60 protein-coding genes (2 of these 60 running past the window's edge) are annotated in these 57,671 nt (G+C 31.6%); 28 read left to right on the forward strand and 32 right to left on the reverse strand.

Annotation, left to right across the window (positions count from 1 at the left end; genetic code table 11):
- The 14 genes in view from ACTT9L_RS03540 to ACTT9L_RS03605 are tightly spaced (at most 18 nt apart) and all read right to left on the reverse strand, a layout consistent with a single transcriptional unit that may run on beyond the window.
- A protein-coding gene (locus tag ACTT9L_RS03540) for a hypothetical protein (RefSeq protein WP_440927967.1) crosses the window boundary here: on the reverse strand, window positions 1-301 show its 5' portion. The gene continues 161 nt to the left of window position 1, outside the view; only the first 301 of its 462 coding nucleotides appear in the window; the start codon lies at window positions 299-301; its stop codon lies beyond the left edge, outside the window.
- 11 nt (window positions 302-312) lie between these two features.
- Entirely contained in the window at window positions 313-1,923 is a 1,611-nt protein-coding gene (locus ACTT9L_RS03545) for a hypothetical protein (RefSeq protein WP_440927968.1), read from the reverse strand.
- On the reverse strand, window positions 1,923-2,357 hold the full coding sequence (locus ACTT9L_RS03550) for a CoA-binding protein (protein WP_440927969.1): 435 nt from the start codon (window positions 2,355-2,357) through the stop codon (window positions 1,923-1,925). The genes ACTT9L_RS03545 and ACTT9L_RS03550 overlap by 1 nt, the downstream gene beginning before the upstream one ends.
- Window positions 2,357-2,539, reverse strand: a complete 183-nt coding sequence (locus tag ACTT9L_RS03555) for a hypothetical protein (protein WP_440927970.1) — start codon at window positions 2,537-2,539, stop codon at window positions 2,357-2,359. The genes ACTT9L_RS03550 and ACTT9L_RS03555 overlap by 1 nt, the downstream gene beginning before the upstream one ends.
- Window positions 2,539-3,318 carry an enoyl-CoA hydratase gene (locus ACTT9L_RS03560; protein WP_440927971.1) on the reverse strand — a complete coding sequence of 260 codons (780 nt, stop codon included), beginning with the start codon at window positions 3,316-3,318 and terminating at the stop codon, window positions 2,539-2,541. The genes ACTT9L_RS03555 and ACTT9L_RS03560 overlap by 1 nt, the downstream gene beginning before the upstream one ends.
- Entirely contained in the window at window positions 3,319-4,170 is an 852-nt protein-coding gene (locus tag ACTT9L_RS03565; protein ID WP_440927972.1) for a HalD/BesD family halogenase, read from the reverse strand.
- A 6-nt stretch (window positions 4,171-4,176) separates the two neighbouring features.
- Window positions 4,177-4,551, reverse strand: coding sequence for a cytidyltransferase (locus tag ACTT9L_RS03570; RefSeq protein ID WP_075504706.1), 375 nt, complete (start codon window positions 4,549-4,551; stop codon window positions 4,177-4,179).
- Window positions 4,548-4,958, reverse strand: coding sequence for an adenylyl-sulfate kinase (locus ACTT9L_RS03575; protein WP_440927973.1), 411 nt, complete (start codon window positions 4,956-4,958; stop codon window positions 4,548-4,550). Before ACTT9L_RS03575 ends, ACTT9L_RS03570 begins: the two co-directional genes overlap by 4 nt.
- Entirely contained in the window at window positions 4,958-6,193 is a 1,236-nt protein-coding gene (locus ACTT9L_RS03580) for a M24 family metallopeptidase (protein WP_440927974.1), read from the reverse strand. Before ACTT9L_RS03580 ends, ACTT9L_RS03575 begins: the two co-directional genes overlap by 1 nt.
- Window positions 6,194-6,211: 18 nt before the next feature.
- Window positions 6,212-6,583: an SET domain-containing protein-lysine N-methyltransferase gene (locus ACTT9L_RS03585; RefSeq protein WP_440927975.1), complete on the reverse strand. Its 372-nt coding sequence runs from the start codon at window positions 6,581-6,583 to the stop codon at window positions 6,212-6,214.
- Window positions 6,576-7,211, reverse strand: a complete 636-nt coding sequence (locus tag ACTT9L_RS03590) for a class I SAM-dependent DNA methyltransferase (protein WP_440927976.1) — start codon at window positions 7,209-7,211, stop codon at window positions 6,576-6,578. The genes ACTT9L_RS03585 and ACTT9L_RS03590 overlap by 8 nt, the downstream gene beginning before the upstream one ends.
- On the reverse strand, window positions 7,211-9,616 hold the full coding sequence (locus ACTT9L_RS03595; RefSeq protein ID WP_440927977.1) for a GcvT family protein: 2,406 nt from the start codon (window positions 9,614-9,616) through the stop codon (window positions 7,211-7,213). The genes ACTT9L_RS03590 and ACTT9L_RS03595 overlap by 1 nt, the downstream gene beginning before the upstream one ends.
- Window positions 9,616-10,656: a homocysteine S-methyltransferase family protein gene (locus ACTT9L_RS03600; RefSeq protein WP_440927978.1), complete on the reverse strand. Its 1,041-nt coding sequence runs from the start codon at window positions 10,654-10,656 to the stop codon at window positions 9,616-9,618. Before ACTT9L_RS03600 ends, ACTT9L_RS03595 begins: the two co-directional genes overlap by 1 nt.
- 11 nt (window positions 10,657-10,667) lie before the next feature.
- Window positions 10,668-11,855, reverse strand: coding sequence for an aromatic ring-hydroxylating oxygenase subunit alpha (locus ACTT9L_RS03605; RefSeq protein WP_440927979.1), 1,188 nt, complete (start codon window positions 11,853-11,855; stop codon window positions 10,668-10,670).
- Window positions 11,856-12,125: 270 nt separating this feature from the next.
- Between ACTT9L_RS03605 and ACTT9L_RS03610 the strand changes: the two genes are divergently transcribed.
- The 5 genes from ACTT9L_RS03610 (at window position 12,126) to ACTT9L_RS03630 (ending at window position 16,920) form a co-directional block, all read left to right on the forward strand.
- Window positions 12,126-13,136 (forward strand): glycine betaine ABC transporter substrate-binding protein, encoded by a 1,011-nt coding sequence (locus ACTT9L_RS03610; RefSeq protein WP_440927980.1) that lies wholly within the window; start codon window positions 12,126-12,128, stop codon window positions 13,134-13,136.
- A 59-nt stretch (window positions 13,137-13,195) separates the two neighbouring features.
- Window positions 13,196-14,083: an ABC transporter permease gene (locus tag ACTT9L_RS03615; protein ID WP_440927981.1), complete on the forward strand. Its 888-nt coding sequence runs from the start codon at window positions 13,196-13,198 to the stop codon at window positions 14,081-14,083.
- 56 nt (window positions 14,084-14,139) lie between these two features.
- On the forward strand, window positions 14,140-14,868 hold the full coding sequence (locus tag ACTT9L_RS03620; RefSeq protein WP_440927982.1) for a methylenetetrahydrofolate reductase: 729 nt from the start codon (window positions 14,140-14,142) through the stop codon (window positions 14,866-14,868).
- Complete coding sequence (locus tag ACTT9L_RS03625) at window positions 14,861-16,219, forward strand: aminomethyl transferase family protein (RefSeq protein ID WP_440927983.1); 1,359 nt, start codon at window positions 14,861-14,863, stop codon at window positions 16,217-16,219. Before ACTT9L_RS03620 ends, ACTT9L_RS03625 begins: the two co-directional genes overlap by 8 nt.
- A gap of 155 nt (window positions 16,220-16,374) precedes the next feature.
- Window positions 16,375-16,920, forward strand: coding sequence for a hypothetical protein (locus ACTT9L_RS03630; RefSeq protein WP_440927984.1), 546 nt, complete (start codon window positions 16,375-16,377; stop codon window positions 16,918-16,920).
- Here the strand turns inward: ACTT9L_RS03630 and ACTT9L_RS03635 are convergent.
- The 4 genes from ACTT9L_RS03635 to ACTT9L_RS03650 are packed head-to-tail and all read right to left on the reverse strand — an operon-like array spanning window position 16,917 to window position 20,320.
- On the reverse strand, window positions 16,917-17,084 hold the full coding sequence (locus ACTT9L_RS03635; RefSeq protein WP_440907641.1) for a hypothetical protein: 168 nt from the start codon (window positions 17,082-17,084) through the stop codon (window positions 16,917-16,919). The genes ACTT9L_RS03630 and ACTT9L_RS03635 overlap by 4 nt on opposite strands.
- A complete protein-coding gene (locus tag ACTT9L_RS03640) occupies window positions 17,077-17,688 on the reverse strand; it encodes a DUF3726 domain-containing protein (protein WP_440927985.1) in 612 nt (203 codons plus the stop codon). Before ACTT9L_RS03640 ends, ACTT9L_RS03635 begins: the two co-directional genes overlap by 8 nt.
- 2 nt (window positions 17,689-17,690) lie before the next feature.
- Window positions 17,691-19,352, reverse strand: a complete 1,662-nt coding sequence (locus ACTT9L_RS03645) for a hypothetical protein (protein WP_440927986.1) — start codon at window positions 19,350-19,352, stop codon at window positions 17,691-17,693.
- Window positions 19,353-19,354: 2 nt separating this feature from the next.
- A complete protein-coding gene (locus tag ACTT9L_RS03650; protein WP_440907638.1) occupies window positions 19,355-20,320 on the reverse strand; it encodes a membrane dipeptidase in 966 nt (321 codons plus the stop codon).
- A 94-nt stretch (window positions 20,321-20,414) separates the two neighbouring features.
- On the opposite strand from ACTT9L_RS03650, the gene purE reads away from it, so the two are divergent.
- The 6 genes from purE (at window position 20,415) to ACTT9L_RS03680 (ending at window position 24,078) form a co-directional block, all read left to right on the forward strand.
- Window positions 20,415-20,906, forward strand: a complete 492-nt coding sequence (gene purE / locus ACTT9L_RS03655; RefSeq protein WP_440927987.1) for a 5-(carboxyamino)imidazole ribonucleotide mutase — start codon at window positions 20,415-20,417, stop codon at window positions 20,904-20,906.
- A gap of 1 nt (window position 20,907) precedes the next feature.
- Complete coding sequence (locus tag ACTT9L_RS03660) at window positions 20,908-21,954, forward strand: 5-(carboxyamino)imidazole ribonucleotide synthase (RefSeq protein ID WP_440907636.1); 1,047 nt, start codon at window positions 20,908-20,910, stop codon at window positions 21,952-21,954.
- A complete protein-coding gene (locus ACTT9L_RS03665) occupies window positions 21,955-22,422 on the forward strand; it encodes a GNAT family N-acetyltransferase (protein ID WP_440907635.1) in 468 nt (155 codons plus the stop codon).
- Window positions 22,423-22,539: 117 nt separating this feature from the next.
- Window positions 22,540-22,746 (forward strand): cold-shock protein, encoded by a 207-nt coding sequence (locus tag ACTT9L_RS03670; protein ID WP_008545539.1) that lies wholly within the window; start codon window positions 22,540-22,542, stop codon window positions 22,744-22,746.
- A 141-nt stretch (window positions 22,747-22,887) separates the two neighbouring features.
- On the forward strand, window positions 22,888-23,634 hold the full coding sequence (locus tag ACTT9L_RS03675; protein WP_440927988.1) for an aspartate/glutamate racemase family protein: 747 nt from the start codon (window positions 22,888-22,890) through the stop codon (window positions 23,632-23,634).
- 3 nt (window positions 23,635-23,637) lie between these two features.
- Complete coding sequence (locus tag ACTT9L_RS03680; RefSeq protein WP_440927989.1) at window positions 23,638-24,078, forward strand: hypothetical protein; 441 nt, start codon at window positions 23,638-23,640, stop codon at window positions 24,076-24,078.
- Here ACTT9L_RS03680 and ACTT9L_RS03685 read toward each other — a convergent pair.
- On the reverse strand, window positions 24,068-24,454 hold the full coding sequence (locus ACTT9L_RS03685; RefSeq protein ID WP_440927990.1) for a hypothetical protein: 387 nt from the start codon (window positions 24,452-24,454) through the stop codon (window positions 24,068-24,070). The two genes, ACTT9L_RS03680 and ACTT9L_RS03685, sit on opposite strands and share 11 nt — an antisense overlap.
- Window positions 24,455-24,557: 103 nt before the next feature.
- On the opposite strand from ACTT9L_RS03685, the gene ACTT9L_RS03690 reads away from it, so the two are divergent.
- Entirely contained in the window at window positions 24,558-25,406 is an 849-nt protein-coding gene (locus tag ACTT9L_RS03690; protein WP_440927991.1) for a DMT family transporter, read from the forward strand.
- Window positions 25,407-25,416: 10 nt separating this feature from the next.
- Here the strand turns inward: ACTT9L_RS03690 and ACTT9L_RS03695 are convergent, their stop codons facing one another.
- From ACTT9L_RS03695 to ACTT9L_RS03710, 4 genes are read right to left on the reverse strand one after another with little or no spacing between them, the layout of a single operon-like run.
- Window positions 25,417-26,004, reverse strand: a complete 588-nt coding sequence (locus ACTT9L_RS03695; RefSeq protein ID WP_440927992.1) for a sarcosine oxidase — start codon at window positions 26,002-26,004, stop codon at window positions 25,417-25,419.
- Complete coding sequence (locus tag ACTT9L_RS03700) at window positions 26,001-28,997, reverse strand: sarcosine oxidase subunit alpha family protein (protein ID WP_440927993.1); 2,997 nt, start codon at window positions 28,995-28,997, stop codon at window positions 26,001-26,003. The genes ACTT9L_RS03695 and ACTT9L_RS03700 overlap by 4 nt, the downstream gene beginning before the upstream one ends.
- The gene (locus tag ACTT9L_RS03705; RefSeq protein ID WP_023854156.1) at window positions 28,997-29,266 is read right to left on the reverse strand and encodes a sarcosine oxidase subunit delta; all 270 of its coding nucleotides are present in this window, start codon (window positions 29,264-29,266) and stop codon (window positions 28,997-28,999) included. The genes ACTT9L_RS03700 and ACTT9L_RS03705 overlap by 1 nt, the downstream gene beginning before the upstream one ends.
- Window positions 29,267-30,523 (reverse strand): sarcosine oxidase subunit beta family protein, encoded by a 1,257-nt coding sequence (locus ACTT9L_RS03710; RefSeq protein ID WP_440927994.1) that lies wholly within the window; start codon window positions 30,521-30,523, stop codon window positions 29,267-29,269. It abuts the gene before it with no gap.
- Between the two features lie 130 nt (window positions 30,524-30,653).
- Here ACTT9L_RS03710 and ACTT9L_RS03715 point away from each other — a divergent pair, with 130 nt between their 5' ends.
- Complete coding sequence (locus ACTT9L_RS03715; RefSeq protein ID WP_440927995.1) at window positions 30,654-32,336, forward strand: formate--tetrahydrofolate ligase; 1,683 nt, start codon at window positions 30,654-30,656, stop codon at window positions 32,334-32,336.
- Here the strand turns inward: ACTT9L_RS03715 and ACTT9L_RS03720 are convergent.
- Complete coding sequence (locus tag ACTT9L_RS03720) at window positions 32,328-33,116, reverse strand: type 1 glutamine amidotransferase (RefSeq protein WP_440927996.1); 789 nt, start codon at window positions 33,114-33,116, stop codon at window positions 32,328-32,330. The two genes, ACTT9L_RS03715 and ACTT9L_RS03720, sit on opposite strands and share 9 nt — an antisense overlap.
- Entirely contained in the window at window positions 33,116-34,273 is a 1,158-nt protein-coding gene (locus tag ACTT9L_RS03725) for an iron-containing alcohol dehydrogenase (protein WP_440927997.1), read from the reverse strand. The genes ACTT9L_RS03720 and ACTT9L_RS03725 overlap by 1 nt, the downstream gene beginning before the upstream one ends.
- A gap of 77 nt (window positions 34,274-34,350) precedes the next feature.
- Between ACTT9L_RS03725 and ACTT9L_RS03730 the strand changes: the two genes are divergently transcribed.
- A complete protein-coding gene (locus ACTT9L_RS03730) occupies window positions 34,351-35,682 on the forward strand; it encodes an NAD(P)-binding domain-containing protein (RefSeq protein ID WP_440927998.1) in 1,332 nt (443 codons plus the stop codon).
- A 4-nt stretch (window positions 35,683-35,686) separates the two neighbouring features.
- Here the strand turns inward: ACTT9L_RS03730 and ACTT9L_RS03735 are convergent, their stop codons facing one another.
- The 7 genes from ACTT9L_RS03735 to ACTT9L_RS03765 form a co-directional block, all read right to left on the reverse strand.
- On the reverse strand, window positions 35,687-36,643 hold the full coding sequence (locus ACTT9L_RS03735; protein WP_440927999.1) for a 2-dehydropantoate 2-reductase N-terminal domain-containing protein: 957 nt from the start codon (window positions 36,641-36,643) through the stop codon (window positions 35,687-35,689).
- 9 nt (window positions 36,644-36,652) lie between these two features.
- On the reverse strand, window positions 36,653-38,131 hold the full coding sequence (gene glpK / locus ACTT9L_RS03740) for a glycerol kinase GlpK (RefSeq protein WP_440928000.1): 1,479 nt from the start codon (window positions 38,129-38,131) through the stop codon (window positions 36,653-36,655).
- A gap of 4 nt (window positions 38,132-38,135) precedes the next feature.
- A complete protein-coding gene (locus ACTT9L_RS03745) occupies window positions 38,136-40,289 on the reverse strand; it encodes an ABC transporter permease (RefSeq protein WP_440928001.1) in 2,154 nt (717 codons plus the stop codon).
- A 3-nt stretch (window positions 40,290-40,292) separates the two neighbouring features.
- Window positions 40,293-41,324 carry a quaternary amine ABC transporter ATP-binding protein gene (locus tag ACTT9L_RS03750; RefSeq protein WP_440928002.1) on the reverse strand — a complete coding sequence of 344 codons (1,032 nt, stop codon included), beginning with the start codon at window positions 41,322-41,324 and terminating at the stop codon, window positions 40,293-40,295.
- Window positions 41,325-41,389: 65 nt separating this feature from the next.
- Window positions 41,390-41,941, reverse strand: a complete 552-nt coding sequence (locus tag ACTT9L_RS03755; protein WP_440928003.1) for a hypothetical protein — start codon at window positions 41,939-41,941, stop codon at window positions 41,390-41,392.
- A complete protein-coding gene (locus ACTT9L_RS03760) occupies window positions 41,941-42,318 on the reverse strand; it encodes an MORN repeat-containing protein (RefSeq protein WP_440928004.1) in 378 nt (125 codons plus the stop codon). Before ACTT9L_RS03760 ends, ACTT9L_RS03755 begins: the two co-directional genes overlap by 1 nt.
- A gap of 83 nt (window positions 42,319-42,401) precedes the next feature.
- The gene (locus ACTT9L_RS03765; protein ID WP_440925010.1) at window positions 42,402-43,352 is read right to left on the reverse strand and encodes an ABC transporter substrate-binding protein; all 951 of its coding nucleotides are present in this window, start codon (window positions 43,350-43,352) and stop codon (window positions 42,402-42,404) included.
- 141 nt (window positions 43,353-43,493) lie between these two features.
- Between ACTT9L_RS03765 and ACTT9L_RS03770 the strand changes: the two genes are divergently transcribed.
- From ACTT9L_RS03770 to ACTT9L_RS03835, 14 genes are all read left to right on the forward strand, one after another.
- Entirely contained in the window at window positions 43,494-45,833 is a 2,340-nt protein-coding gene (locus ACTT9L_RS03770) for a DUF1989 domain-containing protein (protein WP_440928005.1), read from the forward strand.
- A 9-nt stretch (window positions 45,834-45,842) separates the two neighbouring features.
- Complete coding sequence (locus ACTT9L_RS03775) at window positions 45,843-46,193, forward strand: hypothetical protein (RefSeq protein WP_440928006.1); 351 nt, start codon at window positions 45,843-45,845, stop codon at window positions 46,191-46,193.
- 101 nt (window positions 46,194-46,294) lie between these two features.
- Window positions 46,295-47,623 (forward strand): NAD(P)/FAD-dependent oxidoreductase, encoded by a 1,329-nt coding sequence (locus tag ACTT9L_RS03780; RefSeq protein WP_440928007.1) that lies wholly within the window; start codon window positions 46,295-46,297, stop codon window positions 47,621-47,623.
- Between the two features lie 69 nt (window positions 47,624-47,692).
- On the forward strand, window positions 47,693-49,162 hold the full coding sequence (locus ACTT9L_RS03785; protein ID WP_440928008.1) for a glutamine synthetase family protein: 1,470 nt from the start codon (window positions 47,693-47,695) through the stop codon (window positions 49,160-49,162).
- A 32-nt stretch (window positions 49,163-49,194) separates the two neighbouring features.
- Window positions 49,195-50,139 carry a glutamine amidotransferase gene (locus ACTT9L_RS03790; protein WP_440928009.1) on the forward strand — a complete coding sequence of 315 codons (945 nt, stop codon included), beginning with the start codon at window positions 49,195-49,197 and terminating at the stop codon, window positions 50,137-50,139.
- A complete protein-coding gene (locus tag ACTT9L_RS03795) occupies window positions 50,127-50,981 on the forward strand; it encodes a GXGXG motif-containing protein (protein ID WP_440925004.1) in 855 nt (284 codons plus the stop codon). The genes ACTT9L_RS03790 and ACTT9L_RS03795 overlap by 13 nt, the downstream gene beginning before the upstream one ends.
- Window positions 50,981-52,393, forward strand: coding sequence for an FMN-binding glutamate synthase family protein (locus ACTT9L_RS03800; protein WP_440928010.1), 1,413 nt, complete (start codon window positions 50,981-50,983; stop codon window positions 52,391-52,393). The genes ACTT9L_RS03795 and ACTT9L_RS03800 overlap by 1 nt, the downstream gene beginning before the upstream one ends.
- An 8-nt stretch (window positions 52,394-52,401) precedes the next feature.
- A complete protein-coding gene (locus ACTT9L_RS03805; RefSeq protein WP_440928011.1) occupies window positions 52,402-52,812 on the forward strand; it encodes a hypothetical protein in 411 nt (136 codons plus the stop codon).
- A gap of 127 nt (window positions 52,813-52,939) precedes the next feature.
- A complete protein-coding gene (locus ACTT9L_RS03810) occupies window positions 52,940-54,340 on the forward strand; it encodes an ammonium transporter (RefSeq protein ID WP_440907608.1) in 1,401 nt (466 codons plus the stop codon).
- Window positions 54,341-54,351: 11 nt separating this feature from the next.
- A complete protein-coding gene (locus tag ACTT9L_RS03815; protein ID WP_440928012.1) occupies window positions 54,352-54,582 on the forward strand; it encodes a hypothetical protein in 231 nt (76 codons plus the stop codon).
- A 50-nt stretch (window positions 54,583-54,632) separates the two neighbouring features.
- Window positions 54,633-54,785, forward strand: coding sequence for a hypothetical protein (locus ACTT9L_RS03820; protein WP_440928013.1), 153 nt, complete (start codon window positions 54,633-54,635; stop codon window positions 54,783-54,785).
- 17 nt (window positions 54,786-54,802) lie between these two features.
- Window positions 54,803-56,128, forward strand: a complete 1,326-nt coding sequence (glnT, locus tag ACTT9L_RS03825) for a type III glutamate--ammonia ligase (RefSeq protein WP_440928014.1) — start codon at window positions 54,803-54,805, stop codon at window positions 56,126-56,128.
- A 1-nt stretch (window position 56,129) separates the two neighbouring features.
- The gene (locus tag ACTT9L_RS03830) at window positions 56,130-57,263 is read left to right on the forward strand and encodes a diaminopropionate ammonia-lyase (RefSeq protein ID WP_440928015.1); all 1,134 of its coding nucleotides are present in this window, start codon (window positions 56,130-56,132) and stop codon (window positions 57,261-57,263) included.
- 6 nt (window positions 57,264-57,269) lie between these two features.
- Window positions 57,270-57,671, forward strand: partial view of a cryptochrome/photolyase family protein gene (locus tag ACTT9L_RS03835; RefSeq protein ID WP_440928016.1) — the 5' end (the start) only. It continues 1,020 nt past the right edge of the window; only the first 402 of its 1,422 coding nucleotides appear in the window; it begins with the start codon at window positions 57,270-57,272; its stop codon lies beyond the right edge, outside the window.

Below are 57,671 nucleotides of genomic sequence, written 5' to 3' on the forward strand. Positions count from 1 at the left end.
TACTTCCAAGCTCAGTAATTGTATGACTTAGGTGATTAATCATCATCCCGTAAGAGTCACTTTTTAACATCATCTTAAAATTGCTTAATGGCCCCGTTACTCTCTTGTTGTTTGGGTGAGCAAAATTCCATGTTTGTTCAATTCCACTATCTTTGAATTTTGAGTCATTTTTTTGAAGTCCAGTTAGTTGTATCTCTATAACTTCTTTTGGTTTAATGTTGCTATTTGGATTTAATAATTCGGCGTTTGAAAAAGTCGAAAATATAAATAAAAAAATTAATACTTTAAAGACAGTTTTCATTTTAAAAATAATTACTCTGATGTTTTGTATTTACTATTATTGATAATAATTACAAATAATATTGGAAGAATTAATGTCAAAAGTGTCACAACAATTAATAAAATCCCAAGTTCAGAATAATCTGCTGTAGTTTGAATTTCACCTGAAACTTTATCTTTTACTTCTCTTGTAACCGTAAAAATTTCGTTTAAATACTTAGTTCCCAGTGCGCTTGCTGATAACGCAAGATTTGTAAAGGATGCAAAAACTGCAAAAAAAGTTGCCTTTAAATGTGCTGGAGCATTTTTAGCTATCCATGCCAAAAGAGGAATCATTGAGACTTGTCCCAAAGGAGATTCGAGAGCCGTGTTTATTAATGCGATAAACTTAGCATCAACTACTCCACCTGTTAATGAAGCTGTCCAATTATGAAAACCATAATACATTCCAACACTTGGTAAAAACAAAATTGCTCCTGCAATACTTAAAACAACAATTATTTTAGCAATTGAGTTATTTGCCATGAAAGGTCTTAATAGTACAATACCTGCTAATGTTAAAATTGATGCAAGTAATGATAATATAGAAAAAAATTGCTCATTAAATCCTAGTTCATCAATTTCAAACCATGTTAATCCTGGTCCAGGTCCAGGCATTGCTCTAAATATAAAAATAATAACTGCTGTGCCTACAATAGTTAATCTTAATTCTTGAGGTAATTCTTTAATAAGCTTAAACATTAAAAACAAAATAATTATTACTGAACCTATAAATACAATTTCTTGTGCAAAAGGTACCTTAAAGGAACCAACGGACAATGTGAAAATAACGAAAACTAAACTCCCTCCTAATATCCACCAGTTTATTTTTGTTTTCTCGCTACCTCTTTCCTCTTTAAATTCAAAGCCTTTAGATTTTAAAGTTCGTATTTTTTTATGTCTTAAATAATTTGCTAAAATTACACCTAATATAGAAACTAAAGGTATTATCAGTGCGTAGATATAAATAGTTCCATATAAATTTATCTTTTCAGTCTGTTCTAAACTCTCTACGTCTCTGAACAAAATTACATTTACCAATGCTACAAGGACTGTACCACCAATAATCGCAAACCTTCCAAGAGTTTGCATAGTTGTGTGCATGACTTTTATTTGATCCTTGGAATAATCATTTCCTATCTCGTCAACTAAAGGAACAGCCTCTACAGTCATAGCATCAGCGACCACGTCCTGAACCACATAGCCAACGGGAGCTAAAATTACACTTATTACAAACCACGTCTCTACCGAAAATATCTGGGACATATCTTCAGTATGAATAATTAACCCGTACATAATCAGTAAACTAAGAGCTATTAATGAAGCTCCAAAGTAGACCATATAATTTTTTCTTTCCCAAATAAGATCTACTAGATGACCTAATGGCATTTTTAAAGCCCAAGGAATACCTGCCCAAAAACCTAATCCTGCAAGAAATGCTGCTGAAAGATTTAAATAATCTTTTACAAAGAATGTGCCAACTATACCCGTTAAACCAGATATACCTGCAGCCATATAAACCATTAATGGTGGTAAGTAAGTCCACTTAAATTGTCGACCCAAGTCTAAAAAAGTACTATCTAAAAACTTAATTACTTTGTTCATTAGTCACTCAAAACTGGAAACGCCTGTCTAACTTTCAGAAAATACTTTTGATATTCCATTTTAGTACATTTGTTTTCAACATACTTAATATCATTTTTTTCCATCAAATCTTTTGCCTTTTCGTCTCGTATACCAAGTTGTAACCATAAAACTTTAGCCCCAATTTTAACTGTATCTTCCGCTATAGCATAGACTTCTTTAGATGGTCTAAAAACATCAACGATATCAATCTGATCTTTAATATCTGATATTTTAGCAAAAACCTCTTGCCCTAAAATTTTTTGACCTTCGGCTCTAGGGTTAACTGGATAAACTTTATATCCATATTCCTGCATATATTTCATTACAATAGTTGAAGCTTTTGTAGGATCATTGCTTACTCCTACCATGGCAATAGTTTTATATTTTGTAAGAATTTCTCTTATATCGCTCATTAATTATTTTTAATCTGTTTCTCACAAAATATTCTAGCTTCAGAAGCAGTCATTGGTTTTTCCAATGTTTTACTTCCAGCAACACACGCCTCGATCGCTCTTTTTTGATTATGATCTTTAAAATTATAAATTACTAATACACCAATAATAATAAAAACTACTACTAAAATATTTTTTATCACTATTTATTTTTCCAATTTGGTTTTCTTTTTTCCAGAAAAGCAGTAATTCCTTCTTTAGCATCCATTGCCATCATATTAAGCGTCATCATTTTGCTTGTATAAGCATAAGCTTTATTCAAAGGCATTTCTAATTGTTTGTAAAAAGCTTGTTTTCCAATTTTTATTGTTAGATTGGATTTAGAAGCAATTTTATTTGCTACTTTGATTACTTCTTTATTTAATATTGTTTTTGAAAAATAATCATTAATTAAACCTATCTCTTTAGCATAATTCGCGCTGATAGGTTCTCCTGTTAACAACATTTTCATCATTGGTTTTCGATTTATTTTTCTACTAACAGCAACCATAGGAGTGCTGCAAAACAAGCCAATGTTTACACCAGGAGTAGCGAACAATGCATCTTTAGTGCTGTATGCTAAATCGCAACTTGCAACTAATTGACAACCAGCTGCAAATGCTGCTCCATGAACTTTAGCAATTACAGGTTTTCTGCCTTCAACTATCTGAAGCATTACTTTTGAACAAAGATTAAATAATTTTAAATATTTATTTCTCTTTTTTAAACTTCTCACCTCTTTTAAATTATGTCCTGCACTAAATCCTTTGCTTGCACCCTCTAATATAATTACTTTTACTTTTTTATCAGTATCTAATTTTTTCAAAGCTTTTAATAAATCTGAAAGATTTTTGAATGATAAAGAGTTATAAGTTTGTGGTTCATCAATAGTAATTGATGTAACTTCATTATTAATTTTTTTAATTTTAATGTTACTAGTCATTTAATCAGTTAATCCATCGGATCTGGCCTGATTTCTTTCTATATGAATTGGTAAAACTTTACCATAAATAGCTTTCGAGTGCTCGGGAGTGTTAACTCTCCATGGATCTAAAACATAAGCTGGAATGCACATATATCTTGATTTTTGGCCTTCAACTTTTGTTACCCTATGCAAAGTAAATCTACCTTTAAATATTTGTAAATCTCCTGGTTCCAACTTTAATTGTCTTACTCTAGTTCTATCTCCTGCTATAACTTTTTGAACTTCCTCAAAATTTTCATTTCCAGGACCTCTGATATTTGGACAATATTCAAATACACCTCCCTTATCAGGTTTTTGTATCATTAAACTAAGTGTAAATTCACAACTATCAAAATGCCATGGGAGTACTCCATCTGGTTTCATAACATTATACGCATGACATGCTAAAGGATCTGCCCATCTGTAAATAGGTGAAATGCCTAAACATGCGGATACAAATTTTAAAAGTTCCTCAGTTTCGTAAAGATATTTCATCTCAGAATCTTTTGGGAAACAATCTGAATTTAAGTATCCATTATATCTATTCATAAAGGTTCTTTTTGGATGATCTTTTGGTAATGAAGGATCGTCCTTTGCATATAAGTATGCATTTATACTTTCTTTAGACATGTAAACTTCGTCTAATTGTTCCTCTAACTCATGATTCATTACATTGAGTGCTTTGGGTAGAATAAAATTTGGAATTGTTGAACAACTATGTTGATTAAGTTCTTCTTTACAATTTTTAATTAGATTTTTAATTATTGGTGAATTTAAATCGTGTATTGGATATTTATCTAAATCTACAATAGTCTTTAGTCTGTCGTTCATTTAAGTTTATTTTAACTTTCCCTCTTCTCTCATTTTTGCTCTTATCTTGGTAGCCGATATTTTTTGAGTTTCTTCGTCTAAAACTATTTCTTCAATCTTATATCCAACTCCCCTACCATAACAAATATTTGTAATATTAGGCACTAACATTATTTTAAATTGCCCTTCAAATTCAGGATTTAATCTGTCTTCAATGTTTTTTTTTACCGTTTCAAAATCAAAAGGATTATCATCTACACCTTGCACATCTCTAATTTGAATACAAACTTGTCCTGTTTTTTTAATAATTTCTTTAAACAAAGTATAGTGTCCATCGTGAAAAGGTTGCCATCTTCCTAGCATTTGTGCTGTTGGTTTTTTGTTATCCCATTGATATGTCATTTTTTTATCTCCTCTATTATTTTTGGTGCCCAATATTTTGCATCCTGAGTTGTTACATGAAAATCAAAATTCTTAGGATTAACAAACATTTGATTAGTGTCTTCAAATCTTCCTTCTTTAATTGTGTCGACCCATACTCTAAAATCTGATGGAAACAAGCTTCTCGCTTTAGGTGTTGGTGCAATGAAATCTGCAATTACATAATGACCTTCTGCTTTAATTTTCAAAGCTGCTTCAGCCATCCTTTTTGCTTGTCTTACTCTTCCTTCTTCAGAGAAATCCCAATCATTTGCAGCTTTTCTTACTTCATCAGCGTTTAATCTTTTTGCTTTTAAAAGGGGTGCCATTTCGTCTGCCAAAGTTGTTTTGCCAGCTCCTGGTAACCCCATTACTAAAATAATTTTCATTAAATATCTTCTAATGGATGATGGGACATCAATTCGAGTCCATTTTCGCCAATTAAGTATTGTTGTTCAAGTTTGACACCTTCTTTGTCCCCAACTTTGCCAATATAGCTCTCAAGAGTAATTGTCATATTCTTTTCAAAAGTTCCACCCTCTTCACCACCGTCTGTTGGGTATCTTATTTGAGGCCACTCATCACACAATCCAATTCCATGAACCATACAAGAATATCTGTTACCATAATACTCCTCTGGAAGTACCCAAGATTTATTTATAAATTCTTTGAAGCTCATCCCTGGTTTTATAAGTCTATAATTGTGATCTATTTGATCTCTAGCCATTGCATAAATTTTTTTTTGATTTTCATTAAATTTATTTCCAACAACAAAGGTTCTTGATATGTCTGCACAATATCCATAAGGGCCAACCATATCTGTGTCGAAAGCAACAATTTCTCCTTGTTGCATAACTTTATTGCTACTCTCTTGCATCCATGGATTCGTTCTTTCTCCTGAAGATAAAATTCTACACTCTATCCATTCACCACCATTTTCAATATTTGTTTTATGTAAAATTGACCACAATTCATCCTCAGTCATACCTGCCTTAAGATCTGATCTCATTTTTGATACACCTTTTTCTGCAACTTCTATTGCTGCTTTCATACAGGTTAATTCATCAGGTGACTTAATTACTCTTGCTTGTTCTAAAATAAACTTTGCATCTACAACTTCGATACCCTCTTTATTTAAAGCTGTAACCGCAGGACCATTTAAAACGTCAATTGCAATCTTTTTTGATTTAAAATAATTTTTGGATAAATCTTTAACTTCATTTATCCATTTCAATAATTGTAAATTTGCCTGATCTCCATTACTGAAGTAATCCCACGTGATTGCAGGTCTTATTTCATCAATTAGATTTAAATGTTTAGATAAAATTTCACAATTGAAGTACTCATAAAGAATATTTGGTCCATTAACTGGAACAAAACAATATCTTGTTAAATTATGCATATTATAGACACTCATGTTTAAAGTATCTAAAGCATAGCGAACATTCACCGGATCAAATAAAATACACGCTTCTAAATTATTTTTTTGTAATTCTTTTTTTACTCGATCTAACCGATATGATCTTAGTTTATCAAAATTAATTTGATCCTCTCTTAATCTTTTTTTTAATATAAAACTTTGTTTTGGTTTTATCTCTGGAGCTATTTTTCTTTTAAATTTCATAGTTTGGCAAATAATATATCAAAATTCATAAAATGTATATTTTGCTAAAATTTCTTCACCAGGTTCAATGTCTCTTAATGAAACTAAATAAAAGTACTTTAAATTATTATTATTTTTATCTTCCGGTGTCTCTTTAATGTTCTTTTCAATATTCTGACCAAAGTCATATTTTGGAAGTGTATCTGATGATAATTTAATAACATTTGGATTTTTTGAGTGATTATAGAAACCACCAATAGGTGTTCTTATATAGTTGTCTTGGAAATCAATGTTTTTCACATGTGTAATCCCTATAAAAGAATTTTTTTCAATTTTAGTTTTGGAAAATAATCCCAAGCCATCAATTTTAGATTCTTTTATCGTAAGATTTACGGGAAGAGGTCTATACATTTTTTGTAACCCTGTATAAACCTAGCCAAGCGTTTACATCTTTACTAGCAATATAGTCTGATTTGAAAAACTCTATTTCTTTCCATTTATTATTTTGGTTTAAACTTATGATTTTTTTATCAAACCCGTATTCCTCATGAATACCTTCGTTAATAGTAAAACAAATTAACCCACCTGATTTTGTAATTCTTACAAACTCATCTAAAGCATTTGGTTTTACATGTCCAAAAGTAAATGTTCCTACACACATAACAGCATCATATGAATTATCTTTTGCATCAATTGTTTTATTAAGATCAACTTTTGTTAATTTTTGATAAAGATTATTTGGAACAGAATCTAATAAAGTTTGTGATAAGTCTGCTCCGTGAAAATTTTTAAAACCGTATTTTTTTAGCTCTATACCAACTAAACCAGTGCCACATCCGGCATCAAATATTAAAATATCTTTATTCTTCTCGTGCGCATTAAATGTTTCTGCAGTTTCTTTTGGTCCTGAATAATTCCAATCAACCATATCTTTATTGTATTTATCTTTGTCTCCCCACTCATCGTAGTATCTCATAACTTCATCTGTGGTTTTAAGTTTATAAATCGGAATTTTGTTTCCTACGTCTTTTTGAGCCATTAGCTTCTCATTTTTTGACCACTTGGATCATAAAGTGGTTCTTTAATAACTGAACAATTAAATAAATCTCCATTTATCTCTACTTGAATCTTATTTTCAGATTTAATTTTTTTTTGATCAACAAAAGTAAACGCTACACTTTTGTTTACAAAATGAGCGAACCCACCTGAGGTTACATATCCAACGCTCTGATCTCCATTCATAACGGCTTCATTATTTGTTACATCAATATCATTTGTTTCAACAATTAATGGTATAAGTTTATTTGAAGAATTTTGCTTTTGTGCACTTTCTTTACCAATAAAATCTTTATCCCAATTAATAAAGGTGTCTAAGCCTGTTTCTTTTGCAGTAAAATCTGGTCTATAATCTAAAGTCCAAGCTCCCCAATTTTTCTCTAACCTCATTGACATTAATGCTCTTCCTCCAAATGGTTTAATATTAAATTCTTTTCCAGCTTCCATTAATTCTTCATAAAGTTTTAATTGATAGTGAGGTGCTACATAAATTTCGTATCCAAGTTCACCAGTAAATGAAATTCTATTTATTATTGCTGGAACTCCCCCAACAAACATTCTTCTAGAGTCTCTAAATTTAAATTTTTCATTTGAAACATCGTCTCTTACAATTTTTTCTAAAACTTTCCTTGAATTAGGTCCTGCGATAGACAATCCATGATACTCATCAGATCTGTTAGAGTAAATTAAATTAAATTTTCCTAAATGACTGTCAAACCAACGTCTATGCATTTCCTGAGCAGCTCCAGATCCAAATACCATGAATTCATTCTCATCTAGACAAGCAACAGTTAGATCGCCACATAATTTTCCTCTATACGACAGCATTGGAGATAAAGATATTCTTCCTGGTTTTGGAAGTCGTCCAGCCATGATGTGATCTAAAAATTTTCTAGCATCAGGACCTTTGAACTCATGCTTTGAAAAATTTGCAACTTCAATTAAACCAACATTTTCTCTTACATTAATAACTTCTTTTGAAACATAGTCGTGTGATCTTGACCTTTTTATTGTTGGTTCCTCATGAGCATCTTCTTTATTATTTGCAAACCACAAAACATTTTCCAATCCAAAACTATCCCCCATTACAGCGCCTTGATTTATAAACCGGTCATAAAGTGCAGTAGTTTTTTGTTTTCTTCCCTTTGGTAAAGTTTCATTTGGGAATGTCATAATAAATCTTCGTTCATAATTTTCTGAAGATTTGATTGTTCCATATTGAGGTGAAGCGTAATCTCCAAATCTAGCAACATCCATTGCCCAAACATCAATAGAAGGTTCTCCATCAATAATCCATTCAGCAATACATTTTCCAACACCACCACCTTGACAAAATCCAGCCATAACTCCAACTGCAACCCAATAATTTTTCATTCCCGGTACTGGGCCAATGAGAGGACTTCCATCTGGACCAAAAGTAAAAGGTCCATTAACTATATTTTTTATACCAGCACGCTCTAAGGCTGGCATTCTTTCAAAACCAATTGCCAGTCTATCTTCAATATTATCTAACTTTGGCTCAAGTAACTCATGACCAAAATTCATTGGTGTACCTTCTACTTTCCAAGGTGTTGATTTTGGCTCATAGGTTCCAAGCAACATTCCCTTTCCTTCTTGTCTAAAGTAAATATTTCCTTCAAAATCTGTTCCTATAGGCAATCTTTGATCACCCATTGCTTCAATTTCTGGAATAGGTTCAGTGATTAAATAATGATGCTCCATTGGTTGTACTGGAAGATTGATCCCAGCTAGTTGGCCAACTTCTCTTGCCCATAAACCACCCGCATTAATTACTATTTCAGCATTGATGTTTCCTTTGTCAGTAAATACTTCCCACGATCCATCTTTTTTTTGTTTCGTATCTTTAACAACAGTGTGAGTGTAATATTTTCCACCATGAACTTTTGCAGCTTTTGCAAAAGCATACGTAACTCCTGATGGATCAACTTCACCATCAATAGGATCCCATAATGCTAATAAATATCTAGATGGATCAATTAATGGATGTTTCTTTCTTACCTCCTTTAAAGAAATGAATTCTTGGTCAAGCCCCATGTATCTTGCTTTTGATCTTTCCCTCTTTAAATAATCGGCCCAAACTTCATTTGATGCTAAATAAAAACCCCCACTAGGTTTAAATCCAGTTGAGTGACCAGACTCTTTTTCAATATCTTTATATAAACCTATTGTGTAAGCCATCATCCGGGAAATATTAGGATCAGATGAAATTACATGAACATTACCTGCAGCATGCCACGAAGAACCTGATGTTAATTCATTTCTCTCAAGTAAAATACAATCCTTTAATCCAAATTTAGATAGATGATAAAGTATAGAACACCCAACTACTCCTCCACCTATGATTACTACTTTGGCATGCTTTTCCATTAATATTTAATTTCCTTATTTACTTTTTTCAAAGATTTATCAGTACCATGATGAAAATGTTTGCTCATATCAGGCATGTATTTCATTGAAATTGGTTTTTTACCAATCGCAACAGACATTTCTCTAACGTGGTGAGCTTCAGCGCCACAACATATACCAATAAAATTTATTTTATTTTTTATACAATTTTTTGCAAATTCTGCCATCTCAAATCTGTTACAAAATAAATTATCTAAAGCAACTGGAAATGCATTTCCACCTGGAATACAGTCACATCCATGATCAGTGATATTCAAGAAACCAGGTTCTTCTTCAGTAGTTCTGTAAGGAACAGGAAGTCCTGATACGTGGCATGAAACTTTATCTCTAACTTTGTTTAAAAGTTTCATTGTCATCTCAGGTCCTCTGTAACAATTTAATCCAACTACATCAGCGCCTAATTCTTCCATCATCTTACATGCATCCTCAGCACTGTCACCTTCTCTAGTTTTATCCCCTCTAGGAATTGCAAAATTACAAACTGCAATAAGTCCTGCATCTTTAATTGCTTTTAATGCAATTTTCATTTCGTCTGTCCAACTAATTGTTTCAGCAATAACAAAGTCAACACCAGCTTCTTTTGCCCAAGCTACTTGTTCTTCATACATTTGTTGACACTGTTTATGAGTATTTGAGTCACTAGGATCAAATACATTTGTATTTGCTACATCTCCACAAACCATCAAATCTAAATCTTTGAACTCTGCAGCAGCATCCTTTGCAATTTTAAGTGCATTTTTTTGCATAGGTTCTAGTAAATGTTCTTTGCCAATTATTCTAAGCTTTTCTCTATGACCGTAATAAGTAAATGCTTGAACAACATCTGAACCTGCTCTGATAAATTCTCTGTGTAACTGAGTTACTACCTCTGGATGTTCTAAAACTACTTCTGGAACAAATGGACCTGCTGAAAGGTAACCTCTTCTTTCCATTGCAAAAAGATAGCCTTCAGCACACATTATTGGGCCTTCATTTAATCTAGTAATAAGATCTTTTTTCATTATTTAACCTCTCATTTTGTTAAGTTAGTTGCAACCCACTTATGAAACATCAAAGTAGGAGTATCCATTACAGGTGAAAAATTTCCACCATTGTAAGCTGGGGAATTTCGTCCGTTTTGCATTCCCTCTATTGCAGTTACATCCTCATTCATAACTTTTTGCCAAAATACAAAATTTTTTTCTCTTATATCTTTAAAATCATTACTAGATGCACTTTCATCTCCAACATAATATAATTCGAAATGTTCTTTTGTTTGATTGTTAGAAATTGGCTCTAACCAAAATGCATAAAAATGATCAATATGTATTCCCAACATTACGTTTGGATATAATGATACATATTCAGATTTTTCAGAAAGTTCAGTTGGCCAGTTGGGGAAGCATTTAAATTTAATGTTTCCATCAAACTGTTGTGAATATTTATTACTTCCTTGTCCTGAAAAATTAAAATTCTCATCCTCAATATGATAGTGGTCAGAAATATTTGAAACTTTATTTAGCTCTGGATGTATCCATGGTAAATGATAGCTTTCACAATAATTCTCAATTGCAAATTTCCAATTACTATTTACTGTCATATTAAAATATCCGTTATCAGTCGAATGTCTAATTAATTTTTGATCTTTTTTAGCAATAAACTTAGACCATCTATTCTCTAGAGGTTTAATGAAATCTTTAAATGGTTTTGCGTTAGAATTTATATTGATGAAAATTAAATCCATCCAAATATTTGATTTAATTTCTTTTAAGTTACTATTGTTTTTATCAAACCCTTCAACCTCATGTTTTCCTAGTCCTCCTATATGTGGAGTAACAGTTAATTTTCCATTAAAATCATATGACCAAGAATGATAAGGGCATCTAATTACATTTTTTAATTTACATTCCTGATCAACTAATTTGAAACCTCTATGACTACAAACATTATGAAAAACTTTTACTTCTTTCTCTTTGTTTCTAACTATTAATATTGGTATACCTAAAAGATTAAAAGGTTTTACATCACCTGGGTTTGGCACTGAACTTGCAACCCCGATCATCGTCCAATTATTTTTAAATATTTTTTCTTTTTCAAACTCTAAATAATCATTATTCAAATAACATTCATTCGGTAATCCATGAGCTTTCTCTATGGGATTTTTAACAACTTCAATTTTATTAAGATCTAAGATGTCTGATAATTTTTTATTTAAATTCATAAACCTCCTTTTTTTAATTAATTAAAAAATTAATCGAGGCTTAAAATTATCTTTCTCTAATTATGATTTGTTGAAAAACAGTTTTACAATTTAAAATATAAACAAATTCTTTGAAAAAAAAATTTGCAGAAAAGGTCATTTAGAAACCTTAAACAAAAATTTAGGGCAGATAAAGACAATTTAACTTCAACCAATAGTTGAATAAAATTTGCTTTATTATCCTCAATATGTTCAATTTAAGTTTTAAATGAAACAAATGTGGGAGATATAATGAAAATTAAAAGAATACTTCTTTCACTAGCTGTTGTGTTTGGTCTTACTTCTTTTGGAAATGTTGCCAATGCAGCTTGTGGAAATATAACGATTGCTAATATGAACTGGGCTTCAGCAAACTTTATGGCTGAGGTTGATAAGATCATATTAGAAAAAGGTTATGGATGTACAGTAGAATTGGTGCCTGGTGCAACAATGCCTACATTTACATCTATGCAAGAAAAAGGTGAGCCAGATATTGCACCTGAGTTTTGGGCAAATGCTGCTAAAGTAGAATTAGAAGCTGCGGTTGCTGAAGGAAAATTGCATTCAATCAACAAAGCTCCAATAACTGGTTTAGGTGAAGGTTGGTGGGTATTACCTGCAACTTTAGAAAAACATCCAGAATTGACAACTGCGGATGCAATTTTAGAAAGACCTGATCTATTTCCACATCCTGAAGACCCTTCAAAAGGTGGATTTCATATTTGCCCTCCAGGATGGAACTGTGAACTAAGTAACAGAAATCATTTTAGAGCTTGGGAAATGGAAGCTAAAGGATGGATGATAGTTGAAACAGGTTCTGCTGCAGGATTAGATGGCTCTATAGCTAAAGCAGCTGAAAGAGGTGAAAACTGGTTTGGTTATTATTGGTCTCCAACAGCTATTATTGGAAAATATAATATGCAAGCAGTAGATATGGGTGAATATGCAGGAAAAGATAATTGGGATAACTGTTTATCAAAGCCAGAGCAAGAATGTGCGAATCCATTGAAATCTTCATGGGTAAAATCTGAAGTTTATTCTGTAGCTACTGATAATTTCAAAAAAACTGCTGGAAAAGAAGGTATGAGTTATTTAGAAAAAAGAACTTACCCAGGTCCAGTAATGAATGGAATGTTAGTTTGGATGGGAGAAAACCAAGCTGAAGGTGCGGACGCTGCAATTGAATTCATAAAAACACAAGAAGAAGTGTGGTCTAAATGGGTTACAAAATCAGCTGCTAAAAAAATTAAAGCAGGTCTTTAATTAAAAATAAAATTATCGAACCCGTTTTCAAACGGGTTCGATTAAATTAAAAAAGATTTATGGAATTCTTTAGCAAAATCCCTGTAATGGATAGAACAGCTTTAAGGGAGTTGAAGAAAAGTATTGATTTTAGTTTTAAAGAGTTTTCGAGAGCTTATGGTGATGCGATAGAAGGTTTTTTTGATCCACTTTTATATTTTTTAATTTGGTTAGAAAAATTATTAGTAAGCAGTCCATGGCCTATAGTTATTGGAGTTTTTGCATTACTTGCATGGATAGGATCTAGAAGTATCAAGCTAGTTATTGGAACAGTTGTTTGCTTTATCGTAATTGGTTATTTCGGTATGTGGAAAAATTGCATGGCAACAGTAGCGATTATTTCTGTTTCCACTTTAGTTTGCATAGTTGTAGGAATTCCAATCGGAGTTTTAATGTCAAAATCAGCAAGAACGGAAAAAGCGATTTTGCCTATTTTAGATATGATGCAAACAATTCCAAGCTTTGTGTATTTAATTCCAATAATTATGCTTCTTGGTATTGGTAAAGTTCCAGGGCTACTTGCGGTATGTATTTATGCATTACCTCCAATTGTAAGATTAACCAACCTTGGAATTCGAGAAGTTGATAAAGAAACCCTTGAGGCTAGTGAAGCTTTTGGAGCAACACCAATGCAAAAATTAAGATCAGTTCAAATCCCACTTTCACTACCAACAATTTTTGCTGGAATTAATCAAACAATTATGATGGCTTTAGCGATGGTAGTAATAGCGTCTATGATAGGTGTAAAAGGTTTAGGAGTGCCAATTTTACAAGCTATTTCAAACCAATATTTAGCACTTGGAATGATGAATGGTTTGGCAATTGTAGCTCTAGCGATTATCTTTGATAGAGTTACTCAGCAGTACGGACAAAGAATTCAAAAGCACAGAGGTCAGCTAAAAAAGTAAATTAGTCTCAATCGAATTTTCTAGACTCATATCTCAAAATAAATAAAGATTTCATTATGAATTTTTCATTGGAAATAGGTCCTAAAACTGAGGTAGATACAGTTCCAGCGTTGTCAGACATATATATTACAATGCTACCTGGAGGTGATTACAGAGAGACTGCTGATAAAGCAGTTGAGCTTGTAAAAAAAGGATTTAACCCTGTACCTCATTTTCCTGCTAGATCAATGCATGATGAAAAAGAAGTTAAAGATTATGTTTCTAGATGCAAAGATGGAGGGGTAAAGCAAGCCTTGATTATTGGAGGTGGAAGAGAACCTGCAGGTAAATTTGATAGTTCATTTCAACTTTTAGAGACAGGTTATTTTGAAAAAATGAAAATAGGAATTGCTGGACATCCAGAGGGGAGTCCTGATATATCCGATTCAGATTTAGAAAAAGCTATGATAGATAAAAAGCCTTATGCTGACTACATCGTTACTCAATGGTTGCTAGATCCTCAGCCTATTATAGATTTTATTTCTAAGCAAAGCGTACCAGTGCATGTGGGAATTACTGGACCTTTAAAAATATCTAGCTTAATTAAATTTGCTAATATTGTAGGGGCAAAAAATTCCATTAACTTTCTTAAATCTAATTTTACTAAGGCATTAGATTTATTGAAACCTAAAGACCCTAATGATTTAATTGGGAAAGTTAAATCGCATACTGATAACTTCCACATTTATACATTCGGCGGCTTGAAGGAAACTAACAAGTGGTTGAAGGAGAATAGTTATGTCTAAAGAATTTGACTATACTAAAGTACAACATGTTACTTCTGTTGATCAATCAGATAGAGAAGTACCATACAATTTAAGACAGAGTGGGCCAACAAAAGTTGAATTATTAATTTCAACAAGGGTAAGAAAGTCACCTTATTGGCATTTATCAATGCAGGCAGGTTGTTGGAGAGCAACTGTGTACAATCGAATTTATCATCCAAGAGGTTATGTAAAACCTGAAGATGGTGGAGCAATGGTTGAGTACGATGCAATCGTAAACCATGTTACAATGTGGAATGTAGCTGTTGAAAGACAAATAAGAGTTAAAGGTCCAGATGCAGAAAAATTTACTGACTACGTTATAACTAGAGATGCAACAAAAATTTCTCCTATGAGAGCAAGATATGTAATATTATGTAATGCTTACGGAGGAGTTTTAAACGATCCAATTCTTTTAAGAATTTCAAAAGATGAATTTTGGTTTTCGTTATCAGACTCTGATATTGGAATGTATTTACAAGGTGTAAATGCAGATGGAAAATTTAATTGTACAATTGAGGAAATAGATGCATGTCCAGTACAAATTCAAGGTCCTAAATCAAAAGCTTTAATGCAAGACCTTTGTGGTGACCAAGTTGATTTTGATAATATGCCTTTCTATGGATTAGCAGAAGCAACCGTTGGTGGAAGAAGTTGTATAATTTCTCAATCTGGTTTTTCAGGAGAAGCTGGTTATGAGATATACTTAAGAAATGCAACTTTATATGCCGAAGATATGTGGAATGCAGTATTAGATGCAGGAAAAAAACATAACTTGATGGTTATTGCACCTGCACACCATAGAAGAATACAAGCAGGTATTCTCTCTTGGGGACAAGATATGGATCAACAACATAATCCGTTTCAATGTAATTTAGGTTATCAAGTTTCATTATCTGGCAAAGGTGAATGGAATAAAAAATCCGATTATGTTGGTAAAGCTGCTTTAGAAAAAATGGGAGCAGATATAAAAGCTGGAAAAAAACCCTATAAACTTCAATTAGTTGGAATGGAGTTAGGCGGTAAACCAATTGACGATTATGCGCCTGATTTTTGGCTGGTATCACCAGAAAGTGGTGGAGAACCAGTTGGATTTCTTACTTCACCATGGTGGCATCCTGAGAAGAAAACCAATATTGCTATGGGATACGTTCCGTTTGATGGAACTTTAAACCCTAATGGATTTCCAAAAAATAAAATTGGAACTAAGTTTAAAGTACATCTTCCAGAAAAATACTCTGATACTCCAGGAACACCTGTAGATGCTGTGGTTGTGGATATTCCATTCAAAGAGTCTTTCAACGCAAATACAAGAGAAGTTGTAAAAGGCTAAAATTTACTATGGGGGAGCTAATTTCAGCTCCCCTTTTCAATTCTCATGACCAAAAGTTTTTTAATAGCAGTTTGCATTATCATTGCTATTGCTTTAATAATATTTCCATTAATTGTTTCTTATAAGGCTCAAAAAAATAAAAATAAAAAAAATTAATGTTTGCTGAATTTTTAAATATAATTTTTAAGTCAATTAAATTAGACAAAACTCTTTATTCAGATAATAAAAATTTTGGAGAGGCATCAATATACTTTGCTGGGATTATAATGATCTTAGATGGTATTGCTGGCGCAGTAGCAGCTAACAACATTATTAAAACAGCTATAGCAATGTCTGGTCTAACTGCAATAATTACTTGGCTAATATGGGCGATATTTATTTTTGTAATTGGAGTTAAATTATTTCCTGATAAGCAAACTAAAGTTTCATTCAAAAAAGTTTTAACAGCTGTTGGATTTGCACATGCCCCTGGTTTATTAAGATTTTTTGCGGTCACACCAGATTTAATGATACCAATAATTTTTCTTACCCAATTTTGGATTTTTGCAGGTTTAATAATTTCAACTAAACAAATATTGAGTTTAAAATCTAATTTTAAATCTTTTGGGATTGTACTTTTATCATTTTTAATAATTGCATTTTTATCTATCTCATTTGTGATGAGTAGAATGAATATGCTTCCAGTTAGTCAAATTAGTTAAAGCGGAAAAATAGTCTTAGATACTCTACAAGATTTACATAATTTAAACCCAGTAAGAATTAAATTTTGAGTGACACTTTCGTCTTCCTCTTTGCATTCATCACAAATATTGTTTAATTCTTCAGTATCTGTATTAATATATTTTTCATCAATTTTATCAGTCATTATCAGTCAAACCAGCACCTGCTGCACCTTCTTTTAACCTGTCACTTTCTTCAACAAAAGTTTTTTCAGATAACTTGTATAAATTATTCCATTCATCGTCTGTAAAGTTGTCTTCATTTTCAAGTAGATTTACCTCAATTGTATTCACTAATTTTGGAAATTCTTTTTCAATAAAATTTGAACTAATATTTACATTTAAATTTAGTAAAATTTTTTTTTCATCCATTTTTACATAAATTTTTTTTCCAATAATTTCTGATGAACGACTTATAAAGGAAATAAAAATTATTGGATAAGCAACATTTTTGAATTCAATTTTTTTTAAATTTTCTAAAATATTTATTTGATCTAAAAAACTAACACCTAAAGTGATTGGACAGTAAGGATTTTTTGATGAAGAGTTATTTTCACTAATTAAATTTAAATTTTCAAATTTACTTTTGTTTTTTTCATTAAAATATTCATTAAGGTGCTTAATACCCGGTAAACTAAATAGCTCTAACAACTTTATACTTTTTCCTGTTTCCTCAGAAACTCCCCAAGAATATCCTGCTGCCTTTGAAGCTCTTTTAACAGTTGTTTCAATTTCACTCAGTGATTTCATTATTAAATATTGGTTTTATATACCCACTGCTCGTCATAACTTTTTAACTCATTTGGAAGTGGAGCACCTTGGAACATACAAATTCTTAACCATTTGTCAGATCGCGGGTCAAATTTTAATGCCCCAAAAAAAGATAATTTTAGTCTTAGCATATCAATTGGCATTAAATCTTTACCAATTGTATTATCTTGTATTTCTGAATAAGGAAATTTTTCTACAATGAACGCTCTTCTTACAACATGTCTTAACTCAGAATTTGATGTTAAAAACTCAGCAATAGTTAAACTATTTTTTGAGACTAATAATTTGTCATAAAGTTTTTTTATATCTCTTGCTATTGCTAAAGGTTGTTCTAATTCTGATCCATGTTCTTCAAAACGATCCGCCAATCTAGGTTCTTCTTTATTTTTTGAAATAAACCAAAAGTTTTTATTATTTTCTTTTTCTTCAAAATTAATATCTAGAATATTAGGATACTTTGCTTCAATGATATTCCTCAATTCATCAACTTTTCTATAAGTTGGAATATTAAAATATTTTTCTTCATCTGAACTCATTTCTTTTACCAAAGGATTTATAATATAATTATAAGGTTCCATCATTATTGAAACTATGTATTCAATACATTCCTCACAAGTATTATCCTCTAACCATTGATAGATTTTGTTAAAAGGATATTCGCTCTTAAAATTAAAATCTTTATCTATAAAATTTAAGAATTTTTCAACATCCTTTAATAATGAAGAAATTTTTTTTTGCTGATATTCGCTATCAGTATTCCAGCTTGTAATATTTTTTAATGATTTTTTTACACAATCTATAAACAAATCGCTATCTTGACTTTCTACATCTTTAATTTCTCTAATTTTCTTAAGTGCTTTTTCTCTACTTAAAATCCAATTATTTAATAGAGTTGGGTGATTGACTATAAATGGAGCCATACCCAAGCCTGTGGAATTACCTATTCCCAAGTTTTTACAAATATTATCATCTAGCTTAACAGCTGTTTTTGGATTTTTATGATAAGCAACATGATTAACTTGATCAAAAGTGAATTGTCTTACCAAATAAACTAACATCATTTCTAATCTGAATGGACCATTAATTTCTTCACGATTTTTAATTCTGAATCGATCTGCAAGACCAAATTTGCCTGAGCCATATACTGCTGTAGTCCTATATAAATAGCCTACTTTTGATAATAAGTTTAAATCTGGCTGCTTACCTTTGCTCAAACTTTCAACTACATGATTATAAATTCTTAATGATTTGTTTGCTCTCGATAAGGTTAATTCTTTATAAGAAAGTCTGCCAACTTCTTGTTTTGGAACTTCATTTTTTAATCTTTCAATGTCTTTTTTTGTAGGAACTCCATCATGTAATGTAAAAGCTGCATCCCATTTTGTTGCAATAACTCTGTCTGATCTTTCTTCATCTTTGATTTCATTTGCAAAACAAATTAAAGAATAAACTCTTTTATTTTTTTTAAATGAATAAACAGCTTCTCCAAAACCATTTTCATTTAAATTAAATAAATCTCTTTTATACTCCCACTCTTTAAATTCATTAAGAAAACTTCTTAAAAAAGATAATTTTGATTGATGAAAAGATCCTAGCCTAGATAATTTCATTATCTTATTCGGGTCTCTTAATTCAACTTTCATAATTAAATAGTTTTATAAAAATTGTACCAGTTATTTCCAAGTATTCCATGTGTCTCGGTATCTGAAAAACCTACTTTTTTTAGACCTTTTTCAATATTTGAGAACCCTCTTGCATCAAGAAACCATTCAGGTTGTTTAGGAAAACCTGGTTTATTTTTTGAACCTTCACCATAATTTTTACTTTTAGACCAAGAGCCGTTTCTCATCCATTCAACAACAGTATCAGGATGATCTAAACAAAGATCTGATCCTATTCCTATTTTTTTTACATCCATTATTTCAGCTGTTTTTGCAACCATTTCACAAAAACTATCTAAAGTACAATTTGTGTTATCTTTTAAGTGATGAGGATACAATGACAAACCCAACATACCACCACTATCACTTAAAATTTTTAATAAATCTGAGGATTTGTTTCTTTTAGCTGGATGCCAAAAAGAAGGATTGGCATGAGTAATTGCAATTGGTTTTTCGCTAAACTCAATTGCATCTATAGTACTTTTTTCTGCAGAATGTGACATATCAACCACAAGACCAAGTCTATTCATCTCTCTTATAACCTCACGTCCAAAATTTGTAACTCCACTATCTACTTTTTCATAACAACCTGTTGCAAGTAAAGATTGATTGTTATACGTCAACTGCATAAATCGACATCCTAATTCATGAACCTTTTCAACAAGATTTATATCGTCTTCAATTGGTGAACAGTTTTGAAAACCAAAAAATATTGCAGTTTTATTTTCTTTGTTAGCTTTATCAATATCTTGAAAATTCTTACCAAGGAAAATTAAATCAGAATTTTCATGAAATAATTTTTCCCATTTTTTTATTTCGAGTTGTAATTCATCAAAATCTTCATGGTAGACAATGGTAACATGGACAGCATCTAATCCGGCAGATCTATTGATCTCAAAGACTTTCCTAGACCAATTACAATATTGAAGATTATCGATTTTATAATTCATAGTATGCTTAACTCTAATCAATATGTATTTTAAATACTATTAATTTTATTGAAATTTTAAGTTAATTTTGAAATAAACAGATTGATCAATTTTCATGAAAAAAAATAATAAATTAAAAGTTTCAATCATAATGGGAAGTCAATCTGACTTTAAAGTAATGAAACTAGCCGAAAAAACCTTAAAAAAAATTGGAGTTTCATTTGAAACAAAAATTATATCTGCTCATAGAACACCACAAAGAATGTATGAATATGCTGCAAAAGTTGAGCAAAATAATATAGGAGTAATTATTGCGGGTGCTGGAGGATCTGCTCATCTTCCAGGTATGGTATCAGCACTTACACATGTTCCAGTACTTGGTGTTCCTGTTGAAAGTAAAAAACTTAAAGGTTTGGATAGTTTGTTATCAATTGCACAAATGCCTAAAGGAATTCCTGTAGGAACGCTTGCTATAGGAGAGGACGGCGCTATTAATGCTGCTTTATTAGCAGCAGCAATAATTGCTAATAATAATTCAAATGTTCGAAAAAAACTTAAAAATTTTAGAACATCACAAGCTAAATCTGTAAAGAAATCTCCAAAATAAAATGTCAGAAATTACTCTTGGTATCATTGGGGGTGGTCAACTCGGAAGTATGCTTACAATAGCTGCTAAAAAATTAAATATTAAAACTGTTATTTTTTGTGATGACGTAGATGCACCAGCACAAAATTTTTGCAATCAGTTTGTTACTGGAGATTATGATAATAAAGAGAAAATATCAGAATTTATAAATCAAGTTGATTTGGTAACTTATGAATTTGAAAACATCCCATTTGAAACATTAAATGAAATAAATAAATTTAAACCTGTTATGCCAAAGCCTTCAGTTAACAGATTAATTCAACATCGATTGGCTGAAAAAGATTTTGTTAATAAATTAAATATTAGAACAACTAGATATGTTTCAATAGAAAAAAAATCTGACATAGATGCTTTAGAGGATTTTTTACCAGGTATCCTCAAAACTACAACACTAGGATATGACGGTAAAGGTCAATATCCAATAAAATCAGTTAATGAACTTGATTCATTAAATATTGATTTTTCAAAAGGATATATTCTTGAAAAACTTGTAAAATTAAAAAAAGAAATTTCAATTATTATTACAAGATTTAGTAATAATAAATACGAGATATATGAACCAATAGAAAACACTCATGAAGATCAAATTTTAAAATATTCAAAAATACCTGCAGAAATTAATGAAAAAATTTTAAGTCAATCTAAAGATTGGGCAATGTTAATTGCTGAAGAACTAAAATATGTTGGAACTATGTGTGTAGAATTTTTTATTGATAGAAATGATAATCTTTATGTTAATGAGATTGCTCCAAGAGTACATAATTCAGGACATCTAACAATAAATGCTTTTAATGTGAGTCAATTTGAAAATCATATTAGAGCTGTATGTGGTTTAGAACAAATCCCTTTGAAAAAAATATCTAATGCTAAAATGATGAATTTGCTTGGCAATCAAATTACTCATTATAGAAATATACAAAAGTTTAACGAAAATGAATTTTTCTTTGATTATTTAAAAAAAGATATAAAAGAAAAAAGAAAAATGGGTCATATCACAACTTTAGTATAAATGTTAAAATCAATAGAAGGCAATTTTGATAATCCAGAAGTTAATGAGCTTCTAACTAAACATTTTGTTGAGCTTAGAGCTGCTTCACCAGAGGGAAGTGCTCATGTACTAGATATTCCAGGTTTAAAAGTACCATCAATTAAATTTTGGAGTTTGTGGGATGATGAAAAACTAATCGGTTGCGGTGCTTTAAAATTTTTAGATAAAGAACATGGGGAATTTAAGTCGATCAGAATTCACGACAATTTTAGAAATCAAGGGCAAGGGATTAATGTAATTAATCATTTAATTAATGAAGCTAAAAATCTTAAAATAAAAAGATTAAGTATTGAAACAGGAGCAGGTGATTTTTTTATACCAGCAAGAAAACTATTCAAAAAAACTGGTTTCACAGTATGCGAACCTTTTGCACACTATAAGGTAGACATCAATTCTGTTTATTTAACTATGATAATTGACGATATTTAAAAAATTATTTTTAATTGTTCATCTATTTTGTTGACAAAACCCAATAAAATCTAAAGAAAGCCAATATTACTTAATTATAAGTAATTATTAAACATAACAAAAAGTAAGAAGATAAATATGAGTCTACAAGGTAAAGTAAAGTGGTTCAATCCAACCAAAGGTTTTGGTTTTATTGAAAGAGAAGATAAAGAAAAAGATGTGTTTGTACATGTTTCAGCAGTAAGAGATGCTGGTATGAACGGTTTAGATGAGGGTCAAGCTTTGACTTTCGATGTTGAAGATGGTCCTAAAGGTCCTTCAGCAGTTAACTTAAAAACTGCATAATTTCACACTTCCTATTGGCTGAAAAATTTATTTAACTTTAAAAAATTTATTATTCAGCCAATACCTTAATTTAATAACAATCTTTAAACACAATTATTAATTATGGATTTAAAATAAAAAATTAATAAATTAATCAAAATTATGATTGGAATTTTAGGTGGAATGGGAACTCAAGCTGGTCTTGATTTTTGTAACAAACTTGCAGTTTTAAATAGAGGAAAAATTGATCAAGAGTATCCATTGTTCATACTTTATAATAAGTCAAATATCCCTGGCAGACCTGAATCTATCGGCTCTCAAACTAAAAATCTTTCAAACAAATCTACAAATAAATCAAGTAGAGCTAGATATGATAAAGTTTTAAAGAGTTTGCTTAAAGGTTGTAAACTTCTCGAAAAGAATAAATGTAAATTTATAGTTATACCTTGTAATACAGCTCATTATTGGTTTGATGATTTACAAAATAAAATTAATATTCCAATAATCAATATGCCAAAAGAAGTTTTCAAATTTACAAAAAAAAAATGTAAAAAAAACTCCAAAGTTGGTCTCTTAGCAACTGAGGGTACTCTTAAAACTGGAGTTTATAAAAAATTTTTTGAAAAAGATTATCAATTAATAGAGCCATCTCAAAAAATACAAAAATTGTCAGTTAATAAAGCAATCAAATTAGTTAAAATGGGCAATGTAAAGGCTGCAGCAAAAGCAATTAAACCTGCAATTAATTCCTTAATTAAAATGAAATGTAAAAAAATCATTTTAGGTTGTACAGAACTACCTATTGCGATTTTTGCATTTAAATCATTTAAAAATGTTAAATCCTCAAAAGTTTTCTTAGATCCTAACTTAATTTTGGCTCATTCAGCTATGGTTAAGCACAAAAATTAGTTTATGTCTAGCAAGAGTGAAAAGCCATATGTGCTGAGAGCTGCTGAATTTGTTTATTCAAATATAATGGAAATTAAAAAACAAAATCCTGAAATCAATAATATACAAGCTTTTGAAATATTTATGACTACTAAAGAATATGACATTCTAAGTTCTGGAGAATTTCATGATAAATGGTTTTTAGAACTCAAGAATAATAAATTTATTGACCAAATAACTAAAAAAGAAATAAATCAAGAAACTTTAAGACTTTTAGAAATACAAAAAGATTCTATGGTAAAATTTTTAATGAAGATACCAAAGCTTTATTATACAAAGAGTCATTTTCCACTAGAAATTTCACAAAGAGCTTTTGATCACTTGTGGAGGGTTTGTGAAAGCTATGAAATGTGGTGTAAAGAAACTAAACAAGAAAACTTGATATATCTAAATATTATTGAGTAGTATTATCTATATTGAGTATTGATCTAGTAACCTCTATTCGTTTTTTAAGCAATTTTTGTAAATCTTGATTATCTAATTTTTGTCTAGTCATTTTAATTCTTGTTTCGACTAATTGTCTTAAATCTTCATCAAATGAATTTTTTTTTATTTTTATATCTGTTTCTTCGATCAACGTTTCTTTAATTAAAGCTAAAGAATTCTTTCCAGTTTCTTTTTCTATACTTTGATTAACTATAAATTGTGCACTAGCTTTATAGATATTACCTGAAGTAAGAGCAGTTACACCTGGACCAACAAATGAAAGAATGGGCACAAAGCCTGTCAATAAGAAGAAAGACAGTATAACTGTTAAAATTCTAAACAATTTAAACTTCATGGTCGAACCTTAAGTGATTTGGTATTTCATTTCCACTTCTAATTTGTTCATTATAGGTACCGATTTGTTTGATTTTATTTGATTTATTTGTTTATTAAACAAGATGATTAAAATATTTCCTTTCATATTTATACTTCTATGGTCTTCCGCTTTCATAACAACCAAACCTATCATAGACAATAGTGATCCATTTTCGGCTCTGGCTTTTAGATTTGCTTTGGTTGCTTTAGGTTTTTTTTTATTTTCTATTTATTCAAAACAAAAAATTCTAGTAAGCAAAAGAAACTTTTTTGAGTCTTTTTTTAGTGGTGTATTATTTCATGGTTTTTATCTTGGTGGTGTCTTTTACTCAATTTCAATAGGTATGCCTACAGCAATTGCAGCATTAATTGTAACACTTCAACCAGTTCTCACAAACGCATTAAGTAGTCCAATTTTAAATGAGAAAGTATCTACAAAACAATGGATAGGTGTTTTGTTAGGATTTGCTGGTGCAGGACTTGTATTGGGTTTTGATGTTGGTTCCAAAATACCAGCAACAGGATTGATCGCAACAATAATAGCTTTATTAGCAATTACATTTTCAACTTTATGGCAAAAAAAATTAAGTAACAACTTACCGTTGTCTGTGAGTAATATGAATCAAGCTATTGGTGGGTGTTTGTTTCATTTATTAATAATTCTTTTGTTTGTTGATCCATATATTGAATTCTCACAAACATTTATTATTGCAATGAGCCATCAAATATTCTTGGTATCCTTTGGGGCATTTACAATATTAATGTTTTTAATTAAAAATAATTCAGCAAGCAAAACTGTTTCTATATTTTTTTTAATTCCGGCAACTTCTGCTTTTATGGCATGGCTTTTCTTAAATGAAAGTTTAACTAGTTTAGATTTAATTGGATTTCTAATTACTTCTATAGGTGTTTATATTGCAACAAGAGATTGAAAATTTAAGTTTATAAAGTTTCAAAGCCAAACTCTAGAGATGCGTCCGTGATAGAATGATATAAAGATTCTCCAAAACTTCTCAAAGCAAATAACCTTACTTTATTTGGATTATCACCCAACTTATCTACTGTAAAAGCTATTCCATTATAAGTTGAGTTTATTGAATTATTTTTATCTAATGTATTAAAATTAAAAGGACATCCTTTTTTCAAAACTTCTATCGAATCATTTCCTTCGATTTCAATAATAGCTCTAGAATGAGATAAATCTGTTATAGCAAAATCTGTATCTTTAAAATTATCTACTACATTTTTTATTAAATCTTTTTTAATTGAAACTAAAAGCCAATTTTTTGGTCCATTCCAAATAATCCTTGTATTTTCATTAAATACTACAGTTAAAGGTTCATTTTTTAATTTTAAACCATCAATATCAATATCCTCAAATGAAAGTGAAGAATTTTTGTACTGAACTATTTGAACAATTAATAAATTTTTGATTTCAGATATTTTAAGTAAATCATTTTCATTTTTACCCTCAAAATCTCCGAATTGACCTTTTGTATGAACATTTGATAAAGCTGAAATTAATTTCATGATCTAACTCTTTCACCTTTTGGATCTACATAATGTGATGAAACTATCTCAACTGGTATTACTTTGTTTTTAAGTGGTGACATCGCAAAAAGCTTCTGACCAATCATATTTTTTCCATCTTTCAAAATTGCTAAAGAAAAAGGATTATCATATTCAACACTCCAACAAGATGCAGAGATATGACCTAATTTTGGATTTGGTAACGATGCTTTATCATCTTTAACTAAGTGAGAGCCTTCTGGTATACTTGTTTGTTTATCTAATGGAACTACGCCTACTATTCTTTGTCTATCTTCAGCTATAAATGCAGATCTTTGTAATGATCTTTTTCCAATAAAATCTTTCTTTTTACTAACAAGACCTTCTAAGGCATTGTCGAATGGAATTGTTCTACCATCAAGTTCTGATCCTGCAACATGTCCCATTTCAATTCTAAGAGTTGATAATGCTTCAGTTCCATATGGTTGAATATTAAATTCTTCACCAACTTCAATTATTTTTTCCCACATAAAATTTCCATAATCAGACTCAACATTTACTTCATAAGCAAGCTCGCCTGAAAACGAAATTCTATATATTCTTGCTTTTACACCAAATAAATCTCCCTCCATATAGCCCATAAAAGGTAAGCCTTCATTTGATACATCAGAGTTTGGAAATAATTTTTGTAATAAATCTCGAGATTTAGGTCCAGCGATAGCTGCTCCAGCCCACTGTTCTGTAGTTGAAACTACATTCACATTTAATTCAGTCCAAACAAGTTGCAAATAATATTCTAAATGCGAAAGAACGTTTGCTGCCTGAGCTGTTGTCGTAGTCATATGATAATGATTTTCAGAAATTCTTGTAGTTGTTCCGTCATCCATTACAATTCCATCTTCTCTTAACATTACACCATATCTAGCTTTACCAACTGGTAGCTTCAACCATGCATTGGTATAAACTCTATTTAATAACTCGGCTGCATCTGGTCCTTTAATATCTATTTTACCTAATGTAGTTACATCGCAAACACCTACATTTGTTCTTACATTTTTTGCTTCTCTTTTTGATCCCTCAAATAAATTTTCATTTCCTCTCCTATAATACCTGGGTCTTAACCAAACACCTGCATCAACAAAGACTGCATTATTTTTTTCATGCCATGAATGCATTGGAGATTTTCTTGTTGGTTTTGAATGTTTTCCAACCTCTCTTCCTACTATTGCTCCAATAGAAACAGGAGTATATGGAGGCCTAAAAGTCGTATGGCCCACTGCAGGAACAACTTTGTTTTCAATTTCGGATACTAATTGTAATCCATTTAAATTACTTGTTTTTCCTTGGTCTGTTGCCATTCCTAGAGTGGTATATCTTTTAACGTGTTCAATTGATCGATACCCTTCTCTTAAAGCTATTTCTACATCTGACACCGCTACATCGTTTTGAAAATCTAAAAATCTTTTATAATTTTTACCTTTTGGTAATGGAACACACCAAAACTTATCATGCTGAGAAGATTTCTTTTCAACAACATTTGGAATAGCTATCTTATTATCGTTATCAGTAATTTTTTTTGATAATTCACTTCCTGCTGTAAATGACGTTTTTAAAGTTTCCTCTAGTGAAAATACTCCATTAGCTGCACCTAAAGTAATTTCATTTTGTTTTGATTTTCCTGGAACAAATGCATCAATTTCTTCTTTAAACTTTGTTTTATTTCCTGATTGTGAGGCTAAATGAATAGTTGGTGTCCAAAAACCTGAAACGCAAATACAATCACATTGTATATTTTCTATTTTACCAAGTTGTTTTTTGTCTTCAGAAATACTTGCAATATCTGCCGATTTTACTTTTTTGTATCCTTGTGCTGCAACAACAACATGTGAATTTTTAATATTAATTCCTAAATTTTTTGCCTCATCAATTATTTCTGACTCAGGATTTTTTCTTGAGTCTAAAACAACTGGGTCTACTCCATGTTTTTTAAATTCTATTGCTGTTTCGTATCCACTATCGTTATTTGTAAATACTAATGGTTTTCTTCCAACCAAAACACCATATACTTTTAAATATTCTTTAGCAGCTGAAGAAAGCATTACCCCTGGTGTATCATTATTTCCAAAAACTATTGGTCTTTCAATTGATCCTGAGGAAATCAAAACTTCTTTTGCTCGAATGTACCATAACCTTTTGTTAGGGTGATATTTTTTAGTTGATGGTAAATGATCACTAACTTTTTCTGACATCACAAGCATGTTGTGATCATAGTACCCAAAAATTTGAGATCTATTTTTTACAACAACATTGGGCATTGTTTTAAGTTCTGTAATTATGCCATCAGCCCAATCTTTTCCTGATTGATTGCCAATATTGACATCACTAGTTAATAAAGATCCACCAAATCTTGGTTTGTCTTCAGCTAAAATTACTTTAGCTCCATTTTTTGCTGCTGCATATGCACCAGCTAATCCCGAAGGTCCTGAGCCTGCAATTAACAAATCACAATATTCGTACTTATGTTCATACCTTTCTTTATCATGTTTAGTTGAAGCTACGCCTAAACCAGCTGCTTTTCTAATGAAAGGCTCATAAATTCGATACCAAAAACTTTTTGGCCACATAAAAGTTTTGTAATAAAAACCTGCTGGTAAAAAAATTCTCATAAAATTATTGATTGCACCTATGTCAAAATTAACACTTGGCCAACAATTTACACTTTTTGCTTCTAAACCTTCAAATAGTTCCTGCTCTGTTGCTTTAATATTAGGCTCTGTTTCACCATTTCTATATAGTTGAACTATTGCATATGGTTCATCAACTCCAGCACCAAAGAAGCCTCTTGGTCTATGGTACTTAAAACTTCTTCCAACTAAATGAACTCCATTAGCTAATAAAGCTGAGGCTAATGTATCCCCTTCATAACCAAAATATGTTTTGCCATTAAATTTGAAGGATAATTTTTTTTTCCTATTTACTAATCCTCCATTATCAATTCTAAAAGCTTGTGTCATTAAGCAACTTCCTCATCGGCTTTAAAAGTTCTAAAAATTTCATGGGTTGCAGTATCTCTCTCAACCTTTATCCATTGTCTACATCCAGAAATATGCTGCCATAACTCTAAATGTTTTCCTCTTAAACTTTTTCTATTGTAAACAAAATTATCCCATTCTTGATCAGAAACTTCTTTATTAAGTTCCGGTCTTTTAACACTCGCATCTCCACCATATGAAAATTCATTTTGAGATCTCATTCCACAATGTGGGCAATTTATATAAAGCATTTAAGATATCCAAGTTTTAGTTCCAAGTCCCTTTTCATCAATAAGATGACCTGTACTAAATCTATTTAAACTATAACCAGCGTTCAATTCATGGACTCTATCTTGAGCAATTGTATGAGCAAATGTCCATCCTGATGCAGGAGTAGCTTTAAATCCTCCATAACACCATCCACAATTTAAATACAATCCTTCAATGTGTGTTTTATCAATAATTGGTGAGCCATCCATCGACATATCCATAATACCACCCCACGTTCTAAGCATTTTTAATTTACTTAAAAACGGCATCATTGCTATTCCTTCGGTTAATACATGTTGTAATGTTGGTAAATTTCCTCTTTGAGCATAACTGTTATAACCATCAAGATCACCACCCATAACCATCTCACCTTTATCTGATTGACTTACATAAAAGTGTCCAGCACCAAACGTAACTACATTATCTAAAACCGGTTTTACTGGTTCAGAAACACATGCTTGAAGAAGGTGAGTTTCAATTGGTAAAGTCATATTTAATTTTTCAGCTAGTATATTTGTACTTCCAGCAACACATAAACCAACTTTTTTTGCTTTGATATTTCCACGTGAAGTCCTGATGCCATTTATTTTTCCTGCTGAAACATCGAAACCTATTACCTCACAATTTTGAATTATATCTACACCCATAGAGTCTGCTTGTCTTGCATAACCCCAAGCAACAGCATCATGTCTTGCTGTTCCTGCACTTGGTTGCATCAAACCACCAAAAATTGGAAATCTTACGTTGTCAGAAAAATCGGCCATTGGAATAATTTCTCTGACTTGCTCTCTGTTTAAAAGAACTGCGTCTATTCCATTTAATCTCATAGAATTTCCTCTTCGTGCATAAGCATTCATTTGAGCATCTGAATGAGCGAGATTAATAATTCCTCTTGGAGAAAACATTACGTTGTAGTTTAAATCCTGACTCATCTTTCTCCATAAATCCATTCCAAACTCGCTAAACAAACCATTTTCATCATGCATATAATTAGATCTAATAATTGTAGTGTTACGTCCAACGTTTCCACCACCGATCCATCCTTTTTCTATAATTGCAACTTTTGTAATATTGTGTTCTTTAGCGAGGTAATATGCAGTAGCAAGACCATGACCTCCACCACCAATAATCACTACATCGTATTCTTCTTTAGGTGTTGGATCTTTCCAGGCCAGATCCCAATTTTCGTGGTTTGAGAAAGCGTTTTTAACCAAATTAAATATAGAATATTTTTGCATTTGTATAATTTTATAACAATCATTTTAAATAGTGCTTATTTTTTTTATATATATTTTTTAGAAGTTTCCAAATATCTCAAAAAAGGATAAGAAGTCACAGATAAAAAACTTTTAATTTATTTGATTATTTATGGCTGAAATTAAATCTGACATCCAAATTGCCAGAGAGGCTAAGATGCAGCCAATAAAAGATATTCTTTCAAGGGTTGGTGTACCCGATGAAAATTTTGCGTTTAGCCCAATGGGAAGACACATAGCCAAAATAAATTTGGAATATTTGAATACCCTTAAAAAAGAAAATGGCAAATTAATTTTAGTTACAGCAATCACTCCCACTCCTGCTGGCGAGGGTAAAACAACAACTTCGGTTGGATTAAACGATGGTTTAAATAAAATTGGAAAAAAATCTATCGTTTGTTTGAGAGAACCTAGTCTTGGTCCATCATTTGGAATGAAAGGTGGAGCTGCTGGTGGTGGCTATGCCCAAGTAGTACCGATGGAACAAATCAATCTTCATTTTACAGGTGACTTTCATGCAATTACATCTGCACATAATTTACTATCTGCATTAATTGACAATCATATCTATTGGGGCAACAAACTTAACATTGATGTTAGAAGAGTTGTTTGGAGAAGAGTAATGGATATGAATGATAGATCTTTAAGATCTGTTATTGTTGATCTAGGAGGAGTAGCTAATGGTTACCCAAGGCAAGATAGTTTCGATATTACAGTTGCATCTGAGCTTATGGCTATTTTTTGTTTAGCAACAGATCTAAAAGATTTAGAAAACAGAATTGGAAATATTACAATTGGTTATACTAGGGATAAACAATCAATTTATGCAAAAGATTTAAATGCTCAAGGTCCAATGACAGTTTTGCTTAAAGAAGCTATAAGACCTAATGTGACTCAAACTTTAGAAAATAACCCTGCAATAATACATGGTGGCCCTTTTGCAAATATCGCTCATGGATGTAATTCTGTGATTGCAACTAAAGCAGGACTTAAATTAGCTGACTATGTTGTAACAGAGGCAGGATTTGGAGCTGATTTAGGAGCTGAAAAATTCTTAGATATTAAGTGTAGAAAATCTAATCTTAAACCAGATTGTGTAGTTATTGTAGCAACAATAAGAGCACTGAAAATGCATGGAGGTGTTGCTAAAGAAGACTTAAAAAAAGAAAATGTATCAGCACTAAAAGATGGAATGGTAAATTTAAGAAGACATATAAATAATATTAGAAAATTTGGATTACCTGTCACTGTTGCAGTTAATCATTTTATTACTGATACTGAAGATGAAATGAAAACCTTGCTAGATTTTTGTGAAACACAAGGAGTAAAAGCCTCTAAATGTACTCATTGGTCAGATGGAAGTGAGGGAACAATTGAACTGGCCAAAAGTGTTACAGAAATTTGTGAAGACAAAAAAGATACATTTAAATTTTTATATGAGGATGATCTTCCGTTATTCAAAAAAATAGAAAAAATTGCACAAGAAATTTATAGTGCCTCTGAAGTGGTAGCAGATACAAAAGTTAGACAACAATTAAAAGATTTTGAGGAAAATGGTTATGGTAAGCTTCCCGTTTGCATTGCAAAAACTCAATACAGTTTTTCAACAGATCCGAATTTAAAAGGTGCACCCACAGGACATGTTTTACCTGTAAGAGAAGTAAGACTTTCTTCCGGTGCTGAGTTTATCGTTGTTGTGTGCGGTGAAATCATGACAATGCCAGGTTTACCGAGAGTGCCTGCAGCAGACTCTATAAAATTAAATGACAAAGGTGAGATTGAAGGATTATTCTAATCCAAGATAATTTAACCAGTTCTCTAATTCTCTCATTCTTGAAATTTTATCTAGTTTTTTATTTTCTCTTTCAATATGCTCTATATGACTATCGATCTCATTCTGATCTTTAAAAGCCCCTCTTTCTAACAATCGTTCTTTTCTAAAAATAATCAAATTAATCATTTTATTGTAAGTAATCTCAGGGTGGTATTGAAGGCCCCATATATTACAGTTACCAACTTTAAAATTTATTCCTTGAACGTTATTTATTGAATTTGATGCTAATAAAATTGAATTTTCTGGCATTGTTACTACCTCATCAAAATTAAATGCTGGTGTATTAAATTTTTTATCTTTATTTTTATAAAGTAGATGATTTAAACCATTTTCATTAATTTCTATATTTGATGCAATACCTCTATGAGATCCTTTTGTTGCTTTTTTTACTTCCCCTCCTGCTGCAGTCACAGCTACTTGCATTCCCCAACATATTGCTAAAATTTTTTTTATTTTTTTCTGACACTCTTTCATGAAATCAATTTGTCTTTTTATTTCTGGAGTATTGTTATAAATGTTTAAACTACTTCCTCCCCAAATAAGACCATCATAGCTTTCAAGTGCATCGATATTTTTATTGATATTTTCATCTGAAGAAGGATTAATTACGTGGGTTTCTAATTTATTTGTGAAATACGATAAACTATCTTTAAGACTTTCTGTATGTGTTTGAATTCCAGCTTCAGAAAAACTTTGATTCTCTTCTCGTAAGTTTCCTTCTACTATCAATATTTTTTTCATTAAAATAATTCTCCAGAAATACTTTTTATATATATTTCCTTAAGATCATTTTGATTTATTTTTTTAGGATTTCCTCCTGTTGATGGGTCTTCAAATGCCATAAGTGAAAGTTCATCTAAATCAATATTATTACAGTCCATTATATCTGACAATTTATGTGGAATATTTAAATTATTTCTTAATTGTAAAATCCAATTTAAAAAACTTTCAAAATTTTTATTTAAATTAAGATAATCACAAATCGAAATTATTTTATTTTCAATTGAAGGTTTATTAAATGTTAAAACATAAGGCATAAATATTGCATTAGATAACCCATGGTGAACATTAAATTTACCATTTACAGGGTGGCTCAATGAGTGAATTGCTCCCAGTCCCTTCTGAAATGCAGTCGAACCCATTGAAGCTGCAGAAAGTAAATCCATTCTTGCATTAATATCTTTTCCATTTTTAAATGCTTTAATTAAAGATTTTTTAATTAACTTCATTCCTTCTATTGCCATACCATCAGCCATTGGATGATAACCTGGTGCACAAAACGCTTCTAAATTATGAGCTAGTGCATCCATTCCAGTCACAGCTGTTAATCTTGGAGATAAATCTAAAGTAAGTAAAGGATCTAAAATCACTATCGAAGGTAACATTTTTGGGTGAAAAATAATTTTTTTTGCACCTGTTTTTTTATTTATAATTGCAGACGCTCTTCCAGTTTCAGATCCTGTTCCAGCAGTAGTTGGAACTGCAATAATTTTTGAAATTTTAGAACTATTTGCTCTTGTCCAATAATCACCAATGTCTTCAAAATCCCATAAAGGTCGAGATTGATTACACATAAATGCTATAGCTTTTCCAACATCTAAACCACTTCCTCCTCCTAAAGCTATTACACCATCGCAGTCCGAGACACTATAAACTTTAACACCTTCCTCAACATTTTCTCCAATTGGATTTCCCGTAAAATTAGAAAAGGTAGCTAAATTTTTAAAATTTTTTTTTAATCTTAATATTATATTTTTTATTAAATCTAATTTAATTAAATCCTTGTCCGTTACAAATAATGGATTTGATATATTTAACTCTTTACAGGCTAAGGGTAAATCTTCAATTCTATTTTCTCCTATCCACATAGTGGTTGGATAATTCCAATTAACACCCATAACAAAATATAATTTTATTTTTTTTAAAATTGGTATTAAGATATATTTATAAATTTATTAATGATAGGAAAAATTCTATGTCAAAAGTAGCAATCATTGGTGCTGGTCCATGTGGACTTTCAATTTTAAGAGCATTTGAGCATTTAGAAAAAAAAGGAGAAAAAATTCCTGAAATAGTTTGCTTTGAAAAACAAGAAAGTTGGGGTGGTTTATGGAACTACAACTGGAGAACTGGTTCAGATCAATATGGAGATCCTGTTCCCAACAGTATGTATAGATACCTGTGGTCTAATGGACCTAAAGAGTGTTTGGAATTTGCTGATTATTCTTTTGATGAACATTTTGGTAAGCCAATTCCATCTTTTCCGCCAAGAGAGGTCCTTCAAAATTATATTTTGGGAAGAGTTAGTAAAGGTAATATAAAAAGCAAAATTAAATTTAATACTAGAGTCACAAATACTGTTTACAAAAATGATAAGTTTGAGATTAGCTATCAAGATAAAATTAATAATAAAATATTAAGTGACACTTTTGATTATTTGGTGGTCAGTACAGGACATTTTTCTGTACCTTTTATTCCTGAATATGAGGGAATGAACTCTTTCCCTGGAAGAATAATGCATTCACATGATTTTAGAGATGCAGAAGAATTTAGAGGAAAAGATGTAATTGTTTTAGGTAGCAGTTATTCAGCTGAAGATGTAGCTCTGCAGTGTAATAAATACGGAGCTAAAAGCGTAACAATTGGTTACAGACATAATCCAATGGGTTTTAAATGGCCAGATGGCATGAAAGAAGTACATTATTTAGAAAAATTAGATGGAAAAAAAGCTATATTTAAAGATGGAACAGAGCAAAATGCCGAAGTAGTCATTTTGTGTACTGGGTATCTACATCATTTTCCTTTTTTAGATGAAAGTTTAAAATTAAAAACACATAACAGATTATATCCACCAAAGCTTTATAAAGGAGTTGTGTGGCAAGATAATCATAAACTTTTATATTTAGGAATGCAGGATCAATTTCACACATTTAACATGTTTGATTGTCAGGCTTGGTACGCAAGAGATGTGATAATGGGTAAAATAAAAATGCCTGGTAATGACGAAATAGATAAAGATATTGATAAGTGGGTTTCTATGGAGGAAAAATTAGAAAATCCTGATCAAATGATTGATTTTCAAACAGAATATACCAAAGAGCTTCATGATATGTCTGATTATCCTAAAATTGATTTTGAATTAATTAGAAAACATTTCAAAGAATGGGAACATCATAAAGTAGAGGATATTCTAACTTATAGAAATAAATCGTTTTCATCTCCTGTGACTGGATCAGTTGCACCAATTCATCATACACCTTGGGAAACAGCGATGGATGACTCTATGGAAACTTTTTTAAATAAATAAAATATTAATATTTAATTTTTAATTTTTTATTTTTAACAATTGCCTCTAATAGAGAGATCATTAAAGGAATTCTTCTTTTGTTAATTTTTTTAAATACAAAAGGGGCAATTTCTGTTGCTAAATCAGCACCTTCTACTGTATCATTTCTCATAAATTTTTTCTTTGCTTGGGTAAAAGTATATCCTTTTCCAAGGTACTCTCCCATTTTACTATTTCTTCCCCCCATTGCACTTACGTATAAATCTCCTAAACCTGCCAAACCGTAAACAGTTTCCTTTTTGCCCTTAAAATAATTTGAAAGATATTTCATTTCATCTATTGATTTTCTAAATAATGCTGATGATGTATTGTGCCATTGTCCAGACCCAATTATCATAGAATAAATATTCTTTATAGCTGACAAAAATTCGACTCCATTAACATCTCTACTAAATTCTGTTTGATAATAATTTGTAGAAATTAATTTTCCAATTTTTTTGGTAGTATTAATATTTTTGTTTGCGATTACTGTGAAGCTTCTAACTTTTTTAGCTAATTCATTTGCTAAACACGGACCTTTCAAAACTGAAACATTTAAATTTTTATTATACTTTTTTAATAAGCTAGACATTGAAATTAAATTTCTACCGTCTAATTTAAGACCTTTTGTTAATACCAAAATAGGTGTTTTATTTTTAATTTTTGATAGATTTTTTCCAATCAAGTCTATTCCTAAAGAACTCACAGCAATTACAATTAAGTCCCATTTGCGACTTAAAGTTTCATTTGAAAACTTAATTATTTTCAATTTTTTTGGTAAATTTATATTTAATGATGGGTGAATTTTTTTTTTTGAATTCAATTTTTCTAGTAATCTTAAATTGTATGGCTCTGTTAGAGCAACTGAGTGGCCATTATCTAACAATGGTATTGAGAAGGCAGCTCCCATAGCTCCCGCACCAACAATTAATATTTTTTTCATTTTTTATATTTATGCTAAAGTTTTTTTAATCGCTTGCTTCCAACCATGCAATATATGATTTCTAAGTTTTTTATTAATTTTAGGGTTAAAAGATTTATCTTTTTTCCAAGTATTTTTGATCTGATTTAATGACTTGAATTCTCCTACTTGATAACCTGCAAACAAAGCTGCTCCAAGAGCAGTGGTTTCTAAGACTTTAGGTCGAATTACTTTTAAATTAATTACATCTGCCAAAAATTGAGAAAACCAATTATTAGCTACCATACCACCATCAATTTTAACTATTCTAGGCTTTAAACCATCTTTATTCATTGAATAAAATAAGTCATAACTTTGATAAGCAACTGACTCTACTGTTGCTCTCACCAAAGTTTTCCAATCTGTATCTCTTGTAAGTCCTGTTATTAAACCTCTAGCATCAGGTCTCCAATAAGGAGCACCTATTCCACTAAAAGCTGGAACTATATATACCTCATTATTGCTTTTTGTTGATTTAGCTATTTTTTCAGTTTCATAAGCGTTGTTTATCAATTTAATTTTATCCCTTAACCATTGTACACCTGCTCCTGCTATGAAAATAGATCCTTCAAGAGCATACGTAGTCTTGTTATTCAATCTATAACAAATTGTTGTTAATAACTTATTTTTTGAATTAATTTTTTTTGATCCAGTGTTCATTATTATAAATGCACCAGTGCCATACGTACTTTTTATGGATCCTCTGTCAAAACAAGCTTGTCCTACAGCAGCTGCTTGTTGATCTCCTAAAACAGCTGAAATGGGTATTTCTTTTCCTACAACTTTCTTGTTTGTTTTTCCAAAATTATCTGCAGAATTCTTTACCTCTGGCAAAATATTCTTTGGAATTTTTAATTTCTGTAAAATTTCATTATCCCATTTATTATTATTTATATTAAACAACATAGTTCTACTTGCATTTGTAGCTTCAGTTAAATGATGTTTACCTTTAGTCAATTTCCAGATCAAGAAGGTGTCTACCGTACCAAATAATAAATTATTTGATTTAAGTAATTTTTTAGAAATTTTTACATTGTCTAAAATCCATTTTATTTTAGTGGCGGAAAAATAAGGATCTATAAATAAACCTGTTTTTTTTCTAAAAGTATTTTCGTAATTTTTATTCCTTAGAGATTTACAATATTCCTGCGTTCTTCTATCTTGCCAAACGATTGCATTATAAATGGGCTTTCCATTTTTTTTATTCCACAAAATTGTAGTTTCTCTCTGATTTGTAATTCCAATTGTAAGTATATGACCTTTCAAACTTGTAGCTTTTTTAATTGTTTGTTTTAATGCTTTAAGTGTTGTCGACCAAATTTCATTTGGATTATGCTCTACCCAGCCATTTCTAGGAAAGTATTGTTTAAATTCATATTGAGAAATAAATTTAATGTTCCCTTTAGTATCAAACAAAACAACTCTTGACGAGGTTGTTCCTTGATCAATAGAGACAATAAATTTTTTCAAAATACTAATCTATACCAAGATGTTTTTTTCTTTTTCCAACCCAAGTTCTAATCAAATTATCAAAGATCAATCCTATAAATGCAACACAGATACCTAAAGTTAAACCAATTCCGGCTCCATTTTTATCTGACAGTGCTTTTAAAATGTATTGACCAAGATCTTCCGTCCCTATGAAGGCTCCAATTATCACCATAAATAAAGCAAAAACTATTGTTTGATTTAAACCAAGCATCATGTGTGGAAATGCTAATGGAAACTCAATTTTTGTTAATCTTTGAAATTTATTTACACCAGACATTGTTGCTGCTTCATGTAAGCCAACAGGAACACTTCTTAAACCTTCAATTGTATACCTTGTTGCAGGAATTGTTGCATAAACAATTACTGCAATTAATACAGAAGTATCTGTAATTCCAAAAAGCATCATTACTGGAATTAGATATACAAATGATGGGAATGTTTGAAATATATCACAAACACCCAGCATAAACGCTGCTGATTTTTTATTTTGAAAACATAATGTTCCGACTGTAAATCCTATTAAACAAGAAATAACTACTCCAAAAGTTGCCATATATAATGTAACTAACGCTCTATCCCACCATGGGCTTAATGCTATAAATAAAGTCAAAGCAGCAACAACTAATGCTGATCTAATTCCACCAATTAAATATCCTGCACCAACTGCTAGTACCAATGTGGCAACTGCAGGCATTCTTAGATATAAAGCTCTCATCGGCTGAAGCACATCTTGAATTAACCATGTATTAAATGCTTTTATATACACGAAAAAAGTATCAAAAATCCAATCAACCCCCTTATTCCAAAAATCTGCTGTTGATATTCCTTTGTTATGTGGAATTTCAAACAAGTAATTAAAACTACCTTTGAAAATAAAAGTCCCAACATATGCAAGAATTATTCCAATTACGAATGAAGCTGCGAAAAATATTACGTTTTTATTTCTTTGGAAAAATGTCAGGTTACCAAAATAATCTGTTTGTTTATTTGCCCAAGCCAAAGACATTTTATCAAGAAGAATTGCAATTAGACTAATACACAATCCTGCTTCCAATGCTAATCCAATATTAAGTTGGTTCAAAGCTAATAATAAATTAAATCCTAAACCTTTAGCACCAATGAAAGCAGATATAACTGCCATTGAAAAACAAACCATAATAACTTGGTTAACTCCAATTAAAATATCTCGTCTTGCTGTAGGAATTAATACCTTAAGCATTAGTTGCCAATTAGTACACCCGCTCATTCTTCCTGCTTCAATTACTTCCGGTGGTATAGCTCTTAAGCCTAAAATTGTAAGCAGTATCATTGGCGGAACTGCAACAACCATAGTAATAATTACAGCAGCGTGATCACCAACTCCGAATAGAACAAGTGCAGGAACTAATACAGCATATTGTGGCATAGTCTGCATCACTAGAAGAATTGGGTACAATGCTTTTTCAACACGTTTACTTTTGTATGCCGCAATACCAAGTCCTAAACCAAAAATAAATGAAAGTGGAGCTGCAACAAGTATAAAAGAAAGTGTTTGCATTGAAGGTTTCCATTGACCAAATATAGAAATATAGATCATTGTTAAACCTGCAAACAAAGCCAATCCTTTTCCACTTAATTTATAAGACAGTATCGCTGCTCCAGCTGCAACAATTGTCCAAGGTAAACCCGGCAATTCTAACCAAGGATAAGCATCGATAAAATCCCAGCTAGTAAATGCAACAATAGTCTCTAAACCTCCAAGTAAAATTTCCCTAATTAATTCGATTAAAAAAGTCATAAATGCAGTTAAATTTCTACTTATTTGTAAAAGTAGTGGTCGAGTTTTAAATTCTTGGGTATCTTCGTTCCAAAACTCCATTGGCATCCATTCATTCATTAAGAAAAATAAAGAGTCGTTTATCCAAATAGGCAGCCATCCTAGAAGTGGAGGCAATCTCCAAAATACATCAAAGGCATAATACCTAACCTCTTTACCTAGAAAAAAGTAAACACTTTGGTTTGGATCTTTAACAAATTCAGCCTGGCCTCTTATAAATTTATAAGTTTCAGGAACATCAATTGCAAAACATAAAGCAAAAAATACAATTAATAAAAATAACCATTGAAATAATTTTGGATATTTTTTTAAATACTCCATATTTTAACTACCGTTTTTTCTTCCTCCAAAAACTGTATCTATTATTTTTGATGGTTTAATTGATCCTACAATATTATTATTTGAGTCAATTACTCCTACTAAATTTTCTTGAGTAAGTATTTTTTCTGCAACATTTTCTATAATTTCATCTTTTGATACTTTTAAATCTCCTAAATTATCTTTAATCGAAGCATCCATCACATCCTCAATTATTAAAACCTTCTCTCTCGGCACTTCTTCAGTAAACTTTCTTACATATTCAGTTGCTGGATTTAATACTATGTTGGCAGGTGTATCTAATTGTTCAATTATACCATCTTTCATAATTGCTATTCTATCAGCTAACTTTAATGCCTCATCAAAATCATGGGTAATGAACATGATAGTTTTCTGTAATTTTTCTTGAAGTCTTAAAAACTCATCTTGCATTTCTTTTCTTATTAATGGATCTAATGCAGAAAAAGGCTCATCCAAAAACCATATATCAGGTTCTACTGCTAATGATCTTGCAATCCCTACTCTCTGTTGTTGTCCACCTGAAAGCTCTCTAGGAAAATAGTTTTCTCTTCCATCAAGTCCAACTAATTTTACCATTTCCATTGCTCTATTAATACTTTCTTGAGTATTGGTGCCTTTAATCTGCAAAGGAAAGGCAATATTTTCAACTACAGTTTTATGGGGTAACAAGGCAAAACTTTGAAACACCATTCCCATTTTATTTCTTCTAAGTTCAATTAATTCTTTATTATTTAACTCAAGTAAATCTTGACCCTCTATGAAAATTTTTCCACCTGTTGCATCTGTTAGTCTTGATATACATCTAAGCAAAGTTGATTTACCCGAACCAGATAATCCCATCACTACTAGCATTTCTCCTTTGACAACTTCAAAAGAAGCATTATTAACTCCAACTATACATCCTTTTTCCTGAAAAGTTTTTGCATCTACATTGCCATTAGACTCTTCAAGCATCTTTTTGGCATTTTGTCCAAAAATTTTATAAACCGACTCGCATTTGATTACAGTCTCAGACATAAATTAATTTAAAGTTATATTAAATCCTATAAAATTAAAATGTTAATAATTGTTGCCTTTCCTCATTAAAAATTTTTAATAAAATAAACTCTTGTATCAATTCCAGTACTTAAAAAACTTAAAGCTTCTCCGCTTATAGTAATACTTTCATCAACACCTACATTATTTCCACTAACTGTAAAACCAGCAAAACATTTGTTTTTTTCTTCATCCCATTTGACAAAAGTCTCATCAATTTTATTTCCATTAATTGTATAAAGCTCATGTGCTCTAAAATTTAAAAAATTAGCACCCATTATTGCTCTTTGAGGAATTAGTTTTGTAGCTTTACATACTTGCTCATATACTTCATCCGTTAATTTGTAATGATCAGTTCCATCAAATGAAACTAATATTCCAGAGGGTAGTTTAGATATTAACTCACTTAGTTTTTTTTCTTCAGCAATTCTTTCCTCTTCTAACTTCATTCTTTTTACCAAATCATCACCTTGTCCAAAAATTCCATTCAAAATACTAAAAGATACAATTACTATTAGAGTGATAAATATAAGACCAATAAATTGTCTTAAAGATTCAGGTAAATCTTTAATTTTATTAATATAATTTTCTTTAGACATTATTCTTGTAACTTGCCGTTCTTCCAAATACCTTTTTTTTGTTTTCCATCAGCCCAAGTAAATATTCCTTGACCATTCATAAAACCATTAACCCACTCCCCTTCATAAGTGGAGCCATCTGGAAATGTTAACGTTCCAATTCCGCTCCAAACACTATTTTTAAATTCACCTTTATAAATATATCCATTTGGCCAAGTCTCTACACCTTGTCCTTCTTTTTTTGTAGAAACCCACTCCCCTTCATAAGTAGTTTTATCAGTGTAAACCCACTTACCATAACCATTATCACAATTACCCTCTTTACAGCCGGTGCTACGTGCAAATGCAGAAGTGCTCATTAAAAAGCTTAATAATATAAAAAGTAGAAATTTTTTCATGGATTTATTTTACACAAAATCATATAAAAAAAAATCCCCCCCAACAAGTTGGGGGAGATTTAAAATTTATATTATGTTTAACCTTAATGATCGTGTGTAAATTCTTCCCACACTTTTTTATTATCAGCTAACCATTTTTTAGCAGCATCTTCGTGAGTCATTTTGTCAACGTCAACTAAAGCTGCCATTGCTCCAATTTGACTTGTAGAGAATGACATTTTTTTGAACGCTTTTGCTGCTTTAGGATGAGTTTTTGGGAAATCCTCATGAACTGCTTTTTTCAAGTATCCATCAGGAGAACCACATTTACCATCTCCACCATCTTCTGGTCTACAACCAGCTGTGTATGGAGGGAAATCAATAAATGTAAAACCAGCACCATCTGTAAAGTTAGGCGTCCAGTTGAAGATAATTGTTCCTCTTCCTTCTTTTTCAGCTGCAGCTAACTCTGCCCAAAGTGCATCAGCACTTCCAGCAAATTTAACCCACCATAAATCACCTAAACCTAGTGCATCAACCCTTTGTGGGATTAAGTCACCATGCCAAGTTTGTGGACCTTCCAACATTCTTCCTTTTCCATCTGGTGAGTCAGGTGTTGTAAAGTTTTTAGCACAATCCGGATTTTTTAAGGCTGTCCAATCTGGTAAACCTGGGCATAATCCTTTTTCAGTAACCCAATTTGGATATCCCATATCCTCAAGAGTTCTTGCTTCATGATCACCCCAATCTAATAAACCACCTTTATCTAAAGCAGTAGTAAAAGATTTACCAAATGCAGATTCCCATACCTCATGAGATATAGTTACATCTCCAATTCTAATTGACTCATAAACTGCTTGTGAGTCAGCGTTAACGTATTTAACGTTATTACCCATACTTTCGAAAATCCCACCAATAACGTAAGCCATTACAATTTGACTTGACCAGTTATGAGTTGGGATAACGATAGGCTTCTTGCTATCAGCGTTAGAAATTCCCGCAAAACTTACTACAGAAATAACCAGAGCAGACAGTAATGATATTATTTTTTTCATGTATACCCCTCTATTAATATTAATATCAATAGTCTATGACAAAAAGAATAGGTAGGTAAAGAATTATTAGTTCTAAAAAATATATATATATTTAAACAATAAAAATAATGATAAAAAATATAACAATATTTAAAAATTAAAATGTTAGGAACAAGTAAAGATATTAAGTATCCCGGTTTAAATATTTTACCACCTGGAGTTGAAAGACATGTTGTTAACGGTGGTGCTCTTACTGCTTTTCAAATTTTTCCTGATGATGAAATAGAAATAATCAATAACGAGGGAAATCAAATATGTGAGATTATTTGTTTTGATAAAGATGGAAACTCAGATGTTGGAATATTAAATCTTAAATCAAACAATGAAAAAAACTTTATAAGAAATATTCTTGGTAGCAATGATGAAACAATTTTAGCTACCAACTATCAATTAAAAAAAAGAGATTTAAAAATTTCTAATTCAAAATCTTCAATAATATTTGATCTAGACACAGAGCCTGGTGAAAAAATTAAATTAAAGTCAAAAGATAAATGTTATGCAATATTTGCAGCTCCTGGAAAAGATATGGATGTTACAAAACAAAATCCACCAACTGATTTAACTATATTCGTTAAAAGAGCTAAAATTGTTAACGATAAGGAATTAAATGTAATTCCTGATCCCGTTTTCGAGCCTGTTTATGAAGAGAATATAAAGAAAGAAAGTTGTATATCTTATGAAGTTAAGGAAGGAGATTATATACAGGTAATAAGTCCAACTGGCAGACAATGTTCCGACTTTGTGGCATTCGATACAAGAAAATTAGAAAAAGGAATTGAAAAAGGATTAGACTGGCAAACTACAAGAACATTCATGGGTAATACTTTCCCAGGACCAGGTTTGTTCTCTAAATTTTACGACACAGATCATGAACCACTTGTTGAAGTAATAAGAGATACAGTTGGAAAACACGATACTTTTAACCTTGCATGTACTTCAAAATATTATGAAGACTCAGGATACTTTGGTCATCCAAACTGCTCAGATAATTTAACTGAAAGTATGTCAAAATACGGCGTTCAGAAACAAAAAGGTTGGCATGCAATTAATTTGTTTTTTAACACTTCTGCTGGAGGATTAAATTCTGTAATTTCTGATGAATCTTATTCAAGGCCTGGTGATTATGTAATGTTTAAGGCTTTAAAAGATTTAACAATAGGAACAACTGCATGTCCAAGTGATATAGATCCTTGTAATTCATGGAATCCTACTAATATATTTGTTAGAACTTATGACAAAAATAAAGAATTTAGAAAGTCATTTGGTTTTAGAATGAAAGCAGACTCTGAAAATAAACTTACTAGAAATTCTGGCTTTTATGAAAGAACTTCAAAATTAACTAGAAACTTTGTTGATGCAAGAGGATTTTGGCTTCCAAATGATTACACCAAACATGGTTTAGTTAATGAGTACAATGCTTGCAGAAATGATGCTGTATTAATTGATCTATCATCGCTCAGAAAATTTGAAATAATTGGTCCTGATGCTGAAGAGTTAATGAACTACACTCTTACAAGGAATATAAAAAAACTTTCCGTTGGACAAGTTGTGTATTCCGCAATGTGTTATGAAAATGGAATGATGTTTGATGATGGAACTCTTTTTAGGTTAAGCGAAACAGGTTTTAGATGGATATGTGGAGATGAGTATGGTGGAGAATGGCTAAAAGAAATTGCAAAGAAAAAGAATTTTAATGCTATAGTTAAAAACTCTACAGACCAAATAAGCAATGTATCTTTGCAAGGTCCTAAAAGTAGAGAAATTTTAAAAAAAATTATCTTTACACCACCAACACAGCCTTCGATAGACGAGTTAGGCTGGTTTAGATTTACAATTTGTAGAATAGAAGAACTTCAAGGTATACCATTAATTGTTTCAAGAACTGGTTATACTGGTGAGTTAGGTTATGAGATATGGTGTCATCCAAAACATGCACCAGAAGTTTGGGATAAATTAATGGAAGTAGGTAAAGATCATGGGCTCATTCCAGCTGGGTTCGCAGCTTTAGATAAACTTAGAATCGAGGCCGGTTTAATTTTATTTGGCGCTGAGTTTGACGGAGAACAAGATCCCTTTGAAGCTGGCATAGGATTTGCTGTTCCCTTGAAAACAAAAGAAGAAGATTTCATTGGTAAAGAGGAATTAATAAAACGAAAAACAAACCCTCAAAAGAAATTGGTAGGATTAGAACTTAATGGTAAAGAAATAGCTGGTCATGGAGACTGTGTGCACATAGGTAGATCACAAGTAGGTATAGTTACTAGTGGATGTTTATCATCAACCTTAAACAAAAATATTGCTTTGTGCAGAATTGATTTACAGTATTCTGAAATTGGAACAGAGGTAGAAGTTGGAAAAATAGACGGACACCAAAAACGAATTAATGCAAAGGTAGTTGGATTTCCATTCTACGATCCAACAAAGTCAAAAGTTAGAGCATAAAGAAAGATCATGCCCAAAGAAAAAAAAACACTCTTAGATTTTTGGGAAGATCAAATGAGACAATCTCATACGTCAAGTAATTATTTTTTTAGAAAATCGCCTTCACATTATCATATGATGTTGTTGGTAATGTCTGCTTATAAAGAAGATAAAAAATTATCAGTAGAGGAATTAAAAACAAAACTTTTTAAAACCTCTAGACCTAAATCTGCTTTAATAATTACAGAGGCTTGTGAAAAAGGATTCTTTAGACTGGAAAAAACTTCAACTGATCAGCGAATTAAAAATATAATGCCAAGTGAATCATTTATTAAAGAATTCAATGATTATTTGCTTACTTTAAAAAACATAAGTTATTAGCCAAATATTTGAATAAGACCGAAGTATCTATATTTTATATATAAATTTTAGTTCTATAAAAAATTATATTAATTGCCCTTGCCAAAAAATAATGTTTTGTCATGACGACATTACCCTCAAAGGCTAAAGTAGTTATAATCGGTGGTGGAATACATGGTCTAAGTACTGCTTGGAAACTTTCTGAAACTTACAAAAATCCTGGTGACATCGTTGTCTTAGAAAAAAAAGATACTGCAGCTGGTGCAAGTGGAATTGCATGTGGTGTTGTAAGAAATAATTATTTCCAACCAGCAATGAGAGAATTAATGGCTCACTCAGTTTCTGTTTGGGAGAGTGATCCTAAAGCATTTAAATACAATCCAGTTGGTTATATGCAAATATCACCTGAGGTAATGCATGAAGATGTTGCAACTATTTATGAACAACAAAAAGCTATAGGATACGAGTCAGTCTTCATAGAAGGTGAAAAAGATTGTACAAATTATATGAAGGATATTTTTGATGATTGGCAAGCACAAGGTATCACTTCTGTACTTCATGAAAAAAAAGGTGGATACGCATTTAACAAAGATTCAATTAAGGCACTTGAGAGTAAATCTACATCAAATGGTGTTCAAGTGATGAAAGGTGTAAAGGTAACAGGATTTAAAAAAGGAAGTAACAGTCAAGCTGTTACAGGAGTAGAAACGGACAAAGGCATAATTGAATGTGAACAGGTTGTTATTGGTGCAGGTCCTTGGGCAAGAGATTTTTGGAACATGTTGGAATTACCTAAAACAGCAAATATAAAAGATAAAGATGGAAAAATGCATGAGACTGATATGTGGACATATTGGATGTTACAAGAAGGTGTTATTGGTGTTGAACCAGATTTTCTAAAAACAAATGATGGAAAACAACCCCCTGTAGTTCATGTAGACTCAACTGCTCCGTTATATTCAGATAAAACTAAAAAATTATTAACAGATAAAATTTGGGGAATTTATTATAAACCTGATATTGATGGATTAGGTGTTCAAGGTGGTACTTCACCTTACATAGTCAAAAAACATTTTGATCAAGTTAATGTTGATCCTTATGGAATTGAGTCACCTGAGTATCAAACAACTGATGCTTTTAGTGAAATGTGGTGCTCAGCATTAGCTCATTGTCAAAAAAGATTTGAAGGTAAATCTGATTTATATAGAAAAGGACCTTCGGGTGGTCTTGGATGTATGACACCAGACTCCTTTCCAATTTTTGACAGATTTTTTGAAAACGTTTACATGATTGCAGATGCAAACCACGGTTATAAAATGATTGGGGTTGGCGAACTTGTTGCAAAAGAAATTCTTGGTACTGAAAGTGATTTGTTAAAACCATTTAGATTCAACCGTTACGAGAAGGGAGAACTTCACCCTACTTCGAACAGTCCGTTTCCTTGGAGCTAGACTCTAAGCCTAGACACAAATAAATTTTTCAGCTACTTTTGAATAAATTAAATTCATTGAGGGGTGAAAATGACAGATCTAGAGAAGCACGTTAACCAGCCAGGTAGAGCAAAATTAGTTAAAAAAGTCAGAGAAAAAATTAATGAACTTGGCATCACGTATATTTATTATCAATTCATTTCTGTAACTGGTAGAGTTGTTGGTAAAGGTATCCCTGCAGATCATTGGGAAAGAACTGCAGAAAAAGGATTTCAATTAGTTTATGGAGCAACTGCAAACTTATTTTTAGATCGTCACAATAATTACATCGGCTATGGTCCAGAAGCTATGGAGCTTGTTGGAATACCTGATCCTGAAACTTTTGTTCAATTACCATGGGATAAAAGAGTTGGAAGAGTGTTTGTAACTTGTTTTAGAAATAGAGAAGAAAGAAAAAATCCAGGCAGTCATTTAACTTCAGATTGCAGAGGAAATCTAAGAATTTTTATGGATGAATTTAAGAAAAAACATGGTCTAGAATTAAGAGTTGGTACTGAGCCTGAAATGATGTGGTTAACAAAAAATGAGGATGGTACACCAACTGGAAAAGGTTTTTCTAAACCATTCTGTTATCACATCGATCAGTTTGAATCATTGAGACCAGTATTTATGAAGGTTATTGAGTACGCTAAAGCAATGGGTCTTGATATGATTCAAGGAGACCATGAAGATGCGCCAGGTCAATTAGAATTAAATTGGACCTATGATAACGTTTTAAGGAACGCAGATAGATTATCAACCTACAGACAAATTTGTGCTCAAGTTGCAAGAGAACATAATTTGATAGCTTGCTTTATGACAAAACCATTTATGGGTGTTTCTGCAAGTGGTTGTCATACAAATATGTCTTTATGGAAAGGTGGAAAAATTAAACTAAACAAACTTGGGAACAAAACACTTCCAGGTGTTGAAGAAGTATTTAGTTATGTTGAAGGTGGAACTAATACTTTTATGCCTGATACTAAGGATATGCAATTACCAGGTAAAATTGGTTTACAATCAATTGCAGGTATTATGAAGCACTTACCAGCATTAACAGCTCTAGGATCTTCAACAGTAAACTCTTATAGAAGATTATGGGATCAAGGATTTTGGGCTCCTGTTTACGCTGATTGGGGATACCAAAACAGAACTTGTGGCCTAAGAGTTTCTGCACCAGGAAGATTTGAGTATAGATCAGTAGATTCGATGCACAATCCTTACTTATTAGGTGCTGCTTTATTAAAAGCTTGCGATGAGGGTATAAGTAAGAAAATGAAACCTGCAGCCCCAGAGTCTAGAAATATTTATGAAGCTCAAAAAGCTGGTAAAGATGTTAAAAAACTTCCATTAAGTTTAGGTGAAGCTTTGGATAGACTGGCAGAGGATGATGTAATTAAATCTGCAATGCCAGATGAGATGTATAAAGTTTTTCATTGGTATAAAAATGATGAGTGGGAAAGATTTCTTGGTGCAACAACACAATGGGATCTGGATACTTATCTTGATTGTCTACCGTAGGTCACAGAAATAGATAGAAAGGGTATAAATATATGTGTGGAATAGCAGGTTTAATTCATAGAGGAAAATCTTCAAATGTTGGAAGTGAGCTACAAGGGATGCTCCAAGCATTAAAACATAGAGGTGAAGACTCTACAGGATACGCTTTATATGGAGATACAGATGGAAAAAACTTCATTATGCGATTTAAAGTTGGAGAAAACGTAGGAGAAGGAAGTTCATCGGTTATGGAAGATGTGTCAGTTTATGATGAAAGAAAAAAAATTGTAGATGAAACTCTAGCTGAGATGGGAGCTAAAGTAATTAAAGAAGAAAGAACTCTTCCTTACTCTCTAAGATATGAAATTGATTATGATACAAAAGATTTGTTAGACTTTTCACAAAGAATTGAAAGTATTCCAGGTGTTGAAATTCTATCTATGGGAAAATCTTTAGAAGTAATTAAAGATCTTGGAAATGCTAAAATGGTCTGTGACAGATATAGTTTAGATAAAGTAGTTGGTACACATGCAATCGGTCATGCTAGAATGGCAACTGAATCAGGTGTTGATATTAAGTCTGCGCACCCATTCTGGGGCTATCCATTTAGTGATGTGTCTGTAGTTCATAATGGACAATTAACTAATTATTGGAACAACAGAAGAGTTTTAGAAAATAAGGGAATGAGATTTATGTCTGAATGTGACTCAGAATTAATTGCAGTTTATATTGCAGAAAAAATGAGACATGGAGCAACTTTAGAAGAAGGAATGAAAGAGTCATTAACTGGTCTTGATGGGGTTTTCACATACTTTGTTGCAACTAAAGATTCATTAGGTATGGCTAAAGATACTATGGCTGCAAAACCTTTAGTATTGTACGAATCTGATAATTTAGTTGCAATGGGATCAGAAGAAATTGCAATTAGGTCTGTGTTACCACAAGAAATTGATACATATGATCCATTTGATGGGGAGGTGAAAGTATGGCAAATCTAAAAACTGTTTCGAAAAAATCGAAAGCCCAATCAATGGGTATGCACACTGAGGTATTAACAGGAAGAACTCAACAAAAATTCTTTAATCCTGATGAAGCAGAAAACTTTTATTACTTTGGTACGTACGATGTAGATTTCAATAAAAGAACTGAGCTTGATGTTAAAGACATGACAGCACCAGAAGCTAATAAAGAAATTGATAACTTAATGAGCCAAGGGTATGGAACAATAGTTATTAAAAACCCACAAGGTAAACACAGTCTTGGAGTTGGTATTTTAAATAAACTGAATTTAATTTTTGAAGGAAGTTTAGGTTACTTTGGAATGGGTTCTTGTGATGGTCCAATAGTCAGAATTAATGGAAGAGTTGGATGGTCTTGTGCAGAAAACTTGATGGCTGGTAAAGTGGTAATTGAAAAAAATGCTGGATCATGTTTTGGTGCGGCAATTAGAGGTGGAGATTTAATTTGTAAAGGTAGTGTTGGTGCCAGAACTGGAATTGACATGAAAGGTGGAACTATCATTATTGGTGGAGATGCGGGTGCATTCACAGGTTTTATGATGCAAAGAGGAAGAATAATTATACTTGGGGACGTTGGAATTAACTTGGGTGACTCTATGTATGATGGGACAATTTTCGTAGGTGGAGAAATTGGGTCATATGGTAGTGATGCTGTAGATTCAGAATTAACACCTAGTGATCAAGATTGGCTTAAAAGAAAATTAAAAGTTGCTGAGATTGGTGAAAATTTTGACGTAAGTAAAATGAAAAAAATTGTAGCAGGTAAAAAACTTTGGAATTATGATAATTTGGAACCTACAGAGAAGAAGGGAGCAATTTAATGCCTAAGAAAAAAAGTAAAAAAATTAAAAAGAATGGAAAAGGTGTCGGTGGAAAAGCAGATGTCCATGTGCACGAAGAAGGTAAAAGAAATAAAAGTTTATTAGGACATAATGCTATCTTCACTCCTGAAGTAATAGACGACATTCACATAAAAGCTCAATTAGGACGATACAGAATGCGTGGTATGGCATTGATGAAAAAAATTCCTACGTTTGACGATTTAGTATTCTTACCTGGAACACTTACTAGATTTGTAATTGAGGGCTACAGAGAAAAATGTGAAACAAAGACTGTAATCGGTCCTAGATGCGAAAATCCGATTGAGTTAGATATTCCAGTTTATATTACAGGAATGAGTTTTGGTGCTCTATCTTATGAAGCAAAAACTGCTTTAGCAAGAGGAGCAACTATGGCAGGTAGTGCTACATGTTCTGGTGAGGGTGGAATGATACCTGATGAAAGAAGATATTCTGAAAAATGGTACTACCAATGTATTCAATCAAGATATGGTTTTAATCCACACCACGCACAATTAGCAGATGGTATTGAGGTATTTATTGGACAAGGTCAAAAAGTTGGAATGGGTGGACATTTAATGGGTCAAAAAGTTACTGACCAAGTTGCAGAGATGAGATCATTACCATCTGGTATTGACCAAAGATCTCCAGCTAGACACCCTGACTGGTTAGGACCAGATGATTTAGCTTTAAAAGTAGAGGAGTTAAGACAATTAACAAAAAATAAAGTGCCAATTCAATTAAAGTTAGGTGCATCTAAAGTATATGATGATGTGCGTATGGCTGCTAAATGTGATCCTGACTCTATTTACTTAGACGGAATGGAAGGTTCTACTGGAGCCGGCCCACATATCGCTGCTGCAAACACTGGTATTCCAGGTATAGCTGCAATTCGAGAAGCTAGAAGAGCAATCGATGATGTTGGTAAAACTGGAAAAGTAACATTAATTTATGCTGGTGGAGTCAGAGACGGTGCAGACATGGCTAAAGCTTTAGCTCTTGGAGCTGATGCAATTGCTATTGGTACTGGTTCAATGATTGCATTAAACTGTAACAAAGATATCCCAGAAGCTGACTTTGAAAAAGAGATGGGAGTAAAAGCAGGTGAATGTTATCACTGCCATACAGGACGTTGCCCAGTTGGTGTTGCAACTCAAGATCCTAAATTAAGAGCAAGATTAAACCCTGATGATGCTGCATTAAGAGTTTATAATTATCTTCACTCAATGACTTTAGAAGCTCAGCTTTTAGCAAGAGCTTGTGGGAAAACAAATATCCACTCTCTAGAGCCAGAAGATTTAGCTGCTTTAACATCAGAAGCATCGGCTTTAGCGAAAGTTCCATTGGCTGGAACTAACTACACAGTTGGTGTTGATAACTACCACAAAATATAGAAGTAACTATGCCCAAAAAAAAAAATAAAAAATTATCAAAATCAAAAGAGACAAAAGGTCAATTAGGTAAAAAAAAAGAGACAGCCAGAGAAAAAATGATTGGTCAGTCTATTGGTTACAGATATGATGTTAATCTTTTACCTGATTATAGCAAAATCACCCCTTTTCTAAAAAAATATATAGAAGCAATGGGATGGGACGATCTGAATTGGTTAGAAGATGTACATATGGGTTATGAAGAAGATAGACCTGCTGTTTTCTGTAGAAATGCAAATGGTTGGGTTACTATTCCAAGTTCAATAAAGTTACCTAACAATCAACAAGATAGAGATATGATTGCAAGAGAGCTTTTAGTTAAGTTTCAAATGTCTCCAAAACATCCCCTTGTTGATTTGAAAAAAGCTTACTTGAAGTTTTAATATTACAATCAATAGTTGATTATTTTTGTAAATCTGGTGTTCATAACTGGATTTTTTCAATCTCTTTATATTTGTAACGACTCATAAAATTTAATAGGGTTTAAATAAACAAATATGGAGAGAGAATATGACTGATCAGTTAGGTGCTCTTACCACGATATTTACAGAATTTTACTACTGGACAACAGTGGTACTAATGTTTTTAATTCACGTTGGTTTCTGTATGTATGAGGTCGGAGCTTCAAGATACAAACACCATCAACATACTCTAATGAAAAACACAATGCTGATACCATTAGTAACAGTAACTTGGTTTTTGTTTGGTTGGTGGATTTATTGGGCTTTTCCAACTGGACCTGGATTAGCTCCGTCAATAATGACAGAAAGTACAGGGCTTGTACTAGGTGGAGGATTTGGAGGAAATGATCTTGCTAATCCTACAAATGCTCTTATGGCAATCAATCTTAATGACCATATAATGGGTGTGTTCTGGGCAGCATTCCTTTTATTTTCATGGACCGCAGCTTCTATAGTTTCAGGTGCAGTTATTGAAAGAATAACAACATTTGCATTTGGAGTTTTGGCAATTGCCATAGGATCTGTTTTCTGGTCAATAGATGCTTCATGGGGATGGCACTTTGACGGTTGGATGCTTAAAATCTTAGGTTATCATGATGCATATGCATCAGGTGTAATTCACGCTATTGCTGGTGGATTTGCTTTAGGTGTACTTATGGTTTTAGGTCCAAGAATTGGAAAATTTTCATCAAGTGGTGAGCCAAGAAATATTGGTCCACGAAATCCTTGGTTAGTAACAATTGGATTGTTCTTAATTTACACCGGATTTTGGGGATTTTATGCAGCTTGTAACGTTCCAATATATGATCTAGGCCCAGAGTATGGCATGGAAGGTATATCATTCTGGACAGCAACTAATATCTATTTAACACCTACTACTTTAAGTGGAATTACAATGAACTTTTTGATGTCATTGTCAGGAGGTTTATTGGCTGGATATGTTATCGCTAAAGGTGATCCTTTCTGGACTTACTCAAGTGGACTTGCTGGCATTATATGTGCATCTGCAGGAAACGACTTGTATCATCCAATTCAAGCATTGATTATTGGTATGATTGGAGTTGTTATTGCCTACAAACTTCATTATTGGGTTGAACGAAAGTTCAAAATTGATGATGCTGTTGGAGCAGTAGCTGTACATGGTTATGCTGGTTTTGTAGGTCTTGTAATTTGCGGTTTCGTCTTAAACGGTTACCCTTCATCTGGTTACAGTGTTGGGGCTATGTTTGATGGAACAACTTATGCAACAATTAATCCACTAGGACAATTTATTGGAGCAATAATAATGTTCTTTGTTTTAGGATTAATACCTGGCTATATCATCGCTAAAGTTCTTAATGGTATGGGTAAATTAAGAATTCCGCGAGAAGTTGAAATAGCTGGACTAGACTATGAAATGATGGAAAGTGCTAAAGAAGACGAAAAAGCAGTTTCATCAGCAACCAGGTAAAGGAGAAAAATATGGCAACAGTATCAAACTGGATAGATCATCTTAATAAACCAGCTGAAGAAGTTGGCGGATCGGTTTATCCTGGGGCTGGATCTAGTGAATTTATACTAGTTCTTGTGTTAATTGCTGTGTGGATAGGATGGACTGTAATTACAAGCAAATCTGAAAGTGATGAGCTAAACACATTATCCAGAAAAAGACACAGTGCTAACGACCATAAAAGTAATATTACTGAATGGTAAAATAAAATTTGGGCGCTACAAGATTGTAGCGCCCTTTTTAAATAATTTAAATGAGTGAAGACAAAAACGAACAACTGAGACCGAGTAAAATGAGAGGTGTAGCTTTTCCAAAAGCAAAGTATGGAGTAATTATTGCAATTATCCTAATAATTTTAGTTAATTTTATTTATTATAAAGAAACTATCTTTTCATTTTTCAAATAATTGTGGTAGCCTTAGCAATGGCTAAAAACTTATTTAAAATAGCAAAACAAAAAAAAATAAAATACTTCTTAATAAGTTTTGTTGATCTTTTTGGTGTACTTAGATCAAAACTTGTTCCTGTTCATGCTATTAAAGAAATGCAAACTGCTGGGGCAGGATTTGCTGGTTTTGCAGCATGGCTAGATATGTCTCCTGCAGATAGTGATATGTTTGGTATTCCAGACCCAGATAGTTTAATTCAATTACCTTGGAATAAAGAAGTAGGATGGCTTGCATCTGATTTGTGGATGGACGGTAAACCTGTGGAAGCTTCCCCAAGAGTAATGTTAAAAAATCAAATAAAGAAATTAAAAAAACAAAATTTAACGATGAAATCAGGTGTAGAGTGTGAATACTTTTTAATCTCACCAGATGGAAACTCAATTGCAGATCCGAGAGACACTCAACCTAAACCTTGTTACGACCAATCTGCGTTAATGAGGAGATATGATTTAATCAAAGAGATTTGTGATTGCATGATTGAGATGGAATGGGGTCCTTACCAAAATGATCATGAGGATGCTAATGGTCAATTTGAGATGAATTGGAACTATGATGATTGTCTAAAAACGGCAGACAGACATACTTTTTTTAAATATATGGTAAAAACTATAGCTGAAAAACATGGTTTAAGAGCAACATTCATGCCTAAACCATTCGAAAACCTCACAGGTAATGGCTGTCATGCCCACATATCAGTTTGGGATGGAAAAAAAAATAAATTTTTAGACAAATCAGACAAACTTGGATTAAGTAAAATAGCTTATAATTTTTTAGGTGGAGTAATTAAAAATGCTTCCTCATTATCTGCTTTTTTTAATCCAACAATTAATAGCTACCGTAGAATTAACGCACCCCCAACTAAGTCTGGAGCATCTTGGTCGCCAAGTAGTATATCTTATACAGGAAATAACAGAACTCATATGATAAGAATTCCAGACCCTGGAAGATTTGAATTGAGGTTGATGGATGGATCTGCAAATCCATATTTATTACAAGCAAGTGTGTTAGCAGCAGGGTTGAATGGATTAAAACATAAAATCAATCCAGGCGAACCTTTAAATTGTAACATGTATACAGATTACAAGAATTACCCTGACCTGCCAAAACTACCAAATGAACTTAAAGAATCACTTGAACTTTTAAGAAATAATAAGGAAATGAATGACGCTTTTGGAAAAGAAACAATCAATAGTTATATAAAACTTAGAAAATCTGAAATTAATGAATTTGATAATATAGAAAATTTCGATAAGTCCAAACCTGTAACTCAATGGGAAAGACAAAATACTTTAGACTGTTAAAGTGAAGAGTTTAAAAAGCATTAAAAACTGGACACTTACAAAATATTTAAAAAATAATAATTTTATTTTTAAAAGAAATTATGTTTTAAGATTTGTTCCTTCATTTCTATTAACAAACGCTTTTAAATCAATTTCCAGTTGGAAAAATTATAAACCAACCCCATTATTAAAACTTGATAAATTACAAAAAAATTTAAAACTAAATAATGTTTTTTATAAGGATGAATCTAAAAGATTTCATTTAAAATCATTTAAAGCTTTGGGTGGTGCTTATGCTGTTGAAAAAATATCTGAAGGAAAAAAAAATATAATCATCTCCTCAGCAACCGCTGGAAACCACGGAAGATCTGTAGCATGGGGTGCGAAAAGGCTGGGGTTAAAATGTAAAATCTTTGTTAGTCAATACGTTAGCGACACAAGGGTTAAAGAAATTAAAAAATTCGGTGCTGAAGTAATAAGAGTTAAAGGAGATTATGAAAATTCACTCAACGAATGCAAAAAATTATCAAAAAAAAATAATTGGAAAATTGTACAAGATGTTTCAACAAAAGATTACAAATTAGTTCCTCAACTTACTATGGCAGGGTATTCCATAATCATCAAAGAAATTTCTAAACAAACAAATCAATATATAACCCATATTTTTTTACAAGCTGGTGTTGGTGGCATGGCTGCTGGTGTAGTAACTGGTGTTGCAAAATATTTTAAAAGAATTCCAAAGATAATAATTGTTGAGCCTGATAGAGCTGATTGTGTTCTTCAAAGCATAAAACACAATAAATTAAAAAAAATTAAAATTAAAAAAGAGAGCATCATGGGTGGAATGTCATGTAATGAAATGTCATATATTCCTTGGCAAATATTGAAAAAAACGAGCAATTGTTGTGTGTCTGTAAGTGATCGAAATGTTGCTAAAACTGTAGCGATGTTGAAAGACAAAAAGCTTAGTAAAAATTCAATAATTGGTGGAGAGTGCTCTGCACCTGGTATTATAAGCCTAATAGGCGTTTGTAATAATACTAAAATTAAAAAAATTATAGAACTTAATGAAAATTCTAATGTTTTGGTAATAGGATGCGAAGGTAATGCAGATGTAAAACTTTACAAACAACTGCTATCTAAGGGCAGAAAATAAATTTAAATGAAAAAAAATGCGGTATTTTGGATCAGAGAAGATTTTAGAATTGAACATAATCCTGCACTATCTTTTGCAAGTCAAAATCATGATAACGTTATTGCGTTGTTTATTTATAATAAAACTGATTTTGATAAAAAACGAGAAGCACAAAAATGGTGGCTATATAAGTCTTTAGTGGAATTTAAATCAGAATTATTTAAATACAAAATCAATCTTCAAATATTAGAAGGAGACGAGATAGATATATTATCAAAAATTAAAAAAAAAGATAATATTTCTGTCTATTGGAATAAGATATATGAACCAGATGTAATTGCTAAAGGAAAAAAAATAAGAGATGCTTTTATAAAAAACGAAGTTGAATTCAAATATTTTAAAGGAAATATTCTTAATGAGTTTCAAGAA

The sequence above is a fragment of the Candidatus Pelagibacter sp. genome (assembly GCF_052049675.1).
Lineage (GTDB): Bacteria > Pseudomonadota > Alphaproteobacteria > Pelagibacterales > Pelagibacteraceae > Pelagibacter.

What these genes read in the sequence shown, in the direction of transcription:
- ACTT9L_RS03585 (WP_440927975.1), bottom strand. Translation starts at nt 6,583, where the DNA reads ATGTATAGACCTCTTCCCGTAAATCTTACGATAAAAGAATCTAAAATT.
- ACTT9L_RS03780 (WP_440928007.1), top strand. Translation starts at nt 46,295, where the DNA reads ATGACGACATTACCCTCAAAGGCTAAAGTAGTTATAATCGGTGGTGGA.
- ACTT9L_RS03570 (WP_075504706.1), bottom strand. Translation starts at nt 4,551, where the DNA reads ATGACATATCAATGGGATAACAAAAAACCAACAGCACAAATGCTAGGA.
- ACTT9L_RS03815 (WP_440928012.1), top strand. Translation starts at nt 54,352, where the DNA reads ATGGCAACAGTATCAAACTGGATAGATCATCTTAATAAACCAGCTGAA.
- ACTT9L_RS03805 (WP_440928011.1), top strand. Translation starts at nt 52,402, where the DNA reads ATGCCCAAAAAAAAAAATAAAAAATTATCAAAATCAAAAGAGACAAAA.
- ACTT9L_RS03700 (WP_440927993.1), bottom strand. Translation starts at nt 28,997, where the DNA reads ATGACACAAGCTTTTAGAATTGATAATGGAGGATTAGTAAATAGGAAA.
- ACTT9L_RS03715 (WP_440927995.1), top strand. Translation starts at nt 30,654, where the DNA reads ATGGCTGAAATTAAATCTGACATCCAAATTGCCAGAGAGGCTAAGATG.
- ACTT9L_RS03785 (WP_440928008.1), top strand. Translation starts at nt 47,693, where the DNA reads ATGACAGATCTAGAGAAGCACGTTAACCAGCCAGGTAGAGCAAAATTA.
- ACTT9L_RS03550 (WP_440927969.1), bottom strand. Translation starts at nt 2,357, where the DNA reads ATGAGCGATATAAGAGAAATTCTTACAAAATATAAAACTATTGCCATG.
- ACTT9L_RS03795 (WP_440925004.1), top strand. Translation starts at nt 50,127, where the DNA reads ATGGCAAATCTAAAAACTGTTTCGAAAAAATCGAAAGCCCAATCAATG.
- ACTT9L_RS03755 (WP_440928003.1), bottom strand. Translation starts at nt 41,941, where the DNA reads ATGTCTAAAGAAAATTATATTAATAAAATTAAAGATTTACCTGAATCT.
- ACTT9L_RS03600 (WP_440927978.1), bottom strand. Translation starts at nt 10,656, where the DNA reads ATGAAAAAAGATCTTATTACTAGATTAAATGAAGGCCCAATAATGTGT.
- ACTT9L_RS03560 (WP_440927971.1), bottom strand. Translation starts at nt 3,318, where the DNA reads ATGACTAGTAACATTAAAATTAAAAAAATTAATAATGAAGTTACATCA.
- ACTT9L_RS03645 (WP_440927986.1), bottom strand. Translation starts at nt 19,352, where the DNA reads ATGAAAGTTGAATTAAGAGACCCGAATAAGATAATGAAATTATCTAGG.
- ACTT9L_RS03790 (WP_440928009.1), top strand. Translation starts at nt 49,195, where the DNA reads ATGTGTGGAATAGCAGGTTTAATTCATAGAGGAAAATCTTCAAATGTT.
- ACTT9L_RS03615 (WP_440927981.1), top strand. Translation starts at nt 13,196, where the DNA reads ATGGAATTCTTTAGCAAAATCCCTGTAATGGATAGAACAGCTTTAAGG.
- ACTT9L_RS03640 (WP_440927985.1), bottom strand. Translation starts at nt 17,688, where the DNA reads ATGAAATCACTGAGTGAAATTGAAACAACTGTTAAAAGAGCTTCAAAG.
- ACTT9L_RS03590 (WP_440927976.1), bottom strand. Translation starts at nt 7,211, where the DNA reads ATGGCTCAAAAAGACGTAGGAAACAAAATTCCGATTTATAAACTTAAA.
- ACTT9L_RS03635 (WP_440907641.1), bottom strand. Translation starts at nt 17,084, where the DNA reads ATGACTGATAAAATTGATGAAAAATATATTAATACAGATACTGAAGAA.
- ACTT9L_RS03670 (WP_008545539.1), top strand. Translation starts at nt 22,540, where the DNA reads ATGAGTCTACAAGGTAAAGTAAAGTGGTTCAATCCAACCAAAGGTTTT.
- ACTT9L_RS03680 (WP_440927989.1), top strand. Translation starts at nt 23,638, where the DNA reads ATGTCTAGCAAGAGTGAAAAGCCATATGTGCTGAGAGCTGCTGAATTT.
- ACTT9L_RS03820 (WP_440928013.1), top strand. Translation starts at nt 54,633, where the DNA reads ATGAGTGAAGACAAAAACGAACAACTGAGACCGAGTAAAATGAGAGGT.
- ACTT9L_RS03665 (WP_440907635.1), top strand. Translation starts at nt 21,955, where the DNA reads ATGTTAAAATCAATAGAAGGCAATTTTGATAATCCAGAAGTTAATGAG.
- ACTT9L_RS03800 (WP_440928010.1), top strand. Translation starts at nt 50,981, where the DNA reads ATGCCTAAGAAAAAAAGTAAAAAAATTAAAAAGAATGGAAAAGGTGTC.
- ACTT9L_RS03725 (WP_440927997.1), bottom strand. Translation starts at nt 34,273, where the DNA reads ATGGGTGTTAATTGGAATTATCCAACCACTATGTGGATAGGAGAAAAT.
- ACTT9L_RS03605 (WP_440927979.1), bottom strand. Translation starts at nt 11,855, where the DNA reads ATGAATTTAAATAAAAAATTATCAGACATCTTAGATCTTAATAAAATT.
- ACTT9L_RS03620 (WP_440927982.1), top strand. Translation starts at nt 14,140, where the DNA reads ATGAATTTTTCATTGGAAATAGGTCCTAAAACTGAGGTAGATACAGTT.
- ACTT9L_RS03690 (WP_440927991.1), top strand. Translation starts at nt 24,558, where the DNA reads ATGATTAAAATATTTCCTTTCATATTTATACTTCTATGGTCTTCCGCT.
- ACTT9L_RS03750 (WP_440928002.1), bottom strand. Translation starts at nt 41,324, where the DNA reads ATGTCTGAGACTGTAATCAAATGCGAGTCGGTTTATAAAATTTTTGGA.
- ACTT9L_RS03810 (WP_440907608.1), top strand. Translation starts at nt 52,940, where the DNA reads ATGACTGATCAGTTAGGTGCTCTTACCACGATATTTACAGAATTTTAC.
- purE (WP_440927987.1), top strand. Translation starts at nt 20,415, where the DNA reads ATGAAAAAAAATAATAAATTAAAAGTTTCAATCATAATGGGAAGTCAA.
- ACTT9L_RS03760 (WP_440928004.1), bottom strand. Translation starts at nt 42,318, where the DNA reads ATGAAAAAATTTCTACTTTTTATATTATTAAGCTTTTTAATGAGCACT.
- ACTT9L_RS03565 (WP_440927972.1), bottom strand. Translation starts at nt 4,170, where the DNA reads ATGAACGACAGACTAAAGACTATTGTAGATTTAGATAAATATCCAATA.
- ACTT9L_RS03695 (WP_440927992.1), bottom strand. Translation starts at nt 26,004, where the DNA reads ATGAAATTAATTTCAGCTTTATCAAATGTTCATACAAAAGGTCAATTC.
- ACTT9L_RS03770 (WP_440928005.1), top strand. Translation starts at nt 43,494, where the DNA reads ATGTTAGGAACAAGTAAAGATATTAAGTATCCCGGTTTAAATATTTTA.
- ACTT9L_RS03705 (WP_023854156.1), bottom strand. Translation starts at nt 29,266, where the DNA reads ATGCTTTATATAAATTGCCCACATTGTGGAATGAGATCTCAAAATGAA.
- glnT (WP_440928014.1), top strand. Translation starts at nt 54,803, where the DNA reads ATGGCTAAAAACTTATTTAAAATAGCAAAACAAAAAAAAATAAAATAC.
- ACTT9L_RS03610 (WP_440927980.1), top strand. Translation starts at nt 12,126, where the DNA reads ATGAAAATTAAAAGAATACTTCTTTCACTAGCTGTTGTGTTTGGTCTT.
- ACTT9L_RS03630 (WP_440927984.1), top strand. Translation starts at nt 16,375, where the DNA reads ATGTTTGCTGAATTTTTAAATATAATTTTTAAGTCAATTAAATTAGAC.
- ACTT9L_RS03675 (WP_440927988.1), top strand. Translation starts at nt 22,888, where the DNA reads ATGATTGGAATTTTAGGTGGAATGGGAACTCAAGCTGGTCTTGATTTT.
- ACTT9L_RS03575 (WP_440927973.1), bottom strand. Translation starts at nt 4,958, where the DNA reads ATGAAAATTATTTTAGTAATGGGGTTACCAGGAGCTGGCAAAACAACT.
- ACTT9L_RS03720 (WP_440927996.1), bottom strand. Translation starts at nt 33,116, where the DNA reads ATGAAAAAAATATTGATAGTAGAAGGAAACTTACGAGAAGAGAATCAA.
- ACTT9L_RS03775 (WP_440928006.1), top strand. Translation starts at nt 45,843, where the DNA reads ATGCCCAAAGAAAAAAAAACACTCTTAGATTTTTGGGAAGATCAAATG.
- ACTT9L_RS03765 (WP_440925010.1), bottom strand. Translation starts at nt 43,352, where the DNA reads ATGAAAAAAATAATATCATTACTGTCTGCTCTGGTTATTTCTGTAGTA.
- ACTT9L_RS03595 (WP_440927977.1), bottom strand. Translation starts at nt 9,616, where the DNA reads ATGGAAAAGCATGCCAAAGTAGTAATCATAGGTGGAGGAGTAGTTGGG.
- ACTT9L_RS03685 (WP_440927990.1), bottom strand. Translation starts at nt 24,454, where the DNA reads ATGAAGTTTAAATTGTTTAGAATTTTAACAGTTATACTGTCTTTCTTC.
- ACTT9L_RS03735 (WP_440927999.1), bottom strand. Translation starts at nt 36,643, where the DNA reads ATGAAAAAAATATTAATTGTTGGTGCGGGAGCTATGGGAGCTGCCTTC.
- ACTT9L_RS03625 (WP_440927983.1), top strand. Translation starts at nt 14,861, where the DNA reads ATGTCTAAAGAATTTGACTATACTAAAGTACAACATGTTACTTCTGTT.
- ACTT9L_RS03545 (WP_440927968.1), bottom strand. Translation starts at nt 1,923, where the DNA reads ATGAACAAAGTAATTAAGTTTTTAGATAGTACTTTTTTAGACTTGGGT.
- ACTT9L_RS03730 (WP_440927998.1), top strand. Translation starts at nt 34,351, where the DNA reads ATGTCAAAAGTAGCAATCATTGGTGCTGGTCCATGTGGACTTTCAATT.
- ACTT9L_RS03650 (WP_440907638.1), bottom strand. Translation starts at nt 20,320, where the DNA reads ATGAATTATAAAATCGATAATCTTCAATATTGTAATTGGTCTAGGAAA.
- ACTT9L_RS03710 (WP_440927994.1), bottom strand. Translation starts at nt 30,523, where the DNA reads ATGCAAAAATATTCTATATTTAATTTGGTTAAAAACGCTTTCTCAAAC.
- ACTT9L_RS03580 (WP_440927974.1), bottom strand. Translation starts at nt 6,193, where the DNA reads ATGAAATTTAAAAGAAAAATAGCTCCAGAGATAAAACCAAAACAAAGT.
- ACTT9L_RS03660 (WP_440907636.1), top strand. Translation starts at nt 20,908, where the DNA reads ATGTCAGAAATTACTCTTGGTATCATTGGGGGTGGTCAACTCGGAAGT.
- ACTT9L_RS03745 (WP_440928001.1), bottom strand. Translation starts at nt 40,289, where the DNA reads ATGGAGTATTTAAAAAAATATCCAAAATTATTTCAATGGTTATTTTTA.